Origin of the sequence: Halopseudomonas sp., from assembly GCF_036961105.1 — a bacterium.
Taxonomy (GTDB): Bacteria; Pseudomonadota; Gammaproteobacteria; order Pseudomonadales; family Pseudomonadaceae; genus Halopseudomonas.
In genome coordinates this window covers 458,567-516,237 of record NZ_JBALWW010000001.1, presented here as the reverse complement: position 1 = coordinate 516,237, position 57,671 = coordinate 458,567, and the positions used below count along the sequence as shown (strand labels likewise).

General features: G+C 60.3%; 53 protein-coding genes and 1 tRNA gene (2 of these 54 running past the window's edge). 18 read left to right on the top strand and 36 right to left on the bottom strand.

The window, feature by feature from the left end; genetic code table 11:
• Positions 1–999, top strand: the 3' portion of a protein-coding gene (locus V7756_RS02340; protein ID WP_335608549.1) for a GlxA family transcriptional regulator. 12 nt of this gene lie to the left of the window's left edge; the window shows 999 of its 1,011 coding nt (coding positions 13–1,011); the start codon falls outside the window, past its left edge; its stop codon occupies positions 997–999.
• A gap of 10 nt (positions 1,000–1,009) precedes the next feature.
• Here the strand turns inward: V7756_RS02340 and zapE are convergent, their stop codons facing one another.
• Together zapE and V7756_RS02330 are read right to left on the bottom strand one after the other, a co-directional pair.
• Positions 1,010–2,101: a cell division protein ZapE gene (gene zapE / locus V7756_RS02335; protein ID WP_335608548.1), complete on the bottom strand. Its 1,092-nt coding sequence runs from the start codon at positions 2,099–2,101 to the stop codon at positions 1,010–1,012.
• A 64-nt stretch (positions 2,102–2,165) separates the two neighbouring features.
• Positions 2,166–2,792 carry an alpha/beta hydrolase gene (locus tag V7756_RS02330; RefSeq protein WP_335608547.1) on the bottom strand — a complete coding sequence of 209 codons (627 nt, stop codon included), beginning with the start codon at positions 2,790–2,792 and terminating at the stop codon, positions 2,166–2,168.
• Between the two features lie 283 nt (positions 2,793–3,075).
• Between V7756_RS02330 and V7756_RS02325 the strand changes: the two genes are divergently transcribed.
• Genes V7756_RS02325 through V7756_RS02305 form a run of 5 tightly spaced genes read left to right on the top strand, consistent with a single transcriptional unit; the run spans position 3,076 to position 7,113 of the window.
• Entirely contained in the window at positions 3,076–3,540 is a 465-nt protein-coding gene (locus V7756_RS02325; RefSeq protein ID WP_335608546.1) for a YhcB family protein, read from the top strand.
• A 41-nt stretch (positions 3,541–3,581) separates the two neighbouring features.
• Positions 3,582–4,730, top strand: a complete 1,149-nt coding sequence (locus V7756_RS02320; protein WP_442908941.1) for an MlaE family ABC transporter permease — start codon at positions 3,582–3,584, stop codon at positions 4,728–4,730.
• A complete protein-coding gene (locus tag V7756_RS02315) occupies positions 4,727–5,533 on the top strand; it encodes an ABC transporter ATP-binding protein (protein ID WP_335608544.1) in 807 nt (268 codons plus the stop codon). The genes V7756_RS02320 and V7756_RS02315 overlap by 4 nt, the downstream gene beginning before the upstream one ends.
• Positions 5,534–5,536: 3 nt before the next feature.
• Positions 5,537–6,475 (top strand): MlaD family protein, encoded by a 939-nt coding sequence (locus tag V7756_RS02310; RefSeq protein WP_335608543.1) that lies wholly within the window; start codon positions 5,537–5,539, stop codon positions 6,473–6,475.
• Positions 6,472–7,113, top strand: coding sequence for an ABC-type transport auxiliary lipoprotein family protein (locus V7756_RS02305; RefSeq protein WP_335608542.1), 642 nt, complete (start codon positions 6,472–6,474; stop codon positions 7,111–7,113). The genes V7756_RS02310 and V7756_RS02305 overlap by 4 nt, the downstream gene beginning before the upstream one ends.
• Positions 7,114–7,163: 50 nt before the next feature.
• Here the strand turns inward: V7756_RS02305 and V7756_RS02300 are convergent, their stop codons facing one another.
• From V7756_RS02300 to V7756_RS02285, 4 genes are all read right to left on the bottom strand, one after another.
• Positions 7,164–7,967 carry a mechanosensitive ion channel family protein gene (locus tag V7756_RS02300; protein ID WP_335608541.1) on the bottom strand — a complete coding sequence of 268 codons (804 nt, stop codon included), beginning with the start codon at positions 7,965–7,967 and terminating at the stop codon, positions 7,164–7,166.
• A complete protein-coding gene (locus V7756_RS02295) occupies positions 7,960–9,648 on the bottom strand; it encodes an ATP-binding protein (protein WP_335608540.1) in 1,689 nt (562 codons plus the stop codon). The genes V7756_RS02300 and V7756_RS02295 overlap by 8 nt, the downstream gene beginning before the upstream one ends.
• Before the next feature lie 72 nt (positions 9,649–9,720).
• The gene (locus V7756_RS02290) at positions 9,721–10,746 is read right to left on the bottom strand and encodes a hypothetical protein (RefSeq protein WP_335608539.1); all 1,026 of its coding nucleotides are present in this window, start codon (positions 10,744–10,746) and stop codon (positions 9,721–9,723) included.
• Between the two features lie 209 nt (positions 10,747–10,955).
• On the bottom strand, positions 10,956–11,381 hold the full coding sequence (locus tag V7756_RS02285; protein WP_335608538.1) for a putative quinol monooxygenase: 426 nt from the start codon (positions 11,379–11,381) through the stop codon (positions 10,956–10,958).
• A 137-nt stretch (positions 11,382–11,518) separates the two neighbouring features.
• Between V7756_RS02285 and V7756_RS02280 the strand changes: the two genes are divergently transcribed.
• Positions 11,519–12,397 (top strand): AraC family transcriptional regulator, encoded by an 879-nt coding sequence (locus V7756_RS02280; protein ID WP_335608537.1) that lies wholly within the window; start codon positions 11,519–11,521, stop codon positions 12,395–12,397.
• Positions 12,398–12,470: 73 nt separating this feature from the next.
• Here the strand turns inward: V7756_RS02280 and V7756_RS02275 are convergent, their stop codons facing one another.
• The 3 genes from V7756_RS02275 to guaB form a co-directional block, all read right to left on the bottom strand.
• On the bottom strand, positions 12,471–14,537 hold the full coding sequence (locus V7756_RS02275) for a TonB-dependent siderophore receptor (protein WP_335608641.1): 2,067 nt from the start codon (positions 14,535–14,537) through the stop codon (positions 12,471–12,473).
• Between the two features lie 347 nt (positions 14,538–14,884).
• Complete coding sequence (guaA, locus tag V7756_RS02270; protein ID WP_335608536.1) at positions 14,885–16,465, bottom strand: glutamine-hydrolyzing GMP synthase; 1,581 nt, start codon at positions 16,463–16,465, stop codon at positions 14,885–14,887.
• A 123-nt stretch (positions 16,466–16,588) separates the two neighbouring features.
• Positions 16,589–18,058 (bottom strand): IMP dehydrogenase, encoded by a 1,470-nt coding sequence (guaB, locus tag V7756_RS02265; protein ID WP_335608535.1) that lies wholly within the window; start codon positions 18,056–18,058, stop codon positions 16,589–16,591.
• Between the two features lie 136 nt (positions 18,059–18,194).
• Here guaB and xseA point away from each other — a divergent pair, with 136 nt between their 5' ends.
• The 3 genes from xseA (at position 18,195) to leuA (ending at position 22,340) form a co-directional block, all read left to right on the top strand.
• Positions 18,195–19,571, top strand: a complete 1,377-nt coding sequence (gene xseA, locus V7756_RS02260) for an exodeoxyribonuclease VII large subunit (RefSeq protein ID WP_335608534.1) — start codon at positions 18,195–18,197, stop codon at positions 19,569–19,571.
• A 2-nt stretch (positions 19,572–19,573) separates the two neighbouring features.
• Entirely contained in the window at positions 19,574–20,401 is an 828-nt protein-coding gene (locus tag V7756_RS02255; RefSeq protein ID WP_335608533.1) for a peptidoglycan DD-metalloendopeptidase family protein, read from the top strand.
• 268 nt (positions 20,402–20,669) lie between these two features.
• The gene (gene leuA, locus V7756_RS02250) at positions 20,670–22,340 is read left to right on the top strand and encodes a 2-isopropylmalate synthase (RefSeq protein ID WP_335608532.1); all 1,671 of its coding nucleotides are present in this window, start codon (positions 20,670–20,672) and stop codon (positions 22,338–22,340) included.
• Between the two features lie 111 nt (positions 22,341–22,451).
• Here the strand turns inward: leuA and der are convergent, their stop codons facing one another.
• The 12 genes from der to V7756_RS02190 form a co-directional block, all read right to left on the bottom strand.
• Positions 22,452–23,885, bottom strand: a complete 1,434-nt coding sequence (der, locus tag V7756_RS02245; RefSeq protein WP_335608531.1) for a ribosome biogenesis GTPase Der — start codon at positions 23,883–23,885, stop codon at positions 22,452–22,454.
• 91 nt (positions 23,886–23,976) lie between these two features.
• Positions 23,977–25,116 carry an outer membrane protein assembly factor BamB gene (gene bamB / locus V7756_RS02240; RefSeq protein ID WP_442908940.1) on the bottom strand — a complete coding sequence of 380 codons (1,140 nt, stop codon included), beginning with the start codon at positions 25,114–25,116 and terminating at the stop codon, positions 23,977–23,979.
• A gap of 5 nt (positions 25,117–25,121) precedes the next feature.
• Positions 25,122–25,766 (bottom strand): YfgM family protein, encoded by a 645-nt coding sequence (locus tag V7756_RS02235; protein WP_335608529.1) that lies wholly within the window; start codon positions 25,764–25,766, stop codon positions 25,122–25,124.
• A gap of 40 nt (positions 25,767–25,806) precedes the next feature.
• Positions 25,807–27,084: a histidine--tRNA ligase gene (hisS, locus tag V7756_RS02230; RefSeq protein ID WP_335608528.1), complete on the bottom strand. Its 1,278-nt coding sequence runs from the start codon at positions 27,082–27,084 to the stop codon at positions 25,807–25,809.
• Positions 27,085–27,109: 25 nt separating this feature from the next.
• Positions 27,110–28,222, bottom strand: coding sequence for a flavodoxin-dependent (E)-4-hydroxy-3-methylbut-2-enyl-diphosphate synthase (ispG, locus tag V7756_RS02225; RefSeq protein ID WP_335608527.1), 1,113 nt, complete (start codon positions 28,220–28,222; stop codon positions 27,110–27,112).
• Between the two features lie 14 nt (positions 28,223–28,236).
• The gene (locus V7756_RS02220; protein ID WP_335608526.1) at positions 28,237–29,247 is read right to left on the bottom strand and encodes a RodZ domain-containing protein; all 1,011 of its coding nucleotides are present in this window, start codon (positions 29,245–29,247) and stop codon (positions 28,237–28,239) included.
• A 2-nt stretch (positions 29,248–29,249) separates the two neighbouring features.
• A complete protein-coding gene (gene pilW / locus V7756_RS02215) occupies positions 29,250–29,999 on the bottom strand; it encodes a type IV pilus biogenesis/stability protein PilW (RefSeq protein ID WP_335608525.1) in 750 nt (249 codons plus the stop codon).
• A gap of 27 nt (positions 30,000–30,026) precedes the next feature.
• The gene (gene rlmN, locus V7756_RS02210; RefSeq protein WP_335608524.1) at positions 30,027–31,178 is read right to left on the bottom strand and encodes a 23S rRNA (adenine(2503)-C(2))-methyltransferase RlmN; all 1,152 of its coding nucleotides are present in this window, start codon (positions 31,176–31,178) and stop codon (positions 30,027–30,029) included.
• 38 nt (positions 31,179–31,216) lie between these two features.
• Positions 31,217–31,642 carry a nucleoside-diphosphate kinase gene (ndk, locus tag V7756_RS02205; RefSeq protein WP_335608523.1) on the bottom strand — a complete coding sequence of 142 codons (426 nt, stop codon included), beginning with the start codon at positions 31,640–31,642 and terminating at the stop codon, positions 31,217–31,219.
• A 116-nt stretch (positions 31,643–31,758) separates the two neighbouring features.
• Entirely contained in the window at positions 31,759–32,913 is a 1,155-nt protein-coding gene (locus tag V7756_RS02200; protein ID WP_335608522.1) for an IscS subfamily cysteine desulfurase, read from the bottom strand.
• A gap of 9 nt (positions 32,914–32,922) precedes the next feature.
• Positions 32,923–33,738, bottom strand: a complete 816-nt coding sequence (gene cysE, locus V7756_RS02195) for a serine O-acetyltransferase (RefSeq protein ID WP_335608521.1) — start codon at positions 33,736–33,738, stop codon at positions 32,923–32,925.
• Positions 33,739–33,740: 2 nt separating this feature from the next.
• Complete coding sequence (locus tag V7756_RS02190) at positions 33,741–34,556, bottom strand: RNA methyltransferase (protein ID WP_335608520.1); 816 nt, start codon at positions 34,554–34,556, stop codon at positions 33,741–33,743.
• Positions 34,557–34,655: 99 nt separating this feature from the next.
• Here V7756_RS02190 and suhB point away from each other — a divergent pair, with 99 nt between their 5' ends.
• Positions 34,656–35,471 carry a type III secretion system regulator SuhB gene (suhB, locus tag V7756_RS02185; RefSeq protein ID WP_335608519.1) on the top strand — a complete coding sequence of 272 codons (816 nt, stop codon included), beginning with the start codon at positions 34,656–34,658 and terminating at the stop codon, positions 35,469–35,471.
• A 321-nt stretch (positions 35,472–35,792) separates the two neighbouring features.
• Here suhB and secF read toward each other — a convergent pair whose 3' ends face one another.
• The 5 genes from secF to queA form a co-directional block, all read right to left on the bottom strand.
• A complete protein-coding gene (secF, locus tag V7756_RS02180; RefSeq protein ID WP_335608518.1) occupies positions 35,793–36,707 on the bottom strand; it encodes a protein translocase subunit SecF in 915 nt (304 codons plus the stop codon).
• A 10-nt stretch (positions 36,708–36,717) separates the two neighbouring features.
• Entirely contained in the window at positions 36,718–38,589 is a 1,872-nt protein-coding gene (gene secD, locus V7756_RS02175; RefSeq protein ID WP_335608517.1) for a protein translocase subunit SecD, read from the bottom strand.
• 63 nt (positions 38,590–38,652) lie between these two features.
• Positions 38,653–38,988: a preprotein translocase subunit YajC gene (gene yajC / locus V7756_RS02170; protein ID WP_335608516.1), complete on the bottom strand. Its 336-nt coding sequence runs from the start codon at positions 38,986–38,988 to the stop codon at positions 38,653–38,655.
• Positions 38,989–39,047: 59 nt separating this feature from the next.
• Complete coding sequence (gene tgt, locus V7756_RS02165) at positions 39,048–40,166, bottom strand: tRNA guanosine(34) transglycosylase Tgt (RefSeq protein ID WP_335608640.1); 1,119 nt, start codon at positions 40,164–40,166, stop codon at positions 39,048–39,050.
• Between the two features lie 5 nt (positions 40,167–40,171).
• Positions 40,172–41,221, bottom strand: a complete 1,050-nt coding sequence (queA, locus tag V7756_RS02160) for a tRNA preQ1(34) S-adenosylmethionine ribosyltransferase-isomerase QueA (RefSeq protein WP_335608515.1) — start codon at positions 41,219–41,221, stop codon at positions 40,172–40,174.
• Positions 41,222–41,373: 152 nt separating this feature from the next.
• On the opposite strand from queA, the gene V7756_RS02155 reads away from it, so the two are divergent.
• Positions 41,374–41,460: transfer RNA gene (locus V7756_RS02155), tRNA-Leu, on the top strand.
• 91 nt (positions 41,461–41,551) lie between these two features.
• Here the strand turns inward: V7756_RS02155 and V7756_RS02150 are convergent.
• The 5 genes from V7756_RS02150 to V7756_RS02130 all read right to left on the bottom strand — a co-directional run bounded on the left by V7756_RS02150 (position 41,552) and on the right by V7756_RS02130 (position 46,061).
• Positions 41,552–43,441, bottom strand: coding sequence for a DUF7844 domain-containing protein (locus tag V7756_RS02150; RefSeq protein ID WP_335608514.1), 1,890 nt, complete (start codon positions 43,439–43,441; stop codon positions 41,552–41,554).
• 32 nt (positions 43,442–43,473) lie between these two features.
• Positions 43,474–43,788, bottom strand: a complete 315-nt coding sequence (locus V7756_RS02145) for a DUF2388 domain-containing protein (protein ID WP_335608513.1) — start codon at positions 43,786–43,788, stop codon at positions 43,474–43,476.
• Positions 43,789–44,010: 222 nt separating this feature from the next.
• A complete protein-coding gene (locus V7756_RS02140) occupies positions 44,011–44,244 on the bottom strand; it encodes a hypothetical protein (protein WP_335608512.1) in 234 nt (77 codons plus the stop codon).
• A 162-nt stretch (positions 44,245–44,406) separates the two neighbouring features.
• Positions 44,407–45,354, bottom strand: coding sequence for a thioredoxin-disulfide reductase (trxB, locus tag V7756_RS02135; RefSeq protein WP_335608511.1), 948 nt, complete (start codon positions 45,352–45,354; stop codon positions 44,407–44,409).
• 107 nt (positions 45,355–45,461) lie between these two features.
• Complete coding sequence (locus V7756_RS02130) at positions 45,462–46,061, bottom strand: peroxiredoxin (RefSeq protein ID WP_335608510.1); 600 nt, start codon at positions 46,059–46,061, stop codon at positions 45,462–45,464.
• 138 nt (positions 46,062–46,199) lie between these two features.
• Here V7756_RS02130 and cysZ point away from each other — a divergent pair, with 138 nt between their 5' ends.
• Positions 46,200–46,946 carry a sulfate transporter CysZ gene (gene cysZ, locus V7756_RS02125; RefSeq protein WP_335608509.1) on the top strand — a complete coding sequence of 249 codons (747 nt, stop codon included), beginning with the start codon at positions 46,200–46,202 and terminating at the stop codon, positions 46,944–46,946.
• A gap of 45 nt (positions 46,947–46,991) precedes the next feature.
• Positions 46,992–48,194, top strand: coding sequence for a glycosyltransferase family 4 protein (locus V7756_RS02120; RefSeq protein ID WP_335608508.1), 1,203 nt, complete (start codon positions 46,992–46,994; stop codon positions 48,192–48,194).
• A 20-nt stretch (positions 48,195–48,214) separates the two neighbouring features.
• Here the strand turns inward: V7756_RS02120 and V7756_RS02115 are convergent, their stop codons facing one another.
• The 3 genes from V7756_RS02115 to V7756_RS02105 form a co-directional block, all read right to left on the bottom strand.
• Positions 48,215–49,324, bottom strand: coding sequence for an NADH:flavin oxidoreductase (locus V7756_RS02115; RefSeq protein ID WP_335608507.1), 1,110 nt, complete (start codon positions 49,322–49,324; stop codon positions 48,215–48,217).
• Positions 49,325–49,419: 95 nt separating this feature from the next.
• The gene (locus V7756_RS02110) at positions 49,420–50,007 is read right to left on the bottom strand and encodes a TetR/AcrR family transcriptional regulator (RefSeq protein WP_335608506.1); all 588 of its coding nucleotides are present in this window, start codon (positions 50,005–50,007) and stop codon (positions 49,420–49,422) included.
• Positions 50,008–50,167: 160 nt separating this feature from the next.
• A complete protein-coding gene (locus tag V7756_RS02105; RefSeq protein WP_335608505.1) occupies positions 50,168–50,653 on the bottom strand; it encodes an FKBP-type peptidyl-prolyl cis-trans isomerase in 486 nt (161 codons plus the stop codon).
• A gap of 228 nt (positions 50,654–50,881) precedes the next feature.
• Between V7756_RS02105 and V7756_RS02100 the strand changes: the two genes are divergently transcribed.
• The 3 genes from V7756_RS02100 to V7756_RS02090 are packed head-to-tail and all read left to right on the top strand — an operon-like array spanning position 50,882 to position 55,205.
• Positions 50,882–52,087 (top strand): acetate kinase, encoded by a 1,206-nt coding sequence (locus V7756_RS02100; protein ID WP_335608504.1) that lies wholly within the window; start codon positions 50,882–50,884, stop codon positions 52,085–52,087.
• A gap of 2 nt (positions 52,088–52,089) precedes the next feature.
• Positions 52,090–54,225, top strand: a complete 2,136-nt coding sequence (pta, locus tag V7756_RS02095; protein WP_335608639.1) for a phosphate acetyltransferase — start codon at positions 52,090–52,092, stop codon at positions 54,223–54,225.
• Between the two features lie 50 nt (positions 54,226–54,275).
• Positions 54,276–55,205 carry an acyltransferase gene (locus V7756_RS02090; RefSeq protein WP_335608503.1) on the top strand — a complete coding sequence of 310 codons (930 nt, stop codon included), beginning with the start codon at positions 54,276–54,278 and terminating at the stop codon, positions 55,203–55,205.
• A gap of 83 nt (positions 55,206–55,288) precedes the next feature.
• Here the strand turns inward: V7756_RS02090 and V7756_RS02085 are convergent, their stop codons facing one another.
• Both V7756_RS02085 and V7756_RS02080 read right to left on the bottom strand, forming a co-directional pair.
• A complete protein-coding gene (locus tag V7756_RS02085) occupies positions 55,289–55,945 on the bottom strand; it encodes an OmpA family protein (RefSeq protein WP_335608502.1) in 657 nt (218 codons plus the stop codon).
• 108 nt (positions 55,946–56,053) lie between these two features.
• Positions 56,054–56,707 (bottom strand): MBL fold metallo-hydrolase, encoded by a 654-nt coding sequence (locus V7756_RS02080; RefSeq protein ID WP_335608501.1) that lies wholly within the window; start codon positions 56,705–56,707, stop codon positions 56,054–56,056.
• 192 nt (positions 56,708–56,899) lie between these two features.
• On the opposite strand from V7756_RS02080, the gene V7756_RS02075 reads away from it, so the two are divergent.
• Positions 56,900–57,671: the 5' portion of an OmpP1/FadL family transporter gene (locus V7756_RS02075; RefSeq protein WP_335608500.1), read on the top strand. Its footprint extends 527 nt past the window's final position; the window shows 772 of its 1,299 coding nt (coding positions 1–772); it begins with the start codon at positions 56,900–56,902; the stop codon falls past the right edge of the window.

The window sequence follows — 57,671 nt, the reverse complement described above, 5'->3', positions numbered from 1 at the left end:
ACAACGCCGCTCCCCACCCTTCAGCAGGTTGTCATTCTGGCGACGGATTGCACCATCGCTTCCACCGTGATGCATGCGAAAGATTTCTTTTATATGGCGAGCCTGAATGACGGCCGGTTGCGCGGACTGGGGCTTACTCCCAGCTTCACCACGCTGATCGCCGCCCCCGACGAGCGCCCTGCTCTGAGCTTCAGTCAGGACGTCTTTCCGACCCAGGCATGCCTTGAACAAACAGAACCCCAGTTGATAATCCTCCCGGCCTTCTGGGGTAATTTCGATGAATTGCTGGCCCGCTATCCGGGGGTGCTGCCCTGGTTACGTCAGGCCCATGCCAGGGGGGCTCTCATCGGCGCAGTGGCCAATGGCGCGTTCTGGGCCGCTGCTGCAGGACTGCTTGACTACCGTGACGCCAGCACCTACTGGCGCTACCACGACGATTTCAGCAAGCGCTTTCCGCTGGTCAACTTGCAGCGCGACAAGCATCTGACCGATGCTGGCAGCGTCCTTTGTGCCGCCGGCATCAGCTCGGGGCGCGATCTCTTCGTGCATTTGGCCGAGCGACTGTGCGCGCCGGGCGTAGCGCAAACGGTAGCGCGGGATGTGTTCTATGAGGTGCAGCGCAACTACACGCCGGGCGTGATCGGCTTCGGTGGGCAGAAAATGCATCAGGATCTGGCCATATTGCAGATCCAGCAATGGCTGGAGAGCAATTTTGCCGAGAAGTTTCGCTTCGAGGATGTGGCCAGCCGCCACGGCATGAGTATCCGCAACTTCATGCGCCGCTTCCAGCAGGCCACCGGCGACAAGCCGCTACAGTACCTGCAGCGACTGCGCATCGAGATGGCGAAGAACCTGTTGAGCACCAGCCCCCTGAGCATCAAGACCATCAGCTACGACGTCGGCTATGAGGACGCGAGCTTCTTTGCCAGGCTGTTTCGCCAGCATACCCAGCAGTCACCCAACCAGTACCGGCGCCAATACCAGCACCAGCCCGATTAGCCGTCGCTGCTTAGGGCTTGTGAGCGCGGGCCAGAAACTCGTGTGACTGCATCTCCAGCAGCCGGCTCAATGTACGCTGAAACTCGAACTCCAGCCGGCCACCGGTGTAGAGGTCCTTCAGCGCCACTTCGGCGGAGATGATCAGCTTGACGTTGCGGTCGTAGAACTCATCCACCAGATTGATGAAGCGCCGTGCCATGTCGTCCTTGGCGGTACCCATCTGCTCGACATTGGCAATCAGCACGGCGTGGAATATGCGCCCCAGTTCGATGTAATCGTTCTGGCTGCGCGGCCCATCGCAGAGGGCGCGAAACTCGAACCAGGCGACGTCCTCGCAGACTCTCAGCGAGGGGATGCCACGGTTCTCGATCATCAGTACTTCAGCTTCGACCACCTCCTCCATGTCCGGCACCAGACTGTCGAAACTGCGGCGCAGGCTGATATCCGCCTCGCTGTCCAGCGGCCAGTGATAGAGCTCGGCCTGCTCCAGCGCGCGCAGGCGGTAATCCACGCCGTTGTCGACGTTGACCACCTCTGTCTGTGAGTTCAACAGCGCGATGGCGGGGAGGAACCGCGCCCGCTGAAGCCCATCCTTGTAGAGACCGTCCGGCACTATGTTGGAGGTCGCCACCAAAGTCACACCCTGGGCGAACAGCTCTTCCATCAGACTGCCAAGGATCATGGCATCGGTAATATCGGAAACGAAAAACTCGTCGAAGCAGATCACCCGCGCCTCCTTGGCAAACTGCGCCGCAATCAGCTTGAGCGGATCCTTGTTACCCTTCAGGCTGCGCAGCTCCTGGTGAACGCGCTGCATGAAACGGTGAAAGTGCGTACGCATCTTGCGCTCGAAGGGCAGCGCATCAAAGAAGGTATCTACCAGATAGGTCTTGCCGCGGCCGACACCGCCCCAGAAGTACAATCCCTTGACCGGCTCGGGCTTCTTGCCACGCAAGCGCCCCAACAGACCTGGCTTGAACTGCTCGCTGGCGACCAGTTCATCGAACAGGCGCTGCAGATGGCGCACTGCCTTTTCCTGGGCTGGATCATGAAAAAAGTCCGGACGCTGAAGGTCCGCCTTGTAACGCTCAAGGGGAGACATACGCTGTTACCAAAAGGGATTGCGACGGGGGCGATACTCTACTCGCCCGCCTGCCCCTTGGCAATCAAGCGCCCAGGTGCTGCTCGACCGCGCTCTTGAGCGGTACCAACTGGCCGTGGAAAAAGTGGCCGGTATCGGCGAAGCGCACTACCTCGGCCGTGCCTTCGTCGGCGAAGGCAGCAAACACCGCCTGCGGTGCAACCACCTCATCGGCCTCACCCATCATCACCACGACCGGACCGCCCATGGGCTTGAGATCCGCAAAGCGCTGCTTCTCCACCGAGGGCGCCACCAGCACCAGACGATCGGGCCAGGTGGGCAATGCGCTGGCCGCTGCGGCGGCCACATAACCGCCAAAGGAGAAGCCCATCAGCCACAAATGCTGCATCTGCAATGCGTCCCGCGCCCAGGCAATCACTGCCAGGCAATCCTGCACTTCGCCCACACCATAATCGTGTTCACCCACGCTGCCACCCACGCCACGGAAGTTGAAACGCAGCGTGCTTGCGCCGCTGTCGCGAGCTGCACGCATCAAGGTATGTACTACCTTGTTCTGCATGGTACCGCCCTGCACCGGGTTGGGATGACAGATGATGGCTACCAGCCCGACGCGCTCCCCGCGGGTAAGTACGGCCTCCAGCGGTCCAGCTGGTCCGTCGATGATCAGTTGCTCTTCGCCTGGACGGCTCATGGCATTCTCCGTGACTGTTGCTGCATGGATGACGTCGCACTTGTGGAACTGCACGCACTGGCAGCACTCCAACAGTATTCTGAACTCTGCCTGTCGCGACTGGCAAGGAGTCGGGCGTGCACCGGCCCTGCGCCGGGCGCTCCGCGCCGAACCCCCTGGTAGCCACGTGGACAACCGAGATAGACACTAGCCTTGGCCATGAAATGTCGTTACCGTAACACCATGCTCTGACAGCAAAAGTGCGATTGCCTGGCAGCACCAACCGAAAGATGAGGGACCCAAGGTGGAAGCAAGCGAGAACCTGTGGATAGCAACAGCCATTGCCCTGGCAGTGGGAATCGTCGTCGGCGTTGTACTGGCGCAAATTTCCCGTCGCGTCAGCGGCGGTCATTCATCCAGCGCGCAGGCGCAGCTTGAAAGTCTGCAGCTGCGTTTCGAGGAATATCAGCAGGAGGTCGCGGCGCACTTCAAGACCACTGCCAACCTGGCTGGCCGTCTGAACCGCAGTTATCAGGACATCCAGGAGCACCTGACCCATGGCGCCCTGGAACTGGCGCCCGATGACATGACCCGGCAGCGCCTGCTCGCCGCCCTGGACCAGGATGCACCGATCGCCCCAAGTGGCCGCAAGCACGGTCAGGACGAGGCAGCCTTCGATAGCCTGGAGCCGCCCCGCGATTACGCCCCCAAGGATAGCGGCGACCCCGGTACCCTTTCGGAAAATTACGGCGTCAAGCGCAAGCCTTGAGGCCATCGCCCGCGTGCCGTTTTGCGCGGGCCAACCACACCATGCCCTCCATGCCGCCATCAGCGTCCTCCTTTCTTACCCTGCCATCCGATCCCGCAGACAAGCTACGTATTTGCGGCGACTGGACACTGAGCCATTACAGCGAATTACGGCGGCTGGTCAACGCAGTGCCGCAGGCGCAGCGCCAGAGCTTCACTCAGGTTGATCTCAGCCAGTTGGCGGGGCTGGATACCGCCGGCGGTCAGTTGCTGGCCGAACTGCTTGGCCCCGATCAGCTGCAACAGCTCAGCGAAAGTAATCCCGACCTGGCGCGCGAACGTCGTACGCTGTTGCAGCGCATCGCCAGCAGTTGCTCCGACCAGCCCGAGCAGGAGCGCAAAGAACCGCTGCTGTTGATTGCCTTGCTCGAGCGTATCGGCGCTGCCATGCAGGGTTTTTACCAGCATGTACTAGAGTTGCTGGGCTTTATCGGTCTGACCCTAAGCGGCTTGGCGCGCAATCTGTTGCGCCCCGGCAGTTGGCGGCTTACCGCCGTGGTAGCGCAGATCGAACAAACTGCCTTCAACGCCATACCCATAGTTGCGCTGCTGACCTTCATGGTGGGTGCCGTGATTGCCTTTCTTGGTGCCACAGTGCTCGAATCCTTTGGCGCGAGCATCTATACCGTCGACCTGATCGCCTTTTCCTTTCTCCGCGAATTCGGCGTTCTGCTCACCGCAATCCTGATGGCGGGGCGCACAGCCAGCGCCTTTACCGCGCAAATTGGCTCAATGAAAGCCAACGAAGAGATCGACGCCATCCGCGCCCTGGGTCTCAATCCGCTCGACATACTAGTGCTGCCGCGCGTGCTGGCGCTGCTGGTAGCCATGCCGGCACTGACCTTTATCGCCATGCTATCCGGCTTGCTCGGCGGCGCCGTGGTTTGCGCCCTGTCGCTGGACATCTCCCCGACCATGTATCTGAGCATGCTGAACGAGAACGTAGAAGTCAGCCACTTCCTGCTTGGCATGGCAAAGGCGCCAGTATTCGCTGTGCTGATCGCGGTCATTGGCTGCCTTGAAGGCTTCAAGGTCAGCGGCAGCGCGGAGTCGGTCGGCGAACACACCACCTCCAGCGTGGTGCAATGCATCTTCGTGGTGATTCTGGTGGATGCGTTGGCTGCCCTTTTCTATATGGAGATGGGCTGGTGAGCGAGCAGACAGACCAACAGCGCCCCCTGGTAGAAGTCCGCGGCCTGGTCAACCGGTTTGGCAGCCAGACCATTCACGATCAACTGGATCTGGATATCTACCCGCGCGAGATACTTGGCGTGGTCGGCGGCTCCGGTACCGGCAAGTCGGTACTGCTGCGCTCCATTGTCGGCTTGCGGCGACCCAACGCCGGCACTGTTACCGTCTTTGGCAAGGAGCTGCAAAGCCTCTCGCCGCAGCAGCGCTCCGAGCAGGAGCGCCGTTTTGGCGTGCTGTTTCAAGCTGGCGCGCTATTTTCCTCGCTCACCGTGCTGGAAAATATCGCCCTCCCCTTGATAGAACACGCCGGCCTCAGCCGCGCCGACGCCGAACACCTGGCTCGCATGAAGGTAGCCCTGACCGGCCTGCCGCCGGAAGCAGGCGATAAATACCCATCCATGCTCTCTGGCGGCATGGTCAAACGAGCCGCCCTGGCCCGCGCCCTGGCACTGGATCCGGACATCCTGTTTCTGGATGAGCCCACGGCTGGCCTCGACCCCATCGGCGCCGCCGCCTTCGACCAGTTGATCAAGACCCTGCGTGATGCCCTGGGTCTGAGCGTATTTCTGGTAACCCACGACCTGGATACCCTGTACGCCATCTGCGACCGTGTTGCTGTACTATCGGAAAAGCGCGTACTGGTGGCCGATAGCCTGCAGCGGGTCAGCGAAACAGACAACGCCTGGATCCAGGATTACTTTCATGGACCGCGCGGCCGCGCCGCGGCTGCCAGCCAAAATGCCCTTATTCCGGAGTCCGAATAGATAATGGAAACCCGTGCCCATCACGTGCTCATCGGTTTGTTTACCGTGCTATCGGCACTCGCCGCCATCGGTTTTGCCATCTGGTTGAGCAACTCCAGCGCCAACAGCGAATATCGCTACTACACGGTGCTGTTCAAGCAGGCGGTAACCGGCCTCTCCCGCGGCAGCGCCGTCCAGTTCAGCGGCATTCGTATCGGTGAAATTACCCAACTGACGCTGGACAAGGAGGATCCACGCAAGGTTCGCGCGCGCATTCGCATCGATCCCAGCGTACCTATCAAGGAAAGCACTCGCGCCAGCCTGTCGTTCACCGGCATTACCGGCAATTCGGTAATAGAGCTCAGCCACGACGACCCCAACAGCCCGCCCCTTACCAGCAAGAAGGGCGAAGACCCGATCATCTATGCCAGGCCATCTGCAATCTCCAGCCTGCTGGCCAACGGTGAAGATCTGATGACCAACATCAACCGGCTGGTGGTCAATGCGCGCGACATTCTCTCGGAAGAAAACGTCGAGCATCTCAGTCAGACCCTGGAAGGCCTGCATCAAGCTACCGACAGCATCAGCTCGCCGGACGGCAATCTGCAGCAACTGTTGGTCGAACTGACCGAAACCAGCCGCGCCGCCAAAGCCGCGCTGGAGCAAAGCACTGCGCTGATCAATAACGCAGACCGGCTACTGACTGACCAGGGCGCGCAAACCCTCGACAGCGCGGAAGAGGCCATGGCTTCTGTCGCTGAATCCAGCGCCACTCTGGAGCAGATTCTCGTGGATAACCAGGCTGCTTTTTCCAGCGGCATGCAGGGCCTTGGCCAGCTCGACCCGGCAATCAATGAATTACGCTCCACCCTCGCCGAATTGCGCCTGCTGACGCGCCGCCTGCAGGATGACCCTGCCCGCTTTTTGCTGGGCCGTGAAAACAAACAGGAGTTTCAACCATGATCCAGCGTCGCACCCTGCAGCTGAGCGCAGCCCTGCTGACACTGAGCCTGGCCAGCGCCTGTTCGGTTCTGCCAGAGGCCGAACCCATCACTTTTTATAACCTGCCCAGCCCGCAGCTTGCGCCCAGCCAAACCCAGCCGCTGCAATTGTCCTTGCGCATCATTACGCCGGATGCCAGTTACGCGCTGCAAGCGCCCCGCATCATGGTCAGCCCGGACGAGAACACGGTAAACAGCTACCAGGGCGCGCGCTGGACCGACCCCAACCCCGCATTGCTGCGCGAACACCTGATTCAGGCTTTCCAACAGGACGGCAGCTTCCGTACCGTCAGCAACGACACCCAGGCACTGGAGGCCGACGTACACCTGTACAGCGACCTGCGCCAGTTCCAGACGGTGTATCGCAACGGGAATCCGGAAATCGCCATCACCATGGATGCCAAGCTGGTCGACCCGGCCACGCGCCAGGTGATCAGCGGAAAGCATTTCCAGGTAACCCGGCAACTCGACAGCCCTCAGGTACCGGCGGTGGTCGAAGGGCTCGGGCAGGCGTCCGACGAGCTGGCTGGCGAGCTCATCAGTTGGAGCCGTCAGGCCCTGGCCGACATGAACGCCACCCAGGTAGCGCAGCCGAACTAGCCGGCTGCAGCGGTTGCCGCGCCCAGCGCGACTGCAACTTCACGCCCTCACTAGTTCGGTCGCAGCACCGCGCGCTCGCGAAACAGCGCTGAGGTGCGCACGGTGACGTCGCTCTGAAAGGCCTTTTCGTAATCCACATCCAGCACATAAGCCTTGGCACGCAGGCGAATGGCCAGGCGTTCGGCAACCGGCACCTCTTCGATGGCGAAGGTGACCGGCTTTTTCAGATAGGCATAACGGCTGGTGACTATGACCTGGCGGGCGATGTCCTGCGCTTGCTGAATATCAGCATCCAGGGCCAGATGAAAGTCGGTGACCACCATCATGTCCATCGCCCCCAGGTTGCCGGATGCGACGACATCGGTAATGAAGCGCGAATTGGGGATGGTGACTATGTTGTCGTCCAGGGTACGCAGTCGCACGGTGCGCAGAGTGATCGCCATGATCTCGCCGTAGACGTCATCAAAGGTCACCCGGTCCCCGACCTGGAACGGCCGGTCAAACAGCAGTATCAAGCCCGAGATCAAGGACGCAGCCACATCCTTGAGAGCAAAACCTACCGCCACTGCGGCCGAGCCGCCAATGGCAATCAGAAACTCCTGGGGCGGACGCAGCACGCCCACTACCAGCACCACTGCACCGAAGATATAGAGCATAAAGCTCAACAGAGTGGTGAGCTGCATGATGGCGAAACGGCGCGAGGGGAAGCGCGTCATTACCCGCCCCATCGTGTTGCGGATGAACCAGTTGATCAGCCACAACACGAAGATGCAGACGAACAGCAGGAGTATGGTGCCGGCGTTGAACATATCCACGAAAGTGGATAACTGGTCAGTCGGATTGTCATCATTCATGCAACAGGTTCTTCCTGGCCAGAAGCCTCATGAGGGAGGGATACCAGAGCGGCACTACGCGATAACGCTTGTTCTCTGCGCGTTGAATGAAGCCGCCATGCAGCCCGGTCTTCAGTGCAGTGCGTACCACGCGCTCCGGCAGTGCGGTAACCGAGACCAGCTCGGCACTGGTCATGTTTTCGTGAATCATTATTGCGGCATAGACAAAATGCAGATCGTTGTCCAGTTGCTCCAGCGGCGTGGCAGATACCTCATCCGGCAGGCCCACCACGACGGTGTTACCCTGCAGATAAATGGAACCCAGCCATAGCCTCAACGCCAACAGCGGATTACCCTGACAGGCATCCCATAGCAGGCTGAAATACAACTGCTCGGCATTGCGAATATTGCCTGCCTCGGGCCCGCGTGCCGCCAGCAGAATATCGTCGTAGCGGATCTTGTAGCCGCTCAGGTGATTGCGCGACAGAATCAGCGAGCGTATATCGTTCTGCGACCAGGGCCGCGTCGTGCGCACTTTGCGGAACTGGTAGTCGCGACCGTATATATTGCTCAGGTAGGCCCAGCCCTGATTATTGATTACCAGCAGCCAGAACAGGTTTTTGGTGCGGGCATTGACCAGCGCCAGCAGCGTCTCCCAGCCGGCCAGGCCGCCCACCCGACGAAGAAACAGGTTCTGCGCATTGTCCAGAATAACCAGCGTGGGAGATCGCTCGGCGTCGCTATGCACCAGCGCAGCCGGACCGGCCGCCAGATCAGTCTGAAGCAACTCACCCAGCAGGCTCGCCACCTCGTCGGCCGTCGTTACCTTGCCGGGCACCTCGCACAAGCGCAGTTGCAAATGGGGTTGCTCCTGCGCCAGATCCTGCGTTAGTTGCTTCAATACAGAGGATTTGCCGGCGCCACGCGATCCGGTAAGCAGCAACGAATTATCAGTGCCGTCATCGTCCAGCCAGTGACTCAGGTCTTTGCGCACATGCTGGTATAGCCCTGAGTCGATAAAAGGTACGTGCTCGCTATCGCTCTGCCCAAACCACTGCGCATACTCGGCCTGCGCCTGAGGGTCGACCGTCAGTTCGGCTGGCGGCGTGTCGATTGCAGCGGCGCGCAGCTTGAAACTGCGCGCGAAAAGGCGGCGATACCAATCGTAGTCGAACAGCGTCTTGTGCAAAAAACTGGCGAGCAGTGCAAGCAACAGCGGCGGCGCGGCAAAGGGCGCGGTCAACAGAAAATAGCGCTGGCTCAGCAGCAGATCCACTGCGCGATCACAGCGCGAGGGCAGTACCGATTTCAGTGCTTCAACAAGATCCTGCCGCCGACAGCGCAGCAACAACCCCAACGCCAGCAAGAATCCCAGCAGGCAGAGCCACTCGCAGATATCCAGCACCCGGGAAGGACCTACACCGAGCGCAACAAAATCCCTCAGCAGCAGCAATAGCACCACCAGACCGGCCGATACCCTGGCCGCCTGTTGCACCTGCGTCAGTTGCTCCTGATTGAGAAAGCTGCCGGCCTGCTGCGCGATACGCTGCAGCAGCCATTCACCCGCCAGGCAGAGCAGTCCGTACAGAATGAACAGACGAGCCAGCGGTATCAGCAAGGTCAGCAGCGCCAGGTGGTGGTGCGTGTAGATCTGATACAGCAACTGCAAGCCCAGCAGGGCGAGCAGCCAGGGCAACAACAAGGGCAGACTTGCGGTTATCCGGCTGATCCTTGCCGCTAGCCGGCGCCTCCGGCTCCAATGCGCAAAACGACTCTACAACTGGGCGGCTGGCCTGGCACTACCGCGCGCCAGCAACACCAGCACAACCGCGGCCAGAGCGCCCAGCAGGTACTCGCCAGCGGTCGCCCAGAGCGAGGTGATGCCGCTATCGCCGCTGGTATGGCGGTAGCTCAGCTGCACATCGCTGAGCAGCCAGCGCAGGCGCGTGGTAAACGCGCGCAACTCCCTGGCCAACAGGTCGCTTGTGGCACGCGCATCGAGCTGCGCAAAGGCGCTGGCATGTTCCTGCCACAACCAGCTACGCACGTCATTGATGGCGTTGCGCTGCACCAGCACGTCATGCTGGGCCAAGCGAAAGAAGTCCGACAGCAACTGTTGCTGATCTGCCGACAAGGCAAGCAATATCTCGGCCTCCGGCATCTGGCTCAAGGGCCTTATCTCATACGCCGTGCTCCAGAGTGAAAGCAGTTCAGCTATGCGCCCGGGGGTGGCTTCATGATGGAGCGCAGAGAGCTGCGTGAAGAACTCGCGCCGCAGCTCACTCAGTTGCCGCTGCACCTGCTCGGCCGTGTTGCGAGCAACCAGGCTCGCAGAGCCGTGATCAGCACCTGTAGCAGCACGCAGGGCTTGCGCCTGAGAGGTCAGACGCTGCCGCGATTGCCAGACCCGGCTCAGCGCGTCGCGCGCGGCGTCCGGCTGATCCAGCCATACCGCCTGTTGGCGACCAAGTCGCTGTTGCGCTCGCAGCAGGCCTGCCCTTGCGCTTTGATATTGATCTTCGAGCGAAGGGCAGTCGATCTGCTCCGGCCAGCGCCCTTGCTGCAGTTGCGCGGAGGTCTGGGCAACCGCCTGCGCCAGGCTCAAGTCGGCAGGAAACTGATCGGAATATATGGCATCGAACACCCGTTGCTGGGCATTGATCTCGGCGCGCTCACGCTCCAGCGAGCGTAACAGGCTGGTTTCTTCACGGCAGTCGGTGAAATCGATGGCAGCAAGCGCCACCCCCGCTTTCAGTAGCAGCAAACAGCCACAGAGCAGCAACCAGAGAGTTCGCTTCAAGACCCTATCGCCCCTGATGTCTAGCGGTCGTACAGCTCCGCTAGCTGCACGTACCAACCCCGAGATCCATCCCTGACAGGAGCAAAAGGCCGGCAAGGGCCGGGCTCTGAATGGTACCGGACATGAGTAAAACTATAGCTGCGCTTGCGGCATTTGCTGTGTTTTCAATGCGCTGGCAAAAGCCTGACCAGCGCAACCATAGACGCAGGCTAAAGCGGCAGATGAGCAAAACAATCCTTGCTCATGAGCACATCCGCCCGGTGCACCTGCGCCGGAAAAGCCAGAATCCTATTCATCCGCGCCAGATCACGAAATATATCGCCCCCGGCACCTTCTACGTGTGCCTGGCGCCCGGCCAAATCAGGGAAGGCTTCGAAAATAGCGAAGGTGGTAGACGCCAGGCGTACCGCAAACCATGGCCCCGTCGCCGGCTCGGTTTCCACCGCATTGCGAATGTCGCGCAACATCTGCGCAACCTCTTGCTCTTTGCCCGGTAGGGCCTCGATGTGAATATAGAATGCCTTTCGCCCTTCCGCGCCCTGTTCGCCCAGCACCTGTACACCGGCGTGACTGCACGGGGCGGACGTGGCCGATGGCTGCTGACTGGCGACGCCGGGGTTGATGGTCTTTTGCATGAATATCTCCGTCAGTGATGAGGTGTCGCATCACTCTAATCGCAGGCGCGCGACCTGAGATGCCGGAAGATCGTCAAGCTTTGCCTGATTGTCCAGACGAGCTTTACCCACCCAAAGCGGACGGCGCACAATGCGTCATGCCCGAAACTCTTCTGCAGGCCGTCGATAGCTACGCTTCGTACCATGCCAACGCCAATGGCCTGGCCCGTACACCGGTGCCGGGGCTCACCCTGGTGCGTAGTGCCACCATCACCCAACTGGAGCACGCCGTGGCCCGCCCGCTGTTGTGCCTGATACTGCAAGGCGGCAAGCAGGTGACTATTGGTGCGGCGCTACACAGCTTCAAGGCCGGCGACAGCATGCTGCTGGCCAGCAACATGCCAACCGCCAGCCGCATTGTGGGCGCCAGCCGCCGCCTGCCCTATCTGGCCGTAGCACTGGATCTGGATATTGGCTTGGTGACCGAGCTGACACTGGTCGGCCGCGGCCAGTCAGTCCCGCCGCCGGAGCGCGCTTTGGCCGCCACCGAGCTGAAAAGCGCATTGCACCGACTGGTGCGGGCGCTTGACCACCCGTCCAGACTGGCCGCACTGCAGAACGGACTGCTGCGCGAAATCCACTATTGGCTGCTGCTTGGCCCGCAAGGTGAGAAGGTGCGCCAACTCGGCTTGCCAGACAGCCACGCGCGGCGCATTGCACGGGCAGTTGCACTACTCAGGGCCAACTACCAGTCCCGCGTGCCCATCGCCCGATTGGCCGCTGCTGCCGGCATGAGCCGCTCGGCCCTGCACCAGCACTTTCGTGCTACAACCTCACTCTCCCCGCTGCAGTTTCAAAAGCAGCTGAGACTGACCGAAGCGCGGCGATTGATCCAGACAGAGGGTAAAACGGCAAGCCGCGCCGCCTTTGACGTGGGTTATGAAAGTATCTCGCAGTTCAACCGCGAGTACGCCAGGCTGTTCGATCTGCCACCAATGCAGGACAAGCGCGCGGCAGCGCAAAGGCTCATTGATTGAACGCAAAAGGCCGCCAGGATTTCCCCTGACGGCCTTGGCATCAACAGCGCCACCTAGGCGGCGGCGCAGCGACTTACCAGCTATAGCTCAGCTTGGCCGTGATTTCGCGGCCCGGATTGTAGTAATCCGCAGTGCCGGAGCCGACGACATACTGATCATCCAATATGTTGCTGACGTTGATCGCCAGATCCGTTCCCTTGACGAGTTGGTAGTTGAAGACCGCGTCAAACAGCGTGGCGCTATCACTCTCGCCGGTATCGTTGAAATCGTTAAAATAGTAAGCCCCTAAATAACGGGCACCCAGGCCAACGCTAACATCCGATCCTGGGACACTATAATAGCTCCAGAGCGAGGCCGAATGCTTGGGCACGGAGACAAGCTCGTTGCCCTCGATCGAGACCACGTCGTACCCCGCCCCATTCCATACCTGCAGGGCACCTCTAAGCACCTCTGTGTCCATGTAGGAATAGCCGCCAACCAAACTCAAGTTGTCAGTTAGCTCGGCCTTGGCTTCCAGGTCGAGGCCACGCACGCGCTGTTCGCCCACGGTCTGCTGGTCGATGAGCCCACCGGGCTGCACAACCGCCGTGGCAACATCATCCTGTGTAAGCTCGTAGACAGCAGCAGAAAATAACGCGTTCATCGCCAATGGCGAGTACTTCACGCCCAACTCGTACTGCTTGCCTCGCTCCGGGGTCACGTCTACTTCAGGCGGGGACACAGACTCGACCACACTAACATAGGTGGAAACCTGGTCATTCACGATGTACGTTAGTGCACCGCGGAAAGAGTTCTCTGAGAAATCATTCGAAGATTTTTCCGCGAGAAGGTGATCGTTCTGTGACAGATCCATTGAGTCATTGCGCATACCAACAGTGAAAATGAAACGCTCGTAAAACGACAGGTTTTGCTGCAGGAACACGGACTTGACGGTACTGTCCTGATCCTTGTTTTGATAAATGATTGCAGGTGAAACACCGCTGAATACCGGGCTCGTAACGTCTATTGGGTCGGCAGCGCCATATACGGACACGTTCTCGGCAGTGGTGTCGAGATATTCCACCCCTACGTTAGTGCTGCTATCGATGTTCTCGAAGCGCACATCATACTGCAGCATTACATTACCGTTGAACTGCTCGGCCTCGCTGTGAGAACCCAGGTAGCCACGGTCGACCACAGAACCTGTTCGCCCAGCGTAATCATTAATATAGACATAGCCGTACTGATCGCTCAGGTCACTATGGCGCAGATTGCTGCGCAGGGTGAATCCGTTGTCGAAATCGTGGGTGAAGCTGGCGCTGATATTAGTGCGTTCGACATCGTGGAAGTTGTAGCTCGGTTCACCGAAAAACTCGTCGCGGTCATACTCCCTGTCTTTCGGATAGCCCCCACTGTTGGGTGTGCTGTCCTGATTCAGGTAATCCAGAATCACCGTGGCCGAGGTGAATGCTGTTGGCTCCCAGGTCAGGCCACCCATGACAAACTCATTGTCATCACGTGAGTAGTCGTATTCCCGTTCGCTGTCCTGGATCTTGCCGGTAAGGCGATAGGCCAGTGTCTTTTCGTCGTTCAGCGCGTCACCTACGTCAATGCCAGCTTCCTTATGATCAAAGGAGCCGTAGGTCACAAAACCCTCGCCGAAGCTCTCGAAACGCGGACGCTTGCTGACGAAGTTGACCGAGCCGCCCGGATCGGCAGGCCCGAAGAGCGTGGAGTTGGCCCCGCGCAGCACTTCAATACGCTCGTAGGCGAAGGGTTCTTCACGCACACCGCGCATCGAGCCCAGCGTCAGACCATCACGATAGGTAGTGGCCTGGAAACCGCGAATGGTGAAGTAGTCGTTACGGTCATCGGTACCGTAATAGTCAGTGATGACGCCTGGCGTGTACTGCAGCACTTCTTCGGTGGTACTGGCGCTGCGCTGCTCGATTTCCTTCTGGGTAATGACGGAAACCGAAGCAGGTGTATCCAGGATGCTGGTGGCCACCTTGCCGCCAACCCAGAGCTCCTGCGCAACCACAGAGTTGGCATCATCATCCGCCGCCACCTGAGCATTGACGATAACCGGCGCCAGGCGATAAGCCTGCTCTTCATCGGCGTTGTCTGCTTCCTGGGCGTTCACGCTCAGCGGCACAGCCATCAGCGGCGCGCAAAACAGCAGAGCGCTAGCGGTATGCTGCCAGGGGGTCCGTAGTTTGTTAACGCCGATTTTAGTCTCAGTCATGCTCAAGTCCTTGGTGATCAGAAAATATCAGCCGTTCGCCTTGTAATTATTGTTGTGACGATGCCATCTAGTGTTGTGGCGCCGAGTATAATGCCAATTGCGTCTCAGAACGATAACTATTCCTATCTTGAGTTACTGCTTTGCTTGTAGCAAGTGAATGAATGCCGTCGGCCGATGCTCAGTGCGCCCTGCTTCCAAACTCAGGCACAAAAAAAGCCGCCTGGGGTGGCCCCGGGCGGCTTTGGTTGCTCGGCTGAACTATTTCATTCCCACTCAATAGTCGCTGGCGGCTTGCTGGAGATATCGTAGGTCACCCGCGATACGCCGCTGATTTCGTTGATGATGCGGTTGGACACCAGCTCCAGAAACTCGTAGGGCAGGTGCGCCCAACGGGCGGTCATGAAGTCGATGGTTTCTACCGCACGCAGGGCAATAACCCACTCGTAGCGGCGACCATCACCAACGACGCCCACCGACTTGACCGGCAGGAAGACGGCAAAGGCCTGGCTGGTTTTCTGATACAGATCGGCGCGGCGCAATTCTTCGATGAAGATATGATCGGCGCGGCGCAGGATCTCGGCGTACTCCTTGCGCACTTCTGCCAGGATACGCACGCCCAGACCCGGACCCGGGAAGGGATGACGGTAGACCATGTCGTAAGGCAGGCCCAGCTCCAGACCGATCTTGCGCACCTCATCCTTGAACAGTTCACGCAGTGGCTCGACCAACTCGAACTGCATGTCGTCCGGCAGGCCGCCGACATTGTGGTGCGACTTGATCACGTGCGCCTTGCCGGTCTTGGCACCCGCAGATTCGATCACGTCCGGGTAGATGGTGCCCTGCGCGAGGAACTTGATGCCCTGCAGCTTGGTGGCTTCTTCATCGAAGACTTCGATAAAGGTACGGCCGATGATCTTGCGCTTCTCTTCCGGGTCGGTCACGCCCAGCAGGCGTGAGAGGAACTTGTCTTCAGCGTCGGCACGTACCACTTTCACACCCATGTTCTCGGCGAACATGGCCATGACCTGCTCGCCTTCGTGCAAGCGTAGCAGGCCGTTGTCGACGAACACGCAGGTCAGCTGATCGCCGATGGCTTCATGCAGCAGCGCGGCAACCACGGAGGAGTCCACCCCGCCAGAGAGGCCCAGCAACACCTTGGCGTCACCCACCTGCTCGCGCACGGTGGCAATGGCATCTTCCACAATGTTGGACGGCGTCCACAGTGCCTCGCAACCGCAGAGCTCAAGAATGAAGCGCGATAGAATCCGCTGGCCCTGCTTGGTGTGGGTGACTTCCGGGTGGAACTGCACGCCATAGAAATGACGGCTTTCGTCGCCCATGGCAGCGATCGGGCAGCTTGGCGTGCTGGCCAGAATATGGAAGCCATCGGGCAGGCTGATGACCTTGTCGCCATGGCTCATCCACACGTCCAGACCGAACACGCCGTCGGCGCTGACCGCATCCTCGATGCCCTTGAGGAAGTCGCCCTGGGCCAACAGATCAACGCGAGCGTAGCCGAACTCCTGCTTGTCGGAACCCTGGACCTTGCCGCCCAGCTGTTCAGCCATGGTCTGCATGCCGTAGCAGATACCCAGTACAGGCAGGCCCAGCTCGAACACCACTTGCGGCGCACGGGGCGAACCTTCCTGCGTGACTGACTCCGGGCCGCCGGCGAGGATAATCCCCTTGGGAGCGAACTCACGGATTTCTGCCTCGGTCATATCCCAGGCGCGAATCTCGCAATACACGCCGATCTCGCGTACGCGGCGCGCAATCAGCTGTGTGTACTGGGAGCCGAAATCAAGAATCAGAATGCGATGCGCGTGAATGTCGTGCAGGGCCATGGGCTTTCCTCAGGAAAATGACATAGGGCTGAAATTCGAAAGCTGAAGGCCGGACAATACGTTCGGGTGCGGCACCAGAACGCGCTATCCAACCTTCAGCTCCAAGCCTTCAGCGAAACAAACTCAACCAATACGGTAGTTCGGCGCTTCCTTGGTGATCTGCACATCATGCACGTGCGACTCACTCATACCGGCTCCAGTAATACGCACAAACTCCGGCTTGGTGCGCATCTCTTCGATATTACCGGCACCGGTGTAACCCATGGAAGCACGCAAGCCGCCCATCAGTTGGTGAATGATGGCCGACAGTGAGCCCTTGTAAGGGACGCGGCCTTCAATACCTTCAGGCACCAGCTTTTCGGCCCCGGCGCTGGAATCCTGGAAGTAGCGATCCGAAGACCCCTGGCTCTGCGCCATGGCACCCATTGAGCCCATGCCGCGATACGCCTTGTACGACCGCCCCTGGAACAGCTCGACCTCGCCCGGTGCCTCTTCGGTACCGGCAAACATGGAGCCCATCATTACCACAGAGGCGCCGGCAGCAATCGCCTTGGACAGGTCGCCGGAGAAGCGGATGCCGCCGTCGGCAATCAGCGGCACGCCGGTGTCCTTGAGCGCGGCAGCCACATCGGCAATCGCGGAGATTTGCGGCACGCCCACACCCGCGACGATACGCGTAGTGCAGATGGAGCCGGGACCGATGCCCACCTTGACGGCATCTGCACCGGCTTCCACCAGCGCCGTGGCCGCCGCAGCAGTGGCGATATTACCGCCCACAACCTGGATGTCGGGGAAGGTCTGCTTGACCCAGGTGACGCGATCCAGCACGCCCCTGGAATGGCCGTGTGCGGTATCAACGATGATCACGTCAACGCCGGCCGCTGCCAGAGCTTCAACACGAGCCGGGGTTTCCGGGCCAGTACCCACCGCGGCACCGACCAGCAGCCGACCCTGGTCGTCCTTGGCGGCGTAGGGATAGGCCTTGGCCTTCTCGATATCCTTGACGGTCATCATGCCTTTGAGGTGGAAGGCGTCATCCACGATCAGCACCTTCTCGATGCGGTGGCGATGCAGCAACTCGCGAACCTCGGCAGCGCTCACCCCTTCCTTCACGGTGACCAGCTTTTCCTTGGGCGTCATCACATCGCTGATCAACGCGTTCATGCGCGTCTCGAAGCGAATATCCCGGGCAGTAACAATGCCGACCAGATCGCCGCCGGAGAGTACAGGCACACCGGAGATGTTGTTCTGACGAGTCAGTTCAACCAGATCGCCGACGGTGGCACTGGCGTCGATGGTGATCGGGTCCTTGACTACACCGGACTCGAACTTCTTGACCTTGCGTACCTCAAGCGCCTGCTGCTCGATGGTCATATTCTTATGAATGATGCCCATGCCACCTTCCTGCGCCATGGCAATGGCCAAACGGGCTTCGGTGACGGTGTCCATGGCGGCGGACAGCAAGGGGATATTCAGTTCAATACGCCGGGTTAGCCGGGTCTTGAGGCTGACGTCTTTCGGCAGCACCTCGGAGTATCCGGGCACCAGCAGAACATCGTCAAAGGTAAGGGCTTCTTGGCTAATACGCAGCATGGCAGGGCTCCCGAGCGGGAAAATGGAAGCGCGCCATTATACCTATCGAGGGGCTTGCACTCAATTACAATGATGCGGCAAAGCGAATTTACTTTGCGCCTGCCCCTGGCGGCAGCGAATGCACTAGAATGCCCGCATGAATGACGATGCCCTGTTCAAACAGCTCGGTGCCGAGCGTGACGTGCTCAGCGTCAGCCAGCTCAACGCCCGTGCCCGCCAATTGCTGGAAGACGTGTTCCCGCGTATCTGGGTTGAAGGCGAGCTATCCAATCTCGCCCGCCCCTCCTCCGGCCATCTGTATTTCAGCCTGAAGGACGATAAAGCCCAGATACGCTGTGCCTGCTTTCGTCAGCATGCCGCGCGCCTGAAGCTGGCAATGAAGGATGGCCTGCAGGTGCGTGCACGCGGCCGCGTGAGCCTGTATGAGGGCCGCGGCGACTACCAGTTGATCGTCGACAGCATAGAGCCTGCAGGCGACGGCGCACTGCGCCAGGCCTTTGAGGCACTTAAAGCAAAACTGCTGGCCGAAGGCCTGTTCGAGCAAGGCCTGAAGCGCCCGCTGCCAGCGCATCCGCGCCGCATCGGCGTGATTACCTCGCCCAGCGGCGCGGCGGTGCGCGACATCATCAGCGTATTTCAGCGCCGCGCGCCCTTTATCGAGCTGGTGATTGTGCCCTCCGCCGTACAGGGTAGAGAAGCTGCGCCACAGCTGGTGCGCGCGCTTGAACTGGCCGACCGCGGCGGGTTTGATGCTTTGATCATCAGCCGGGGTGGCGGCTCGCTGGAAGACCTCTGGCCGTTCAACGAAGAGATGGTGGCGCGCGCAGTGGCCGGCTGCAAGACGCCGATTATCAGCGCGGTAGGCCATGAAACCGACGTATCCATCAGCGATTTTGTGGCCGACGTACGCGCGCCCACGCCGTCGGCTGCTGCCGAATTGCTGAGCCCCGACGCGCAGGCCTTGCTGCGCCAGGTCGAGCAGTTGGAACGGCGCCTGGTGCAGCGTGTGCGCGAGCGCCTGGCACGCGCTGGCTTGCAATTGGCGCACCTGCGTCAGCGCTTGCGCCACCCGGGGGAACGCTTGGCTCAGCAGGCGCAACGCCTGGATGAACTGGAGATTCGCATGCGTCGCAGCCTGCAGCAGCGCCTGACGCAGCAGCAGCAAACCCTGGCACACCTGCGCACCCGCCTGCAGACGCAACACCCTGGGCGCCGCCTGGCGCAGTCGCGCGAGCAGCTACAGCAGCTCGACCAGCGCCTGCCCCGCGCTATGCAGCAGGTGCTGCGACTGCAGCGCAGCCGGCTTGAACAGGCCGGGCAAACCTTGCACCTGGTCAGCCCTCTGGCAACCCTGGGCCGCGGCTACAGCATTCTGCTGGATGAACAGGGCAAGGCCGTTCGCAGTGCCAAAGAAACCAGCCCAGGGCAGCAGCTCAAGGCCAGGCTGCACGATGGCGACGTGTCGCTGCGGGTAGAGACCGGCGCGCCCTACACTCTTTCATTACTGGATTGATAATGCGCAAACTGCTGCTGAGCGTGCTGCTGGGGATTTTCAGCCTTGGCGCGCACGCCGATGGTTTCATAACCCGACTGCTGAACCACCCGGTTCCCGGCGGCGTCGCTGTGGTCGGCCTGCCGCAGCAGACCGAGGCGCCACGCGCGCAGTACGATGGCAAGCCGGTGCTGATCATTCGCGAAGATGGCGAGCGCTGGATTGCGATTGTCGGCATTGACCTGAAAACCCCGCCCGGTGCGCAACAGCTGCAACTGGGCAACGGCCAGCAGATCACCTTTCAGGTACGCGGCAAGGACTATGAGCAACAGCACATTACCTTGCGCAACAAGAGCCAGGTGAATCCCGCGCCGGCGCAACTGGCGCGCATACAGCGTGAGCTGGACGAACAGTTGGCCGCCTACGCCCGCTTCAGCCCGCGCCAGCCGAGCAATCTGATGCTGGATCATCCGGTGCCAGGGCGGCTGTCCAGCGCCTTCGGTCTGCGCCGCTTTTTCAATGGCGAGGAGCGTAATCCGCACTCGGGTCTGGATTTCGCCGCTGCCGCAGGCACACCCATCAAGGCACCTGCGGCCGGCGAGGTGATTCTGACCGGCAACTACTTCTTCAATGGTAATACCGTTTTCGTTGACCACGGTCAGGGGCTGATCAGCATGTTCTGCCACCTTTCGCGCATTGACGTAAAAGCAGGCGATGAAGTGGCGCGCGGTGGGGTGCTGGGCGCAGTTGGCGCTACCGGTCGAGCCACCGGCCCACACCTGCACTGGAACGTCAGCCTGAATGGCCATCGCGTCGATCCGGCGATCTTCATTGGCGCATTCCAGCCCTGAAGCCTGCGCGCTGCTGTCGCTGTCTACACCCAGTTTCGACGCACCTGCGATTACTCCTCCCCTGCTACCCTGGCGTTTTGCGCAAAACACTCGCAAAAAGCCGCAAGGATGCAGCACAAAATGCGCATAAAGCGCTCCTTACGCGAGTTTGTGCCAAATATATATTCTCTATTGAAATGACGATGCGCAGTCATTACCTTTACTGCAACAAACGTCCAATATTAACAACCTGTCTTCACGAGAGATCAGGCAGCAAGGGAATACAACCATGAGCATGCTCAACGACCCCTCCAGCAAATATCGCGCCTTTCAGCCGATTGATATTCCGGACCGTCAGTGGCCGTCCAGAACCATCACCGAAGTGCCCCTGTGGTGCAGCTCGGATCTGCGCGATGGCAACCAGTCGCTGATCGAACCCATGGACCCGGTACGCAAGCTGCGCTTCTTCAAGACCCTGGTCGCTATTGGCATGAAGCAGATCGAGGTGGCCTTTCCTTCCGCCTCGCAGACGGATTTCGACTTCGTGCGCAGCCTGATCGAGGATGGGCACATTCCGGATGACGTTACCATTCAGGTGCTCACCCAGGCGCGCGCCGATCTGATCGAGCGCACCTTCGAGTCCGTGCGCGGCGCCAAGAAGGCCATCGTTCACGTCTACAATGCCACCGCGCCCAGCTTCCGCCGCATCGTCTTCAAGCAGGACAAGCAGGGCGTCACCGATATCGCGGTGAACGCCGCCAAGCTGATCAAGGAGCTGGCCGCCAAACAGCCGGATACCCAGTGGACTTTCCAGTACTCGCCGGAGATTTTCACCTCCACCGAGCTGGACTTCGCTGTACAGGTTTGCGACGCCGTGCTGGATGTGTGGCAGCCAACGCCCGACAACAAGGTGATTCTCAATCTGCCGGCTACGGTTGAGGTCTCGACCCCCAATATCTATGCCGATCAGATCGAGTGGTTCTGCCGCCACATCAGCCGCCGCGACAGCGTGCTGGTCAGCCTGCATACCCACAACGACCGTGGCACCGGCGTAGCTGCTACCGAGCTGGGTCTGTTGGCCGGTGCCGACCGCGTCGAGGGCTGCCTGTTCGGCAACGGCGAGCGCACCGGCAACGTCGATCTGGTCAACCTGGCGCTGAATCTCTACACCCAGGGCATCAACCCGGGCCTGGATTTCTCCGACATTGATGCCGTGCGCAAGGTAGTCGAGGAATGCAATCAGCTGCCGGTGCATCCACGCCATCCCTATGTCGGTGATCTGGTGCATACCGCCTTCTCCGGATCGCACCAGGATGCCATCCGCAAGGGCTTTGCCGTGCAGCAGAGCGAAGGCGTCTGGGAAGTGCCCTACCTGCCGATTGATCCCGCCGACATCGGCCGCAGCTACGAGGCGGTGATTCGCGTCAACAGCCAGTCCGGCAAGGGCGGCATTGCCTATCTGCTGGAGCAGGAATACGGCATCAGCCTGCCGCGGCGCATGCAGATCGAGTTCAGCCAGGTGGTGCAGGGTGAAACCGACCGCCTCGGCCTGGAGCTGAGCGCTGCGCAGATTCATGGCCTGCTGGAACGCGAGTATGTGCAGGCCACCAGCCCCTACGCGCTGATTCGTCACCGTTTGCAGGAAGAAAACGGCACCAGCGCCGTGGATGTGGAAGTGCTCAACAAGGGCGAGACCCTGCACTGGCGCGGACTCGGCAAGGGACCGCTGGAAGCGCTGGTCGCCGGTTTGCCGGTGAAGGTGGAAATCATGGATTACCACGAGCACGCAATCGGTTCCGGCAGCAACGCCAAGGCCGCTGCCTACATTGAGATTCGCCTCGACAACGGTCGTCCGCTGCACGGCATCGGCATCGACGAGAACCTGACCACAGCGAGCTTCCGCGCCCTGTTCAGCGCCCTCAACCGCGCCCTGCGCCAGGCCGAGGCGCGCGCCGCCTGAGTTCTGCCCTGCCAACGACAGGCAGGCCGCAGACACAAAAAAGCCAGCATGCTCGCTGGCTTTTTTGTGTGTCTTTCACAAGTGCAATCACAAGTGCAAATGGCCTAAGGCTCAGCGCCTGTCCTTGCTCTTCTTCTTCGACTTCTTGTTGTGGCTCATCAGGCGGCGCTTCTTGTTGACCTGACGTTCGGTCAGCTTGTTCTTCACTTCCGAGTAGGGGTTGTCACCACCCTTGTACTCGACGCGAATCGGCGTGCCGGCCAGCTTGAGTACCTTGCGGTAGGTATTCTCGAGATAGCGGGTATAGGAGCGCGGCACCGAATCCACCTGATTGCCGTGCACGATGATGATCGGCGGGTTCGAGCCACCCAGATGCGCATAACGTAGCTTGATGCGACGACCGTTCACCATCGGTGGCTGATGCTCGGTAACCGCATCTTCAAGAATTTCGGTCATGCGCCGCGTAGGAATCTTGGTCATGGCGCTTTCAAACGCCTTGTCTACTGACTTGTAGAGTAGACCCACGCCACTGCCATGCAATGCCGAGATAAAGTGCAGGTCGGCAAACTGGGCGAAGATCAACCGGCGCTGCAGTTCAGTCTTGACGAACTCCTTCTCCTCGTTGGCCATGCCGTCCCACTTGTTCACGGCAATCACTAGCGCGCGCCCGGCTTCGAGCACAAAGCCCAGCAGGTGCAGATCCTGCTCGACGATGCCTTCACGGGCATCGACCACAAAGATCACCACGTTGGCGTCCTGAATGGCCTGCAGGGTCTTGATCACCGAGAACTTCTCGATCGCCTCGAATACCTTGCCGCGACGCCGCACCCCGGCGGTATCGATCAGCGTATAGGGCTTGTCGTGGCGCTCGTAGGGAATATAGATGCTGTCGCGCGTGGTACCGGCCTGATCGAATACCACCACCCGGTCTTCACCCAGCATGCGGTTGACCAGGGTCGACTTGCCCACGTTCGGGCGACCGATTATGGCTATCTTGGTGCCTATCGCTTCAACGACTAACGGCACGCCGTCTTCGTCGGTGGCTACCTTGTCCCAGACCTCATCATTCAGCACGGCGTCCAGCATCGGATTGATGTTGCGTCCATGCGAAGCTGAAACCCCCAGAGGCGCACCCAGACCAAGCTTGGAAAACTCGCCCAGGATCGCATCCGGATCAGCACCGTCAATCTTGTTGGCGATCAGATAGGTGTGCTTGTTGCGCTTGCGCAGATGTTCGGCAATCAACTCATCGCCTGCGGTGCGGCCCGCGCGCGCGTCGACCAGGAAAAGCACCGCGTCGGCCTCTTCAATGGCCTGCAGCGACTGCCCGGCCATGATCATGTCGAGGCCTTCCTCTTCGCCAGTGATACCACCGGTATCGACCACAATATAGGGTTTGCCCTGCCACACCGCTTCGCCGTACTGGCGATCGCGGGTCAGACCCGACACGTCGGCCACAATGGCGTCACGACTTTTGGTCAGACGATTGAACAGCGTGGATTTGCCGACGTTCGGCCGCCCCACGAGGGCGATAACAGGAACCATGATCACTCCGCGCACGCCTGGCGTGCCAAGAAAACAAAACGGCCGCTGCGCAATCGAGCGCAGCGGCCGGGAAAGTATAACCTGTTTCGGTTTACTGCAACTTGTAGGCCACCAGGTCGCCGCTGTTGCCGAACACGTACAGGGTATCACCCAGCGCAATCGGCTGTGCCCGCAGACCATCGCCGTCGACCTTGACGCGACCTACAAGACGGCCATCGGTCTGGGCCAGCAGATGCAAGTAACCTTCAAAGTCGCCCACCGCCACATAACTGCTGATGGCCACGGGGGCTGTCAGTTGGCGACGCGCCAGGCTGTCATTGCTCCAGAGCTCGCTGGCGCTGCCGTCGTCAAAGGCTTCAACTGTGCCGTTGGCTTCGCTTACGTATACGCTGCCGAATCCAACACCGGGCGCCACGTAAGTAGAAGCCGGGTGCTGCCACAAAGGCCGGCCAGACTGCGCGTCCAGCACGGCGAGGTTGCCTTGAAATGAACCGACATACAGCTTGTCATCGGCCAGCAGCAACTCACCGTCGATATCCACCATGCGCTCCAGCTCGGAACGACCCTGCGGCTGAGCGATGCGCTGCTCCCACATGGGAATCCCGCTGTCCGCAGCCAGCGCCACAACCTTGCCACTGGCCAGGCCGGCGAATACTTGACGCAAGTTGACCACCGGCGTGCTATGACCGCGTACGGTCAGCACCGGAAGGCTGGATTCGTAAATCCAGCGCTGGTCGCCGCTGCTGATATCCAGGGCCACAAGCTTGTCGTCCTGGGTCTGCACTACCACTACATCGCCATTGGTCTGCGGCGGCGCCAGTACTTCGCTGGTGACCGACTTGCGCCACTCTTCAGTACCATCGGCATCGTTCAGCACTATGACCTGGCCATCCAGGGTGCCAACCATCACGCGTCCACCACCGGCGCCGACAGCACCTGATAGCGGCTCATCCAGCTTGACCTGCCACTTGACCGAGCCATCTTCGCGATCCAGCGCAACCACACGTCCCTTGGCGTCAGCCGCATAGAGCGTCAGGCCGTCCATCGCCGGGGTAAGGTTGTTGAACAGCTTGCCTTGCCCATTGCCTATGTTGCGCTTCCAGACGCGCTCAAGACTCACCTCGGAATCGAACTTCTGTAGTTCAGCCGGGGGTAATTCCTTCTTACTGTTACTGCCGCAGCCGGCAGCAACCAGTGCGGCCAGAGCCAGGGCAACATAACGAGACTTCAAGTTCACTAGACTTCCTCCGCCAGATCATCCAGCTTGAGTTGCAATTGGGGCCGCGTCGAGGCGTCCTCCAATGCTTCCTGCGCTGTTTTGTAAGCCTCGCGCGCTTCATCATCACGGTTCAGGCTGAGCAGCAGATCGCCCCGGATCTCCTCGCGCGAGGCACGCAGTTCGGCGCCCTCAATCGGAGCGGAAAACAGCTCCAGAGCCTCTTCCGCACGTTCCTGCTGGGCCAATACGCGAGCCAGACGCTGCCGCGCGACTTCTTGCAGTGCGCTGTCCTGGCTACCATCGATGACTTCCCGCAGGCTTTGCTCGGCTACCGGAAAATCCTTGGCTTCCACTGCCAGGCGCGCCTGCATGAGCGCGGCGAAATCGGCGTAGCGGGTGCTGGCATACTCTTCGCGCAGCTGCGCCGCCAATTCGGCTGCGCGGGCACGGGAAGCTTCAGAATCACTGGCCAGCACCGACTCCAGCATCGACTGATAAAGGGTCGAAGCGTTGCGCGCCTGAGTATCCTGATAATTGGTCCAGGCGTTCCAGCCAAAGACCCCGGCCAGTGCGATGGCTACACCGGTCAGCAAGGGTGCGCCATGTCGACGCCACATATCCTTGAGCTTCTCTACCTGTTCTTCTTCTGTCTCGTAAGCCACCCTTCACTCCTTAGCCTTCAACAAGCGATACGTTTGTCGCTCAGATAATCTGTGCAAGCCGGGCCGGCAATTCCTGCCAACCCAGATTTTCCTGTTCTGCTTCGGTGCGCAGCGGCTTCAAGCCGATCTGCTGCTGCGCCACTTCGTTCTCACCCAGCACCAGCGCGTAGAGCGCGCCGGACTTGTCGGCCTTCTTGAACTGACTCTTGAAACTGCCGCCGCCGGCATGCACCACCAGCCGCAGTCCGGGCAAGGCATCACGCAACTGCTCGGCCAGCCGCAGCCCCGCAGTCACGGCAGCCTCGCCAAGAGTGACGAGATAGACATCAACCTGACGGGCCAGTTCAGCGGGTACCTTGTCCAGCGTCTCGATCAGCAGCAGCAGGCGCTCGATGCCCATGGCAAAACCCACTGCAGGGGCCGGCTTGCCCCCCAGCTGCTCCACCAGACCATCGTAGCGACCACCAGCACAAACCGTGCCCTGGGCACCAAGCTGGTCGGTCACCCATTCGAACACCGTCAGCCCGTAGTAGTCCAGCCCGCGCACCAACCGCGGATTGATTTCGTAGGGAATGCCCACGGCGTCCAGCAGGGCACGCAGCTCGGCAAAGTGCGAGCGCGCCTCGTCGTTCAGATAATCCGCCAGTTTGGGCGCGCCCACCAACAGTGCCTGGGTCTCGGGATTCTTGCTGTCGAGTATCCGCAGTGGGTTACTGGACAGGCGTCGCTGACTATCTTCATCAAGCTGCTCGAAACGGGCGTTGAGATAGGTCACCAGATCATCGCGGTAGCGGGCCCGATCGGCGCTGGTGCCCAGGCTATTGAGCTCGAGCTTGACCGCCCCATCGATACCCAGGCGCTGCCACAGGCGCCAGGACAGCGCGATCAATTCGGCGTCGATATCCGGACCAGTCAGGTTGAACGTCTCTACACCTACCTGGTGAAACTGACGATAGCGACCTTTCTGCGGGCGTTCATGGCGAAACATGGGCCCGGTGTACCACACTTTCTGCCCAGTACTGCTGCCCAGCAGGCCGTGTTGCAACATGGCGCGCACGCAGCCGGCAGTGCCTTCCGGACGCAGGGTCAGGGAGTCGCCGTTGCGGTCCTCGAAGGTGTACATCTCCTTCTCGACAATGTCGGTGACCTCACCAATCGAGCGTTTGAACAGCTCGGTCGGCTCGACAATGGGCAGGCGAATCTGCTGATAGCCGTAGCTGCCAAGCAGATCGGCCACGGTCCGTTCAAAGTGCTGCCAGAGCGCGCTGTCGGCGGGCAGAATATCGTTCATGCCGCGCACGGCTTGCAGGGTTTTCAAAGCATCTTTCCTTTCAATTGTCGCCTCAGCCGCGGACGATGGTATTGGCGTCCAGCGCCTGCTTGGCGGCAATCTTGTCGCGAATCATTTTTTCCAGCCGGTCCACCAGTTCGGCGTTGTCCACCTTCTGGTCCGGCTTGCCATCCTGGTAAATAAGGTTGTTTGGCGAGCCACCCGTCAGGCCGATATCTGCCTCCTTGGCCTCGCCCGGCCCATTGACCACACAACCGATCACTGCCACATCGAGCGGCGTCAGCACGTCGTCCAGTCGGCTCTCCAGCTCGTTCATGGTCTTGATTACATCAAAGTTCTGCCGCGAACAGCTGGGGCAGGCAATGAAATTGATGCCGCGCGAGCGCAGGTGCAGAGATTTGAGGATATCGAAACCTACCTTGATTTCCTCGACCGGGTCAGCGGCCAGAGAGATGCGGATGGTATCACCAATCCCTTCAGCCAAGAGCATGCCCAGACCCACCGCCGACTTGACGGTACCCGAACGCAGGCCACCGGCCTCGGTTATACCCAGGTGCAGCGGCTGTTCGATCTGCTCCGCCAGCAGGCGGTAGGCGCCCACAGCCATGAACACATCGGAAGCCTTGACGCTGACCTTGAAGTCCTGAAAGTCGAGCCGGTCCAGATGATCAACATGGCGCATTGCCGACTCAACCAGCGCTGCCGGCGTTGGCTCACCGTATTTCTTCTGCAGGTCCTTCTCCAGCGAGCCGGCATTGACGCCGATGCGGATCGGTATGCCATTGTGGCGCGCGGCGTCGACCACCGCCTTGACGCGATCTTCACGGCCGATATTGCCCGGGTTGATGCGCAGGCAATCAACGCCCAGGTCAGCCACGCGCAGCGCGATCTTGTAATCAAAATGGATATCGGCGACCAGCGCCATGCGCGTCTGTTTGCGAATTTCGCCAAAGGCCTCGGCCGCTTCCATGCTGGGAATGGAGATGCGCACTATGTCAGCGCCTGCCGCTTCAAGGCGCTGTATCTGGCCCAAGGTGGCGGCGACGTCACAGGTTTCGGTATTGGTCATGCTCTGCACGGAGATGGGAGCATCGCCTCCCACCAGTACCGAACCGACTTTTATCTGCCGGGATAGGCGGCGCTTGACCGGCGAATGATTATGCATAACGGAATAACCTCTTACTGACCCAGGCGCAGGCGAGCTACGCCCGACTGACTCTGTTGCGGCAAGGTAACTGGCTCACCCCGGTAACGCAGGGACTGCACGGCACTGCGATCGCCGATCACCAGATCCAGAGCACCGTCGTGGTCCAGCGTGATGGACTCGCCCGGCTGCATCAGGCGGCTGTGCAATACCGCGCCATTCACCGCCTTCACCTGCACCCAGCAATTGGCGTTGAAGCTCATGCTCAGAGTGGCACCGGCAGAAGCTGCAGCTGTTTGGGCAGCCGGCGGGGTGCTCTCGGTCTCTGCTGTCACGGGTGAGGTCGGTGTCGAAGGTGCACCATCGGCGCTCTCGGCGCTCTCAATGGTCTCCTCCGCCGGGGCGACCGCTTGACCGCCAGCCGTCTCGCCGGTAGCGATTGCTGCTGCGGTCTGAGCATCTACAGTGTCTGCGTCGCTACGCAGACCGAGCTGCTCATCGGTTAATGTTTCGGCCTGCTCGGCAATGGAAGGCGGCAGCGTCAACGCGTCGACTTCTACCTCGTCGAGCAGCCCACCCTCTTGGGACCCGCCCGGCACAGCGGCTGGCGAAGCCTCTTCGCTGCGGTTGTCGTACCACCAGACCAAGCCAGCAATAAGCACCAGCAACACCAGCAGACCGACCCAGCGCATCACCCCGCTACCGCTACGCCGGGGTTCGGCTACACGACTGATGCCGCTGACCGGGCGCTCGCGCACTTCTATCCCACGATAACGATCGAATTCCACGGCCAACCGGTTGGGGTCGAGGCCGACCAGGCGGGCGTAGCTGCGAATGTAGCCACGCGCAAAGGTGTCACCGGGCAGGCGGTCGTAAAAGCCGTTTTCAATGCCTTCCACAGCGGCTACCGAAATTTTCAGGTTCTGCGCGATTTCGACCTGTGTCATCTTGCGCTCGGTACGTGCAGCGCGCAGGGTTTCGCCGGGATTGCTCAAGCGTTGCTGTTCGGTCATGCCTGCAGGTGCCTCATGAGATTCGGAACTCATGGTTATTCAGACTCCATAAGCGCTTTCGCTTCGGGGCTGGCGGGATAGAGTCGCTTCAGCTGCAACGCGTAGCTGGCAGCGCGGTTATGATCATCAAAGCGTTTTGCCAGCTTGATACCCAAATCCAGGCTGGCGGCGTTCTGACCGGACATCTCGGCGAAGGCGCGATAGTGCTGCCAGGCCGGCACGTAATCCTGCGCCTGGTATTCCAGTTGTGCGAGTTCGAACAGGGCCCGCGGCTGGCGGCTGTTCAGGCGTAACGAGCGCTCGAAGCTTTCACGCGCCTCGGTAGTGGCGCCCATGCGCTGATGGGTAATGCCCAGATTCTCGAAAACCCGCGAGCGTTCGCTATAGAGGGTATCCTTGGCGGCTTGTTGAAAATACCCCAAGGCCTCGGGATAACGCTCGCGATCCAACAGAAAGGCACCGTAATTATTCAAGATGCGCGCATTGTCGGGCTCGGCACTCAGGGCTGCCAAAAAGTGCTTCTCGGATGTCTCGTATTCACCCTCGTACTGAAACACCAGTGCCAGCGCCGTATTGGCAGAGGCTGATTTAGGGTCCAGCGCCAGCGCTTCGCTGAGCGGCTTCTTGGCTCGCTCGGTCTCGCCCTTCTGCAGATAGCCAAGGCCCAGTTGAATATAGGCATCGCGCGCCTGAATCGGGTCAACCTTGCGGCCGGTATCACCGGTGGTAACGCAGCCGCCCAATAGCAGGCTCAGCGTTAACATCAGGACTGCAGACTTGCTCATGCGTTCATCCTTCCTGGCTGAAATAGGTTAGTGACTGCGGCCGGGGGCCGGTACTACGCCTTCCGCTTCAGCGGCTAGCTGGCGTACCGCAATGTAGCGCTCACTGCGGCGGGTTTTGTCCATTACCTGCCCCACCAGTTGCCCACAGGCGGCGTCGATATCCTCACCGCGGGTGGTACGTACAGTGACGTTATAGCCGGCCTGATGCAACATGTCCTGAAAGCGGCGAATGGCATTGTTGCTGGGCCGTTCGTAGCCTGAGTGCGGGAAGGGGTTGAAGGGGATCAGGTTGATCTTGCAGGGAATGTCACGCAGCAGCTCGATCAGTTCGGCCGCCTGCTCCGGGCTATCATTCACGTCCTTGAGCAGCGTGTATTCAATAGTCAATGAACGCTTCTCGCCCAGACCGGCAATGTATTTCTTGCAAGCCGGCAGCAATACTTCCAATGGGTACTTCTTGTTCAGCGGCACCAGCTGGCTGCGCAACTCGTTGTTTGGCGCATGCAGCGACAGTGCCAGAGCGACATCGGTGATTTCGCCCAGCTTTTCGATCATCGGCACCACGCCCGAGGTAGACAACGTCACCTTGCGCTTGGAAATACCGTAACCCATGTCGTCCATCATCAGCTGCATGGCATCGACGACATTGTCAAAATTCAGTAGCGGCTCACCCATGCCCATCATCACCACGTTGGTCACCGAGCGATCCACAGTGGCAGGCACAGAGCCGAAGGACTTGTTGGCAATCCACACCTGACCGATGATTTCGGCCACGCTCAGATCGCTATTGAAGCCCTGCTTGCCGGTCGAGCAGAAGCTGCAGTCCAACGCACAGCCCGCCTGGGATGAAACACAGAGCGTGCCTCGTCCGTTTTGCGGAATGTATACCGTCTCTACGCAGCTGCCCGAGGCAACCCGCACGACCCACTTGCGTGTGCCGTCACGGGAAATATCCTCACTGACCACTTCGGGACCGCGAATCTCGGCGCAGGCCTTGAGCTTTTCGCGCAGGGCCTTGCCGACATTGGTCATGTCATCGAAGTTGTCGACACCATAGTGATGAATCCATTTCATGACCTGGCCGGCACGAAAACGCTTCTCTCCCAATCCTTCGAAGAAAGCTTCCAGTTTCTGCTGTGTCAAACCCAGCAGATTGGTCTTGCTGGTGGCATTGTTCATGGTGGTCACATCACTTGGTTGAACAGATAAGAACAAGCTTAGCGCGGGCAGAGCTCGGTTTCGGCAAAGAAGTAGCCGATTTCGCGCGCAGCGGAGGTAGCAGAGTCTGAGCCGTGTACTGCGTTGGCATCAATGGACTCGGCGAAGTCAGCGCGGATAGTGCCAGCCGCCGCTTCCTTGGGGTTGGTCGCGCCCATCAGGTCGCGGTTTTTCAAGACTGCGCCTTCGCCTTCCAGCACCTGCACAACAACCGGGCCAGAGGTCATGAAGCCAACCAGATCCTTGAAGAAAGGACGCTCTTTGTGCTCGGCGTAGAAGCCTTCGGCGTCAGACTGTGACAGCTGAACCATCTTGGCAGCAATAACGCGCAGATCGGCCTGCTCGAAGCGGCTCAGGATCTGGCCAATAACATTCTTGGCAACGGCATCGGGCTTGATGATGGACAGGGTGCGTTCAACGGCCATGTAACTCTCCAGACAGTATTTTCGGATTGAAATGATAAAAGATGGTTAACCTGCGGATTATACGCAGGTTAAAGACAAATAGATAACAGGCGATGGGTTCCCGCCGGGCGGTCGCTTCAGGCCGCCTGACGCAGCCGGCTGACCGCCTGACAGATGACCTCGATTGCGCGTTCGATGTCCTGCTCTGTGGTGAAGCGCCCCAACGACAGGCGAATCGAGCTATGCGCCAGCTCGTCGCTCAAACCCATGGCGCGCAGCACGTAGGAGGGCTCCACCGCTGCAGAAGTGCAGGCCGAACCGCTGGACAGCGCCAGGTCCTTGAGGGCCAGCAGCAACAGCTCGCCATCCACCCCGGAGAACGCCAGATTGAGGTTGTGCGGCACACGCGCTTGAGCGCTGCCGTTGAGCGACACACCAGACAAGGAGGCCAACCCGGCCAGCAGCTTATCGCGCAGCACGGCCATGCGCTCATTTTCTGCCGCCATCAGCTTGCCAGCCAGCGCAAAGGCCTCACCCATACCCACCAACTGGTGGGTCGCCAGGGTGCCAGAACGCATGCCCCGCTCATGCCCGCCGCCATGAATCTGCGCTTCCAGCCGCAGCGGCAAACCACGGCGAACAAAGAGCGCGCCTACGCCCTTGGGACCATAGGTCTTGTGCGCACTGAACGACATGAAGTCGACTTCCAGCGCCTTCAGGTCGATAGGCAGTTTGCCGGTCGACTGCGCCGCATCCACGTGGAACAGCACCTTGCGCGCATGGGCCACCTGACCCAATGCGGCAATATCGTTAACCGTCCCCACCTCGTTGTTAACGTGCATAAGGGAGACCAGCACAGTGTCGTCGCGCAGGGCCGCGTGCAACTGCTCCGGGGTGATCACACCCTCAGCGCCCGGCTGCAGATAGGTTACTTCGAAGCCTTCGCGCTCCAGCTGCTGACAGCTATCAAGCACCGCCTTGTGTTCGATCTTGGAGGTAATGATATGACGGCCGCGTTCGGCCAGCGCGTGCGCCACGCCCTTGATCGCCAGGTTGTCCGACTCGGTCGCACCCGAGGTCCAGACGATCTCGCGCGGGTCGGCGCCGACCAGATCCGCGACCTGACGCCGAGCCAGCTCTACCGCTTCCTCGGCCTTCCAGCCATAGAGGTGCGAGCGCGAAGCCGGATTGGCAAAATTGCCATCCAGCGTCAGGCAGGCCATCATTTTTTTCGCCACCTGCGGATCAACTGGTGTAGTGGCCGCGTAGTCGAGATAAATGGGTTGTTTCATGCGCTTACCTCAGCGTGCACTGGTGTCGTCGTGAGCATCCATTGCCGTCTGCGTATCGTCTTTCAACAACTCGAAATCTTCACCACCCAGCACAGGCAAATCCTTGGCGCAGTAATCGCTGCCCAACTCGCTCAGCGCCTTGCACATACCCTCAAGACGACCATCCACCGCGTGCATATGATCCAGCATCTGGCCGATAGCCCGGGCCACCGGGTCCGGCATATCGCGGCTGACGCCATAGGCGTCGAAGCCCAGCTTCTCAGCCATCGCCTGGCGCTTGGCCTCCTGCTGCTGGTCGGCGGACTGATCCGCCTCCTTGAGGATGATGCGACCGGGAATACCCACAGCCGTCGCACCTGCCGGCACTTCCTTGGTTACCACGGCATTGGAGCCGATCTTGGCGCCCTTGCCCACGGTAAAGGGACCCAGCACCTTGGCGCCGGCGCCCACCACCACGCCATCTTCCAGCGTCGGGTGGCGCTTGCCCTGATTCCAACTGGTGCCGCCCAGGGTCACGCCCTGATACAGGGTGACATCGTCACCGATTTCGGCGGTCTCGCCGATCACCACACCAAAGCCGTGATCGATAAAGAAACGGCGGCCCAGCTTGGCGCCGGGGTGAATCTCGATACCGGTGAGCCAGCGCGCCAGGTGCGACACCATGCGCGCCAACAGGAAAGCCTTGCGCACCCACAGACCATGCGACAACCGATGCAGCCAGACCGCATGCAACCCCGGATAGCAGGTCAGCACTTCCAGCGTGTTGCGCGCAGCAGGGTCACGATGGAACACACTGGCGATATCTTCTTTCATGCGTGCAAACATGCTTAACGTCTCCGCGCACCGGATGCTTTGACTCCGATGGCCTTCTGGGTTTCGGTCAGGATGCCGCGCAGGATGTTCATTTCCATCCGGTTGACCTGGATGCGCCCGTACAGACGGCGCAAACGCGGCATCAACTGTCTGGGTTTCTGAGGGTCGTGGAAGCCGATTTCAACCAGCACCTGCTCAAGATGCTGAAAATACTGCTCCAGCTCCCCGGCGGTGGCCGGCGTTTCGTTCGGCAGCGCCGTGGTTTCGACCTTGTGCATCTTGGTCGGCGCGCCAGCGCGCTGCAGCGACTGCATGCGCAACTCATAGGCCAGCACCTGCACCGCCGCCCCCAGATTCAGGGAGCTGAAATCAGGCATCGATGGTATATGCACGTGATACTGGCAGCGCTGCAGCTCTTCACTGGTCAGACCGGAATCTTCGCGGCCAAATACAATGGCTATCGGACCGGTTTCTGCCGCCTCCAGGCGGTTCAACACCTCGTCTGCGGCTTCCCGCGGATCAAGCACCGGCCAGGGAATGCGCCGATCGCGGGCGCTGGTACCCAGTACCAGCACACAGTCGGCTATCGCCTCCTCCAGCGTCTCGACGATGCGCGCGCTTTGCAGCACATCGTCAGCGCCGGCCGCGCGGGAACTGGCGGCAGGATCGGGGAAGCGCACCGGATCGACCAGCACCAGCTCATGCAGGCCCATGTTCTTCATCGCCCGCGCCGCGCCGCCGATGTTGCCGGGATGACTGGTGTTGACCAACACCACACGCACATTATTCAACACTGCTGCACCTTTAACGAGCCTGAATGAACCCTGCATCTTACAAAAGCTGGTAGTCGATAGCCACGATGCATTCATGTTGCACGGGTTATCTGCTACAATTTCCGGCTTTTCATCTTCCTGACAGAGAAACATCCTATGCAGCCCATGCTGAACATCGCCCTGCGCGCCGCGCGCAGCGCCGGAGAACTGATCTACCGCTCCATGGAACGCATTGATGTTCTCACCATCGACGAGAAGGATGCTCGCGATTACGTCACGGAGATTGACCGCGCCGCCGAGCAGACCATCATCACCCAGTTGCGCAAAGCCTACCCGGATCACAGCATCCAGGCCGAAGAGTCCGGCTTTCAGCCCGGCCAGGGCGACGGCGCCGATACCGTCTGGATCATCGATCCGCTCGACGGCACCACCAACTTCATTCGCGGCGTGCCGCACTTTGCCATCAGCATCGCCTGCCGGGTAAAAGGCCGCATCGAGCACGCCGTGGTGTTCGACCCCATTCGCCAGGAAGAATTTACCGCCAGCCGTGGCCGTGGCGCCGCGCTGAACGGCCGACGCCTGCGCGTCAGCAACCGCAAATCCCTGGATGGCGCGCTGCTGGGCACCGGATTCCCGTTCCGCGACGATCAGATCGACGCGCTGGACAACTATCTGGGCATGTTCCGCAGCCTGGTTGGCCAGACCGCCGGCATCCGCCGCGCCGGCGCCGCCAGCCTCGACCTGGCCTACGTTGCCGCCGGCCGCTACGACGCCTTCTGGGAGTTCGGCCTGGCAGAATGGGACATGGCAGCAGGTGCCCTGCTGATCCAGGAAGCAGGCGGACTGGTAAGCGACTTTACCGGCGGCCACCAGTTCCTCGACAAGGGGCACATCGTTGCCGGCAACCCCAAGTGCTTCAAGGCAGTACTCACGGCTATTCAGCCGCACCTCACCTCCGGCATGAAACTCTAACCCCCCAGCTTCAAGCTACAAGCTTCAAGCGGCAAGCTACAAGCTGGCCGTGCAGGACTGTACAGAGAGGCTCACATCTTGATTGGTGTGGGTCTTTTTTGTGGGCGGAGTGTGGGCTGGAAGCTGGAAGCTGGAAGCTGGAAGCTGGAAGCTGGAAGCTGGAAGCTGGAAGCTGGAAGCTCAGGCTGAGCTGCAGGATTCCAGCGTCAAGTCTTACAACGTAAAAAGCCCACACCAGACTCCGGTGTAGGCTTTTTGATTTTAAGCTTCTAGCTTCTAGCTTAAGGCTTGCAGCTTGCAGCTGCATCGGCAAAGCCGATGCTAAGGCCGATCGTCGACCGCTTCTTCGATCTGCGGCGGGATCAGGTCGTCGCGGGTCAGCTTCATGCTGACCAGCAGACCGCCAGCGATGTAGATGGATGAGTAGGTACCCACGCCCACACCAATCAAAAGCGCGGTAGCAAAGCCGTGGATATTCTCGCCACCGAACCAGAACAGCGCTAGCAGCACCAGAATGGTCGAGAAGGAGGTAGCCAGGGTACGGCCCAACGTCTGGGTGGTGGAGATGTTGATGATGTCGGTCAGCTCGGTCTGGCGCATTAGTCGCATATTCTCACGCACCCGGTCGAACACCACGATGGTGTCATTGAGCGAGTAACCGATCACCGCGAGCAAGGCCGCAAGCACCGTGAGATCGAACGAGATGCCAAAGAATGAAAACACACCGAGGGTAAAGATCACGTCGTGGAAGAGCGCGACTATGGCACCGACAGCAAACTTCATCTGAAAGCGCAGCGACACATACAGCAGGATGCCGCCCAGCGCCAGCAGCATGCCGATGCCGCCCTTGTCACGCAGCTCTTCCCCTACCTGCGGGCCAATGAACTCTACGCGCTTGACCGATACTTCGCTGCCATCCTGGCGCTTGACCAGCTCGGCAATCTCGGCGCCTAGGTCAGGATTGTCACTGGGCAGGCGAATGAGCACGTCGGTCGAGGCGCCAAAATTCTGCACCACAGCATCGTTCCAGCCATTGCTGCGCAGCAATCCGCGAATCTCTTCCAGGTCAGCGGCTTCACTGTAGTTGAGCTCCACCAGCGCACCGCCGGTGAAATCCAGACCCAGGTTCAACTGTTTGACCACCAGGCTGGCAAAGGAGGCCAGCATCAAGACGATGGCAACAACGAAGAAGACCTTGCGCAGACCGAGGAAGTTAATGGTTTTGATATTGTTCATGGGTTGATCCTCACAGCCACAGCTTCTTGACGTCGCGTCCACCGACGGACAGGTTGACCATGGCACGGGTAACCATGATGGCACTGAACATGGAGGTCAGAATCCCCAGCGACAGTGTAACGGCGAAGCCCTTGATCGGCCCGGAGCCCATGGCAAAGAGGATCACACCAACCAGCAGAGTGGTCAGGTTGCCATCGATAATGGCCGAGAATGCCTTGTCGTAGCCTTCGTGCACAGCACGCTGCGGCGACATGCCATTGACCACTTCTTCCTTGATGCGCGAGAAGATCAGCACGTTGGCATCGACCGCCATCCCCAGCGTCAATACGATACCGGCGATACCCGGCAGGGTCAGGGTGGCGCCCAGCAGCGACATCAGCGCCAGTAGCAGTACCAAGTTGAAGCTAAGCGCTATGCCGGCAGCCACGCCGAATGCGCGGTAGACCAGCACCATGAAGATCAGCACCAGGGCAAAGCCCACCTGAGTCGCGGTCACGCCCTTGGCAATGTTCTCTGCACCCAGGCTTGGGCCGATGGTGCGCTCTTCAACAAAGTGCATGGGCGCCGCCAGACCACCGGCACGCAGCAGCAGCGCCAGCTCCGAGGCTTCCGCCGGAGAATCCAGACCAGTAATGCGGAACTGATTTCCCAGCGCGCTCTGGATGGTCGCCAGACTGATGATCGACTTCTCTTCAACGAAGGCCGGAATTTCGACCTGCTGCTCAACACCATCAACTTCCTGCGTCACGGTACGGCTGATCTGGCGCTGCTCGATGAACAGCACCGCCATACCGCGACCGATGTTGTTGCGGGTGGCGCGGTTCATCAACTCGCCACCATGGCTATCCAGCTTGATGTTGACCTGTGGGCGGCCGTTTTCATCGTAGTTGGATTGCGCATCGGTCACCTGATCGCCGGTAATGATGATGCTGCGCTCAACCGCAGCCGGTGGCCTGCCGTTGCTGCCACGGTACTCGAAGGTTTCGGTGGTGGCGGCCGCCGCATCGGGCTCGGCGGCCAGACGGAACTCCAGGTTGGCGGTCTTGCCCAGCACCCGCTTGGCTTCAGCGGTATCCTGCACGCCGGGCAATTCGACCACAATACGGTTGGCGCCCTGGCGCTGAACCAGCGGCTCAGCCACACCCAGCTCGTTCACGCGGTTGCGTACCGTGGTCAGGTTCTGCTTGACCGCATATTCGCGAATATTGGTGATCTCGGCCTCGGTCAGCGCCAGCTGCAGCACTTGCTGCCCGTTGCGCTCAACCGACTCAAGAGCAAACTGGCTGTACTGTTGGCCGATCAAACGACGCGCTTGCGACAGCTGCTCCTCATCGGCAAAGCCGAATTGCAGCGTGGTGCCCTGGGTGGGCAGACTGCGGTAGCGCAAACCTTCTGTGCGCATCAGGCCGCGCAGCTCGCTCTGATAGACGTTAACGCGTGATTCCAGCGCCTTGTCCATATCCACCTGCAACAGGAAGTGCACCCCGCCAGACAGGTCCAGACCCAGGGTCATGGGACCGGCGCCGATGTTGCTCAGCCATTCGGGCGTGGTCGGAGCCAGATTCTGTGCCACCACGTAATCGCGGCCCAGCGCATCGCGCACTGCATCCTGCGCTTGCAACTGATCGCTGCGATTGACCAGACGCACCAGACCCGAGCGGCCATTGTTGCCCAGCTCGCTGCCTTTGGTCTGCAGGCCAGCCGCAGCCAGCGCCTGTTCAATTCGATTGAGGTCCGATTCTTCGATGGTCTGCGTGGAACTGGCACCGGAAATCTGAATCGCAGGGTCATCCGGGTACAGATTGGGCATGGCATAAACCAGACCAAGTGCGAGCACGGCCACAATCAGCAGGTACTTCCAGAGGGGGTAACGGTTGAGCATATCAGGGCCTGATAGCAGTCCGGGCGCCTTGTCGGCGCCCGGAACAGAGTTCTACATTAAGGATTAGATGGCTTTCAGCGTGCCCTTGGGCAGCACGGCGACAATGGCGCCTTTCTGAAACTTCAGCTCCTGGCTGTCACTGACTTCCAGCACCACAAACTCGTCAGTCACTTTCTTGACCTTGCCCAGAATGCCACCACCGGTGACCACTTCGTCACCCGCGCTCAGACCGGAGATAAGATTCTTGTGTTCCTTTGCCCGCTTGGCCTGGGGGCGCCAGATCATCAGATAGAAGATGACCACGAAACCGACCAGAAAAATCCACTGCAAGCCACCGCCCATAGGGTCCTGGGCTCCGCCAGCTGATTGCGCCATGGCGGCGGGAATGAAAAAGCTCATGTGACACTCCTGTTATTGAACTGCAAGATAATCGGTTATGGGGGCGATTCGGGCGCTAATCAAGCCTGCAACGGCGGAACCGGCAAACCGAGTTTGGCGTAGAAGTCATCCACAAAGTCGGTCAATGTACCCTGTTGAATGGCACTGCGCAAACCTGCCATAAGCCGCTGATAATGCCGCAGGTTATGGATGGTATTGAGCATGCTGCCGAGCATTTCGCCGCACTTGTCCAGGTGATGCAGGTAGGCGCGCGAAAAGTTCTGACAGGTGTAGCAGTCGCAGGCCGCATCGAGCGGATTCTGGTCGTGCCGGTGCACCGCATTGCGGATCTTGATCACGCCGGCGTCGGTAAACAGATGGCCATTACGCGCATTGCGCGTGGGCATCACGCAGTCGAACATGTCGACGCCGCGGCGCACACCTTCCACCAGATCCTCCGGTTTGCCAACGCCCATCAGGTAACGGGGTTTTTCCGGTGGCATGTGGCCGGGCAGAAAATCCAGCACGCGCATCATCTCGTCCTTCGGCTCGCCGACCGACAGCCCGCCAATGGCCAGGCCGTCAAAGCCAATCTCGCACAGACCTTCCAGCGAACGCAGGCGCAGACTTTCATGCATGCCGCCCTGGACGATGCCGAACAGCGCCGAGGGGTTACCTTCGTGGGCCGCCTTGGAACGCTTGGCCCAGCGCAGTGACAACTCCATGGAGCGCCGCGCGGTGTCTTCGTCCGCCGGATAGGGCGTGCATTCGTCGAAGATCATCACGATGTCTGAACCCAGCTCGCGCTGCACCTGCATGGATTCTTCCGGCCCCATGAACACCTTGGCGCCATCCACGGGCGAGGAGAAGTACACGCCCTCCTCCTTGATCTTGCGCATGGCGCCCAGACTGAACACCTGGAAGCCGCCGGAGTCGGTGAGGATAGGGCCCTTCCACTGCATGAAGTCGTGCAGGTCACCGTGCTGCTGAATCACCTTGGTGCCGGGGCGCAGCCACAGGTGGAAGGTATTGCCGAGAATGATCTGCGCGCCGATTGCCTCGACATCGCGCGGCAACATGCCCTTGACCGTACCGTAGGTGCCGACCGGCATGAATGCGGGAGTTTCCACTACGCCACGCGGGAAGGTCAGGCGGCCGCGACGCGCCTTGCCGTCAGTAGCCAACAACTCAAATGACATGTGACTCATTGCGATACCTCTGGGCCACGCGGGACCGGATTGCGGGTGATGAACATGGCATCACCATAACTGAAAAAGCGATAACCCTCGGCCACCGCGGCGGCGTAGGCAGCCATGGTTTCGGGATAACCGGCAAAGGCCGAAACCAGCATAAGCAGGGTCGACTCCGGCAGGTGAAAATTGGTTACCAGGGCATCGACCACGTGGAAGGACCTGCCGGGATAGAGAAAGATATCGGTGTCACCACTGAACGGCTTGAGTACGCCATCGCGCGCGGCGGATTCCAGCGAGCGTACGCTGGTGGTACCCACAGCGATCACCCGGCCACCCCGCGCCTTGCATTGCTCCACCGCAGCCACTACCTCTGAACTGACTTCCAGCCACTCCTGATGCATCACGTGCTCTTCGATGCGCTCGACGCGTACCGGCTGAAAGGTCCCGGCGCCCACGTGCAGCGTCACCTCGGCGGTAGCCACGCCCTTCTCGGCAATCGCCTGCAGCAACGCCCGATCAAAATGCAGGCCGGCAGTGGGTGCAGCCACGGCGCCTTGGCGCTTGGCGTAGACCGTCTGGTAGCGCTCGCGATCGGCCTGTTCATCCGGACGGTCGATATAGGGCGGCAGCGGCATGTGGCCCACGCGATCGAGCAGCGGCAAGACCGGTTCGGCAAAGCGCAACTCGAAGAGCGCATCATGCCGTGCCACCATCTCGGCGCTGGCGTCGCCGTCGAGCAGGATCCGACTGCCTGGCTTGGGCGATTTGCTGGAACGAATATGAGCAAGCACGCGGTATTCATCCAGCACCCGTTCGACCAGTACTTCCAGTTGCCCACCCGTTTCCTTGCGACCAAACAGCCGCGCCGGAATCACCCGGGTGTTATTGAATACCATCAGATCGCCCGCACGCAGATACTCAAGCAGATCGGCAAAGTGCCGATGGCTCAGCTCACCACTGGGGCCATCCAGGCAAAGCAAGCGGCTGGCGCGGCGTTCGGCCAGCGGATGGCGCGCGATGAGCTCATCGGGCAAAGTAAAGGCAAAATCACTGAGACGCATGCAGGGAGCGGTTCCGGCGGAGTTTCAAAGGGGGCACATGATAGCGGAAATCGCATCTTTCCGCGATCCAATGCGCTATCTATTGACGGTGAAGGATTGACCTTGGCATCTACAGCTTCGTATACTCCGCGCCGGCTTGCAAAAAGCGCAATGCCTCGATGGCGGAATTGGTAGACGCGGCGGATTCAAAATCCGTTTCTGGTGACAGAGTGGGAGTTCGATTCTCCCTCGAGGCACCATCCGAGCTGCTCGGATGGTGAAGTAGATTCAAGGCAAGCCCCTGGAACAAGCCAGCCATGAGCTGGTTTTTTTTCGCCTATCGACAATGCATCAGGGCAACTGCAGCCCACCCGCCGCGCGGTGCTGTTCACGCAGGCGCGCCACCAGCAACTGCAGATTGCGTTTGCCGTCGGCAATTTCGTCCTGACGACTCGCGTCCAAAAGCTTCAGCAATTGCTCGTCAAGACTGGCCGCCATCTCCCGCAGACGTCGTTTCCCTTCACCGCCGGCCGCCTCCAGCTCCAGCCACTCGCTCGCTTGCGGCAATCCGTAACCTGCTTTCAACAGTTGGGCCGGCCGGCTGAGAAAACCACTATCGACAAGCAATTGCTGCAGTAGCTGCTCGGTCTGTTCGAATGCTTGATCGCCCGCCTTGCCCGATCCCAGATAGCGCTCCTTGAGCTCCTGCTGCACCAGCAGCAGCTGCCGACGCTGCGCAGCCTGTTCCAGCAGCAACAAGGCTGCCGTGGTGCGCTGATCGCCTTGGCGCAACCAGGGCCTGCGCTGCGCTGCGGGCAGCGCCAGCCAGTCTTCCACCCGCTGCGGAGTGACCTGCAGACGGGTGCTGATCAATGCGAACATCGCCTGGTAGCGGTCGCGGTAGGAATCAAAAAAATAGCCTCGGCGCATGGCGTGCTGGCGGTCGGCAAGCGCTGAGGCATCTGCCAGATCATGGGCCTGCAGTAAACTCAGCAGGCCCGTGGGCGTGATGCTTTCCAGGTCGCGCAGCCGCTCATCATTGGTACCGCTGCGCAGCAGCTTCAAGGTTTCCACGGCGCAGTTGTTATTGATGAAATAATAGTTGCCGTCATAACTCCAGTGCAGCTGGGCTGCCTGCTGCAGCAGCGCACCACGCTGCGCTGCGCTGAGCTGTAGCGGAATCGAGCTGAGGCTGCGCAGCTCCAGCTTGGTGTATTCATCCACCACCTGGGTGAGCGGCAAGATGAACAGCCGCGAGGGATATTCGCCGGTCAGCCCGTCCCAGCTCGACAGCTGCAGGTCGTCCACGAAAGCGCGAAATGAGAGCACCAGGTGTTCATCCACGTCCAGCATGCAGTCGGGGCCGGGCGGGCGTCCTGGTGCGCAGATGACCAGACGCAGCATGCTGTGCCCCCAGCGACTGGCCCACTGCTGATTCGGCTCTGCCAGCAGATAATGCACGGCGTAAACACGCTGAGGATCAAGCTGCGCCAATGCCGGCTGTGCCGATTCCAGGCTGGCATTCAGGTAAGGATAAGTTGCCGAACAGGAACCCGCCGTGTCCGGCGCCCAGGAGAAATGCGCGCGAAAGTAGGCAAACAGAGCCGGACGCCTGCAGGCGTATTGCGGGTCGAGCAGAAAATATTCGAGGTTGACCGCCACAAACTCTGCAGGACTGGACAATTCGTAAGCGTCCGGACTGCGGTCCCGCTGCTGATTGTCCGATTCCCGCGCCCCTCTTGCTCCGACGCGCTCAGGCCAACCGGCCAGATCCAGCAGACGCGGATCATCGCTCAAGGTGAAACGGCGCCGAGCCTCACCCCGACAGCGCGGCGCCAGGCCAACGGGCCCCGCGCTTTGCTGCTGCTGGCACGCCCACCACAATCGCCGTTCAGCCAGAGACCCATAGCGGGCGCGATCATAAAGATGTGCAAGCTCGTGCACCAGGGTCGCCAGTAACTGCCGGCGGGCGTCCGGTGACGCCTCGCGCCGCGTCAGTGCCGGCAACCAGCGGTCGTTGAGCAGCACGTTACCGCTGGCAGTCGCGCGGCCTATCACCTGCCCATCCAGCCCGGCAGCCCAGCGCACAGATACAGTTTCATCCAGCCGACTCAGCAAGGTCGGCGGGAGCACGGCCAAAGCGTCGTCCAGTAACCCCTGCGTTGCACTCGCTTCAGCCGGGGTCAGCGCTTGCGTGGCCAACTCCAGATGCAAGGCCGCCGGCACTGGCACTGCCAGCATCAGCCAGCTCAGCAGGCCATAGGCAGACCATTTCAACGGGCGAGAATGGCCTCGGCCAATTGCATGTCGCTGGCGTGCAATGCCGGCTGCTGCGCGCGGATATGTTGCAGGGCCGCCTCAAGGCGCACCCCGCGGATGCTGCCGCCGCTGGCGACAAAGCTCGCAGCGTCGTCACGCGCCTGCAACAACACCTTGTCGTTACCGCCCGAGCTGACGTCACTGGTACCCTCAACGCTATTGGCCAGCGAGGCGCCAATAGTGTCGGTGGTGGCAACAAAACTGCTGGCAGACGCCAGACCGGAACAGGCCAATACGGCGGCGACAGCAATCAGCGGAAATATCTTCATCAGATGGCGCTCCATGACAAACGGAAAGAGAGGTCGTCGCACCCGGCGGGCGCGACTCCTGACAAGCTTAAGCATAGTCGCTTTCAGTGCGGGATAGTTCACTTGGCTGCAGCCTGCAACGAAAATCCCAAGGTCGATCGGCCTGCCAGCCTGCCCAGGACGAAGCCAGGCATTTTGTCCAGGTATGACCGTACCAGCCAGACACGCCATGAATATCGGCCCTTAAATATCGGCGTGCTGCAGATTATGACCTGGATCGCTGCTCTCATCGCCGGGATGCTGTATCTCGGTTACCCGGATATCCGTCACTTTCCCGGCCTCGGCCTCTGGGTGCTGCGAGAGGATATACTCGCGCGCCTCTTCATCACTCAGGCTGGACTTGTCGAGCTCCAGCTCGACGGAACCGGGGTCGTTGTCGAGAATATACCCGACCAGATAGAAATGCTTTTTCGACATCAGAGGTCTCCCACGCAGATTGCTAGTCCTCAGTAGACCCGCTGGCGTTGACCTATAGTTCCCCCTGTCTCAGCCTGACAGCCCCGCAGTCGGCCCGCACATGGCAAAAAGCCCTGCATAGGCAGGGCTTCGATGGCAGCGCGGCTCTGGCTACGGTACAGCTTACAGCTCGTCGAGAAAACGCTCGGCGTCCAGCGCTGCCATACAGCCGGCACCGGCTGAGGTGATAGCTTGCCGATAGACGTGGTCAGCCACATCGCCAGCGGCAAAAACACCGGGAATGTTGGTCTGGGTCGCATTGCCCTCGGTGCCGCTTTTGATTTTCAGGTAGCCATCGTGCATGTCCAACTGGCCCTCGAACAGACTGGTGTTGGGCGTGTGGCCAATGGCAATGAAGACACCCGCCAGGGCAATATCTTCGGTGCCACCGCTGTTCAGCGCGATGCGCATGCCGGTTACCCCGGTCTCATCGCCCAACACTTCGTCCAGCTGCGCATTGAGCTTCAGCTCGATCTTGCCTTCCGCGACGCGGGCCAGCAGCTTGTCGACCAGGATCTTTTCGGCGCGGAACACCTCGCGGCGATGCACCATGGTCACTTTCTTGGCGATATTGGCCAGATACAACGCTTCTTCCACGGCAGTGTTGCCACCACCCACTACAGCGACATCCTGATTGCGATAGAAGAAACCATCGCAGGTCGCACAGGCAGAAACGCCCTTGCCCATGAAGGCTTCTTCAGAGGGCAGGCCGAGGTAACGTGCTGACGCACCCGTCGCAATGATCAGCGCGTCGCACTGATACTCACCGCTATCGCCCCAGAGGCTGAAGGGACGCTTGCTCAGATCCACCTTGTTGATATGGTCGAACTGAATTTCGGTCTCGAAGCGCTCGGCGTGCTTGCGCATGCGCTCCATCAGATCCGGCCCCTGCAGCCCTTCAACATCGCCCGGCCAGTTGTCGACTTCGGTAGTGGTGGTCAACTGCCCCCCCATCTGCATCCCGGTAATCAGCAATGGTTTGAGATTGGCGCGTGCAGCATATACCGCTGCACTGTAACCGGCTGGACCCGAGCCCAGGATGATCAGACGAGAGTGACGCACTTCAGACATATAAGCCTCCGTTTCACCACCGCAGTGGCGAGCTAAAAAAAGCAGAGCGATCCTGGGTCAAGGGGAACCCGCCAAAAGGCCGATCGCTCTGGAAAATCGATTGATTGTCAAAGCCTGCTTGCGTGCTCGGCCAGATAGCTGGCGACCCCTTCGGGGCTCTCCTGCATGCCTTTCTGGCCCTTGCGCCAGCCGGCAGGGCACACCTCGCCGTGCTCTTCGGTAAACTGCAGAGCCTCGATCAGTCGAATCATCTCCTCGACCTCGCGCCCCAGTGCCAGATTGTTGACCACCTGGTGCTGCACAATTCCGGCTCGATCTATCAGAAAGGAGGCGCGCAGTGCCACGCCGTCTTCGTGCTCAACGCCGTAGGTGCGGGTAATCTCGTGCTTGACGTCCGCCACCATGGTGAAGCCGACCGGGCCAATGCCGCCCTTCTCCACTGGCGTGTTACGCCAGGCATAATGCGTATACTGCGAATCGACCGAGATGCCGACCACCTCCACGCCCAGGGCGCGGAACTTGTCCATCCGATTGTCGTGGGCGATGATTTCCGACGGGCAGACAAAGGTAAAGTCCAGCGGCCAGAAAAATACCACAACATATTTGCCGCGCAGCGAAGAGAAGGCGAAATCCTCTACAATGCTGCCATCGGCAAGCACCGCCGGCGCGGTAAAATCCGGTGCCAAGCGGTTGACCAGTACGCTCATCGCGACCCTCCCGAGCCATCTTCAGGGACGCAGCTTACGGCGTCCTTTGCCATGTGAAAATTGCAAAGACCTTATCAGCCAAATAGTTTACCCCTATAGCCCGGACCAAGCCCATATTTCCGCGAGGAACCCAGCATCATGAAGGCTACATTCGACATTCTGCGCGGCCCCGATTACCTCAAGGAAGGTTGGCGCACCCTGCGGCAGCCGGGGCTGCGGCGCTTTGTGGTGATACCACTGATCCTCAACCTGCTGGTGTTTGTAGCCCTGATCGGCTGGGGCATACAGCAATTCAATCTGCTGATGGCTCAACTGATGCCCCAGTTGCCCGACTGGGCCTCCTTCATCGAATGGTTGCTGTGGCCGTTGTTTGCTCTGGTGGTTCTGCTGATCCTGTTCTTCGGCTTCAGCGTGGTCGCCAATATCATCGCCTCGCCCTTCTATGGCTTTCTGGCCGAGAAGATAGCCGAGCAGGAGCGCAATGAAGTCAGCCCGCCTACCAGCTATCGCGACATACTGCTGGTCGTGCCGCAAAGCGTGGGACGCGAGCTGCGCAAACTACTCTATTATCTGCCGAGGGTGGCGGTACTGCTGCTACTCACACTGATCCCGGTGGTCAACCTGATCGCCTCGCCCCTGCTACTGGCCTTCGGCGTATGGATGATGGCGGTGCAGTACATCGACTATCAGGCCGACAACGAGAAAGTGAGTTTTATCGACATGCTGCGCTGGATGCGCGGGCGTCGTGGTATCGCGCTGGGGTTCGGACTACCAGTGTATGTGGGCATGCTGATTCCGCTGGTCAACCTGCTGGTGATGCCTGCAGCCGTGGCCGGCTCTACCCTGCTGTGGGTGCGCGAGCGTCAGCCCATCACAAAAACGTAACAAGTATGTAACACCGACATCATGACCCGAGACCATACTCGGTTCATGAACATAGCCCATCCCCCCGCCCAGTGCTTTGCGCTGGTCACCGAAACCTATCCGCCGCAAATCAACGGGGTCAGCAGCACCTTGGGCAAACTCTGCCAGGGCTTACTGGGGCGCAGCCATCGGGTGCAACTGATCAGGCCAGCCATAGCGGGCGAAAAGCCCGGTTTGAGACAGTCGGGCAACCTGCTGGAAAGGCGGGTGCGCGGCCTGCCCATCCCGGGCTACCCTGGCCTGCAGTGGGGGCTGCCGGCGCGCCGCAAACTCAAGGCGTTGTGGAGCCGACAACGGCCGGATGCCGTCTACCTGGCCACCGAAGGCCCACTCGGCTGGTCCGCGCTACGCCTGGCCCGCCGCATGAAGATACCGGTAATCAGCGGCTTTCATACCAACTTCCAGCAATACAGCAACCATTTCCACCTAGGCCTGCTGCATGATCCAGCCTTGCGTTATCTGCGCTGGTTCCATAACCAGACGCAACTGACCCTAGTGGCCAGCTCTACCCAGCAGCGCGAGCTGAGCCGACTGGGCGTGCAGAACCTGGCACTGCTGGGACGCGGTGTGGATTGCACGCATTTTCATCCGGCGCACCGCAGTCAGAGCCTACGCGACACCTGGGGCGCCAGCGCTGAAGACACCGTGCTGCTGCACGTGGGGCGATTGTCGCCGGAGAAGAACCCGGAGCTGTTGATCGAATGCTGGAATCAGGTAAAGGCAGCCCATGCAAATGCACGCGGCAAACTCTTTATGGTGATAGTCGGGGATGGGCCCTCGGCAAGAGAGCTGCGCAAGCAGATGCCGGACGCGACATTCGCCGGCGCGCTGACCGGTGAGCCGCTAGCCAGCGCCTATGCCAGCGCCGATATTTTTGTTTTCCCCAGCCTGACGGAAACCTTCGGCAACGTGGTTACCGAAGCCATGGCTTCCGGCTTGGCCGTGTGCGCCTTTGACACCGCTGCCGCGCACCAGCACATTCAGGATCGCTACAGTGGTTGCCTGGCGCCACCGAGCCACGACAGGGTGTTTATCGATAATTTGAATTGGTTGATACAGGACGTCGAAGGTCGCCGCAGTATTCGTCTGCACGCCCGGCACCGTGCCTGCCAGTTGGACTGGCAGAGCATAGTGCAGCGTTTTGAGCGCAGCCTGCGGCAGGCTGCCCTGAGCCAGAGCATGCCCGCGCAGGCCGTCCCCAGCAAGTAGGACGGCCCGCGCCCTGACACTCAGACCAGAGTTTTCAGCGCTTCGCGACTGAAGGGTTGAATATCCGCAAAGCGACCTTCGCGCACCTTGTCGGCCCATTGCGGGTCGACCAACAGCGCACGCCCTACCGCGACCAGATCAAACTCGCCAGCGCCGAGACGGGTTAGCAGGTCGTCGATATTGGCGGTCTGCGCCACCTTGTCGGTATTGACCATGAACTCCAGAAACTCGCCGTCCAAACCCACGCTACCCACAGTGATGGCCGCCTTGCCAGTGATCTTGCGCGTCCAGCCGGCCAGGTTCAGCTCCGAGCTTTCGAATTCAGGCTCCCAGAAGCGTCGCTGCGAGCAATGGAAAACGTCCACACCCGCCTCTGACAAAGGCGCCAAAAACTGCTCAAGCAGCTCGGGCGTGGGCGCCAGGCGAGCGGTGTAGTCCTGCTGCTTCCACTGCGAAAAGCGGAAGATGATCGGGTAGTCAGGCCCTACTGCCGCGCGCACCGCTCGGATGATCTCCACGGCGAAACGGCCGCGATTCTCCATGCTGCCACCGTAGCTGTCGGTGCGCTGGTTGGTGCCTTCCCAGAAGAACTGGTCAATCAGATAACCGTGGGCGCCGTGCAGCTCGATGGCGTCAAAGCCGATTGCCTTGGCATCCTTGGCAGCCTGGGCAAAAGCCGCAACCACCTCGTCGATGTCGGCCTGGGTCATGCCCTTGACCAATACCTTGCCTTCCTTCTGTTTTTCCATCGGGCCAAACCCCGGCACCTCCGGATCAGGCTCGGTGCCCAGACGTCGAACATTGCCGACATGCCACAGCTGCGGAGCTATCTTGCCACCCGCCGCGTGTACCGCATCCACCACCTGCTTCCAGCCGGCCAGCGCTTCGTCGCCATAGAAGTGCGGCACGTTCGGATAGCCGTTGGCGCCGGCATGATTGATCACAGTGCCTTCGGTCACGATCAGGCCCACACCCGACTCGGCGCGGCGACGGTAATAATCAACTACGCCCTGGTTCGGTACGCCCTTGGGCGAGAAGTTACGGGTCATGGGCGCCATCACAATACGGTTGCTCAGGGTCAGCGGACCCAGGGTGATAGGGGCAAACAGCGGGGTTACGTCAGCAGACATGCGTGAATCCTCTTGGTGTCTTGGTCAATACGCGGCGATCGACAGGTCGCTCAGCTGCAGAGCTGACCGGTCGTCTTGTTTATTCAGGGAAAATCTCAGGGCTGCAGCAGACGCTCCAGTTGCGCGATAAACACGCGCAAAGGCGCAATCTGTCGATCCGTCTTCATGCGCAGCAAGGCGCCCTCCCAAGCGGCACCGATAAAGCTGGCCAGTGCTGCGGGATCCTGATCGGAGGCAATTTCACCCGCCGCCCGCGCCTGCTCCAGGCACTCGGCCAGCACCTGGCTCGAACGCTGCAGAATGGCCGCAGCAGCAAAACCTATAGGCTGGCTCTCATCGGCCTTCTCATGACAGAGACTGCCGATGAAACATTGGTGGGAAGGCTGCTCCTGGTTGGCGAAGTAGCCAATCAGGTCACGGTAGCAACGCAGCACGCGCTCGCGCGGCGACAGCTCAGGGGCACTCAGGGCAGCCGCAAATCGCTCGATGCGCGGGCTGTAATAGTAGTGCAGCGCCTGAATGGCGAAATCTTCCTTGCTCTCGAAGTAATGATAGAAGGAGCCCTTGGGCACACCTGCGCCCTGGGTGATTTCCTGCACACCGGTGCCGTTATAGCCCTTGCGCAACATCACGCTGGTGCCGGCGGCAAGAATGCGCGCGCGTTTGTCCTGGATCGTATTCATGCAAGCACTATACGACCGGTCAACTTTATTTAATAGAGTCACCGGTAACTATTGATGGCAGTGATAGTGCGAAATCTGAGCGTTACCCTCGCCGCCAATGTGCAGGCGAAAAAAAACCAGCCCCGAGGAGCTGGTTTTATCGTGCGGTGGAGCGCTGTTATCAGTGCTCTACGCCACCTTCGCCATGGATATGACCATGGGCCATTTCGTCTTCGGTCGCTTCACGCACATCCACTACTTTGACATCGAAGGTCAGCTGCTCGCCGGCCAGCGGGTGGTTGCCATCAACGGTGACCTCATCGCCTTCCAGCGCCTTGATGGTAACAATCTGCATGCTGCCGTCAGGACCTGACGCGTGGAACTGCATACCCACTTCCAGTTCATCAACGCCTTCAAACATGTTACGGCCCAATACGGCAATCAACTCGGCGTTGAATTCGCCGTAGGCTTCGGCCGGCTCGACAGTGACATTCACCGCATCACCCGCCTGCTTGCCTTCCAGCGCTTTCTCCAGGCCGGGGATAATGTTGCCAGCGCCGTGCAGGTAGACGAGCGGAGCGCCACCATTGGAAGAATCCAGCACTTCGCCCTCTGCATTGGTCAGAGTGTAATCGATGGAAACAGCCTTGTTGGCAGCAATCTGCATAATCTCGTTCCTATCATTTGCTTAAAAATCGTGAGTGTACGCGGATTAACCCGCAAACGCACGGCTTGACCCGACTAGCGGAGCGACTGAAGATGAGGTCACACAACAGCCGCCGCGCTTGAACCTTGAGTGCCAAAGGACATCAAACCGCTGGCACGCTGCGCAAAATGCGCCTTCATTATCGGCAGCCATGGGGCTGCTCATTGACACAGGAAGATTGACGTTACCATGACAAAACGCCTGGTACTGGTCATCAACGGTGGCAGCTCTTCAATCAAGCTGGCACTGCGCCAACAGGGAAGTTCAAAACCCCTCTTCGAAGCCCAGGCAGAACGCCTGAACACCCCGCAAGCCAGCTTCAGCTGTTCCGGTGGCGAAACGCAGAGCCTTGGCGATGCCGACCACCGCGAGGCGCTCAACGCCCTGTTGCCATTGATCAAGAAGTACGCGCAACTGCCGATCAGCGTAGTGGGTCATCGGGTAGTTCACGGCGGCGAGCAATTCACCGGAGCACGATTGATCGATGACGAGGTCCTTGCGGGCATCCAGGCCAATGCCCCCTTGGCCCCCTTGCACAACCCGGCCAATCTGAGCGGCATTCGTGCCGCCACGGAACTGCTGCCTGACATTCCCCAGGTGGCGGTTTTTGACACCGCCTTCCATCAGAGCATGCCGCCCCATGCTTTCCGCTATGCGCTGCCCGATGAGTTGTATGCCGTGCACGGCGTGCGGCGCTATGGCTTCCACGGCACCAGCCATCAGTATGTTGCTCATCAGGCCAGCCTTTTGACCGGTCGCCAGGACGGCTACGGCGCCTGGCTCAGCGCGCACCTGGGTAACGGCTGTTCCAGTTGCGCCATTCTCGATGGTAAAAGCATGGATACCAGCATGGGCCTCACGCCGCTGGAAGGCTTGGTAATGGGCACGCGCAGTGGCGATGTCGACCCCAACCTGCACGCGCATCTGGCCCGCACCCTGGGTTGGGATCTGCCGCGTATCGAGCAGTTGCTCAACCGCGAAAGCGGCCTGCTTGGCCTCTCGGGTCTGTCCAATGACATGCGTGAGCTGGAACAGGCGCGTGCCGACGGCCACGGCGGGGCGCAGCTGGCTATTGAGGTATTCTGCTACCGCCTGGCACGTTCGCTGGCTGGGCTGGCGGTCGCCTTGCCGCGCGTCGACGGGCTGATCTTTACCGGCGGCATCGGCGAAAATTCCGCCCTGACGCGTGCCCTGACGCTCAATCATCTGGCGGTCATGGGTCTGCACCTGGATCCCGATCGCAACAGCGGCCTGCCCCGCGGCGAAGCCGGCCGCATTGAAGCGCCGGGCTCACCGGCTATTCTGGTGATACCCACCGACGAAGAGCGGCAGATCGCCGAAGAAAGCCTCACCGTGATGGATCGCCAGCCCGCGCAAATGGAAACCCCGGCATGAGCCTGCATACCTTTTTTGTTGCCCCCACCGGTTTTGGTGTGGGCCTGACCTCTACCAGCCTGGGGCTGATCCGCGCGCTGGAACGCACCGGCCTGCGCGTCCATTTTCTCAAGCCCATCGCCCAGCCGCATCCGGGCGATGAAGGCCCGGAGCGCTCCACCGAGCTGATCAGTCGCACCCTGGGCCTGACCCCGCCCGCCGCCATGCCGCTGGCCGAGGTAGAACATCTGCTGGCCATTGGCGAACTGGACGACCTGATGGAAGAGATGGTCAGCCGTTATCAGCAGGCCGCCAAGGATGCCGATGTGGTGGTAGTCGAGGGCATGGTGCCGACGCGCCAGAGCAGCTACGCCGCGCAGATCAATCAGGCGCTGGCCAAGAGTCTGGATGCCGACGTCATTCTGGTGACCACCCCCGATGGCGACGACATGGCCACCCTGGCCGATCGTATTGAAATTCATGCCCAGGCCTTCGGCGGCCCGGCACATCCCAAGGTTCTGGGCGTAATCGTCAACAAGGTGCACGGGCTGGAAGAAGAGGTGCTGGCCGATGTGCCCGACGCCCCTACGCTGAAGAACACCCTGAAACAGTTTGCTCTGGACCTGAAAAAAGCCTCGGTGCGCCTGGATACCGAAGACTTCCGCCTGATCGGCTGCGTGCCCTGGCAGGATGAGCTCAACGCGCCACGCACTGCCGACATCGCCACGCTGCTGAAAACCACCGTATACCATCCCGGCGACATGCAGCAGCGTCGGGTGATGGAAATCGCCCTCTGTGCCCGCACCGTGCCCAACATCATCGACCGTCTCAAGCCCGGCACCCTGATAGTCACCCCCGGCGACCGCGACGACATCATCATCGCCAGCAGCCTGGCCTCGCTCGCTGGCACACCATTGGCGGGCCTGTTGCTGACCGGCGACATGGCACCCGACCCGCGCGTGGTGCAGCTGTGCCAGCCGGCGCTCGACCAGGGTCTGACCATTCTCGGCGTGCGCACCAACAGCTTCGACACCGCCACCCAGCTCGACCGCATGAACCGCGAGATACCGATCGACGACCGCGAACGCGCCGAGCGGGTAACCGACTTCGTCGCCTCGCACATCGACCATGCCTGGCTGGCCAAGCGCTGCGATACGCCGCGTGAAAAACGCATGTCGCCGCCCGCCTTTCGCTACGAGCTGGTGCGTCAGGCGCAGCGTGCCGCCAAAACCATTGTACTGCCCGAGGGCGACGAGCCGCGCACCGTGCAGGCCGCCGCCATCTGTCAACGCCGCGGCATTGCCGATTGCATACTGCTGGCCAAGCCCGAATCGGTGGAAGCCGTGGCGCGCGCCCAGCACATCACCCTACCCGAGGGGCTGAAGATCATCGATCCGGACCAGGTGCGCGAGCGTTACGTTGCGCCCATGGTCAAGCTGCGCGAAGGCAAGGGTCTGAACGAGCCCATGGCACTGCAACAACTGGAAGACAACGTGGTGCTCGGCACCATGATGCTGGCGCTCGACGAGGTAGACGGCCTGGTCTCCGGCGCCATCCATACCACCGCCAACACCATTCGCCCGGCCTTCCAGCTGATCAAGACCGCGCCCGGCTACAACCTGGTGTCATCGATCTTCTTCATGCTGCTGCCCGAGCAGGTGCTGGTCTACGGCGACTGCGCGGTCAATCCCGACCCCAGCGCCGAGGATCTGGCCGAAATTGCCATCCAGAGCGCACGTTCGGCGGAAACCTTCGGCATCCCCGCGAAGGTTGCCATGATCAGCTATTCCACCGGCAGCTCCGGCAGCGGCAGCGAGGTGGAAAAGGTCCGCGAAGCCACTCGCCTGGCGAAAGAACGCGAGCCCGGACTGTTGCTAGACGGCCCACTCCAGTATGATGCCGCCGCCATTGCCAGCGTCGGTCGCCAGAAAGCGCCAGACAGCCCGGTGGCAGGCCAGGCCACGGTATTCGTGTTCCCCGACCTGAACACCGGCAACACCACCTACAAGGCGGTGCAGCGCAGCGCCAACGTCGTCAGCGTTGGCCCCATGCTGCAGGGTTTGCGCAAACCGGTGAACGATCTGTCGCGTGGCGCGCTGGTGGATGACATTGTCTATACCATCGCACTGACGGCCATACAGGCCTATAACAACCAATAAGATAATTGCGACGACCGCCCCGCGGCGGTCCTGCCCACGAGCCCAATGCCATGCTGTCTTTTCTACCTGCCTTTGTACGCGGGACCCTGGCCACCTTTCTGCTGGCCCTGAATACCATATGCTGCGCCTCGCTGCTGTTCATCGTGGCGCTGTTCAAGCTGCTGCCGATCGCCGCGCTGAAAAAACTCTGCACCCTGATCATGATCGAAGTTGCCGAGCTTTGGATGTACTGCAACAGCGGTTGGATGAAGCTGGTCGGCAGTACCCGCTGGGAGGTAGAGGGGCTTAGCCAGCTGGATTATCGCGGCTGGTACCTGGTGACCAGCAACCACCAGAGCTGGGTCGACATACTGGCGCTGCAGCACGTATTGAACAAACGCATGCCGATGCTCAAGTTCTTCCTCAAGCAGGAGTTGATCTGGGTGCCGGTAATCGGGCTCTGCTGGTGGGCGCTGGATTTCCCCTTCATGAAACGCTACAGCAAGGCCTACCTGGAAAAGTATCCCGAGAAGGCAGGCCAGGACCTGGAAACCACCCGCAAAGCCTGCGAAAAATTCAAGACCACACCTGTTGCGGTGTTCAATTTCCTTGAGGGCACCCGACTGACTCCCGCCAAGCATGCGCAGCAGCAATCGCCCTTTACCTATTTGCTCAAGCCAAAGTCAGGTGGGGTTGCCTTTGTACTGGACGCCATGGGTAGCCAGCTGCGTTCACTGCTCGACATTACCATTCACTATCCCAACGGCAATCCCAGCTTCTGGGATCTGCTCAGCGGCCAGGTGCCGCACGTAGTCATGCACTGCGAACTCAAGCCGATACCGGCTGAATTCCTCGGCAAGGATTACCAGAACGATGCCGCTTTCCGCGCGGACTTCCAGGCTTGGGTAAACCAGCTTTGGCAAGACAAGGATGCCCACCTGGCGCGCCTGCACGCTCAATACCCGACGCCAGCGGATCGCGCCCGGGGCAATGACTCCTGATTCGGCAACCGCCGCGCCAACGGCGAGACATAAAAAAGCCGCGCCAGAATGACTCCGGCGCGGCTTTTCTTTGATCTGCCGTCTTACATCTGACGCAGATTGATCTCTACCCGGCGATTCTGCGCACGACCCGCTTCGGTATCGTTACTGGCAATCGGCTGGCTCGGCCCGACGCCTGCGCTGCTGATGCGACCGCCGGCAACACCCTGCCCCGACAGGTAGGAGGCAACAGCGCTGGCACGTTCACGCGACAGGCGCATGTTCAACTCATTGGAACCGGTGCTATCGGTGTGACCCACGATGTTGATACCGTTCTGATCAAACTCCTTGAATACCTTCACCAGCGAATTCAGCGTTGGATAGAAGCTGCTGGAAATATCCGATGAGCCAGACGCGAAAGTGATATTGCCCGGCATGACCAGTTGAATGCTGTCGCCGTTACGCACGACCTGCACGCCGGTACCGGTCAGTTCCTGACGCAGGCGCTGTTCCTGCTTGTCAACGTAATAACCGTAACCACCGCCGGCTGCACCACCCACCGCAGCGCCAATCAAAGCACCCTTGCCACGGTCCTCATCACTGGAGGTGGCGGCGCCAATGGCGGCCCCGGCCAGCGCACCTATACCACCATACTTGGCGGACTTGCCCGCTTCTTCTTCGCCGGTGTAAGGATTATTGGTACAACCGGTCAATACCAGCGCGCACACGCCGGCAGCAATCAAACCTTGGCTTTTCATCATGTTTTTCCCTTTCTTCTGTTATCTGTTTGATGGCGGCCACACAGAGACTGGCAGCGCAATAGCGCCATGCCTCCCTGCGAAACTGCATTGGATGGGTCCTGATTCACGTTAGCCTCGAATAAAGGGGTTGTCGCGAATCTCGTCGCCAATACGCGTATCCGGACCATGGCCAGTTACCACTACAGCTTCTTCATCCAAGCTATAGAGCCGATCGCGGATGGATCGTTCAATTTTCTGGTAATCACCGCCCCATAGGTCGGTCCGCCCGATACCACGCCGAAACAGGGTATCGCCGGCGATCAGCAGCTTGTCCTGCGGAAACCAGAAGCTCATCGAGCCTGGCGTGTGTCCCGGCGTGTGCAACGCCACGCCGCAACCGCAGGCCAGCTCCTCGTCATCATGCAGCCATTGATCCGGCGCCGGCACCGGCTTGTAGGGCACGCCGAACATCTTGCACTGCATTTCCAGATTGTCCCAGAGGAACTGGTCTTCCTGGTGAAGGTGCAGGCTGGCGCCGGTAGCCTTCTTCATCTCTCCGGAGGCCAGAAAATGATCCAGGTGTGCGTGGGTATGAATGATGCTGACCACCTTGAGGCCCAGCACGTCCAGCCGATCAAGAATCAGTTGATGATCGCCACCGGGATCAATCACCAGCGCCTTTTTGCTGATAGGGTCGCCGATGATGGTGCAATTGCAGCCAAGCGGGCCGACCGCAAAGGTTTCACGGATCAGCGCGGTTGGCGCGGGCGCGACAGCAGACATACAACCTCCTTGCAATGGCAGGCGCTTTGGCGCGCAACGGATAGCAGACAGCGTGCAGTATAACCAGGCACGGCAGCACTTTTGTGTTTGTCTGCGCGTATGGCTGGCCAAAATACGGCGCTTGGCTACGCTGTAATCTTGACCGCAGTGACCACTTCGCCAATCAGGGACCAGAGAGGGCAGCAGATGAGCATGATCACTTCACCCGTGTCGTTACGTGCGCTCAGTGGTTTGGCAGTGACAGCAATTGCAGTCTGGGCCAACCCGACCAGCGCGGGCGGTATCATGCTTTACGAAGCAGGTCAGGAAAGTGCCGGCCTGGCCAATGCCGGCGCCGCTGCCCTGGCCACCGACCCCAGCGTGCTGATGAGCAACCCCGCCGGCATCTCGCAACTGGAAGGAACGCAGATCAACGCCAGCGGCCAGTTGATCATCGGTGACATCAAATTCTCACGGGATGCCAGCAGCGACTTTACCGGCGGCAACGGCGGCAATGCGCTGGATTATCTGCCGGGCGCCAGCTTCTTCATCAGCCATCAGCTGGACGACAGGTCCAGCATCGGCTTTGGCCTGTACGGCAACTTCGGGCTGGCGGTGAAGTACGACGACGACTGGGCCGGGCGCTATTTCACTCAGCAGGCCGCTATCATCGGACTGAGCCTGGAGCCAGTGTATTCCTACAAGGTGGACGACAAGCTGTCGCTGGGAATTGGGCCGCGCATCATGTATGGCTACTATCGCACCGAGGCAGCGGTGGACAATAACGTGCTTGGCCTCGGCGGCGCACGCAGCGACGGCCAACTGGAATACCAGGACACCGATATCGGCCTGGGCCTCAATCTGGGCGCGCTCTACCATCTCAACGAGCGCATGGACATCGGCCTGGCTTACACCAGCAAGGTGGATCTCGAATTTGAAGATCGCCCCCGTTTCGACAACATCAATAACCCGCTACTGAACACCG

Coding starts and splice junctions, on each gene's coding strand:
- der (WP_335608531.1), bottom strand. CDS start 23,885: ATGGTTCCTGTTATCGCCCTCGTGGGGCGGCCGAACGTCGGCAAATCC.
- V7756_RS02320 (WP_442908941.1), top strand. CDS start 3,582: ATGCCCTCCATGCCGCCATCAGCGTCCTCCTTTCTTACCCTGCCATCC.
- V7756_RS02120 (WP_335608508.1), top strand. CDS start 46,992: ATGAACATAGCCCATCCCCCCGCCCAGTGCTTTGCGCTGGTCACCGAA.
- tgt (WP_335608640.1), bottom strand. CDS start 40,166: ATGTCATTTGAGTTGTTGGCTACTGACGGCAAGGCGCGTCGCGGCCGC.
- V7756_RS02310 (WP_335608543.1), top strand. CDS start 5,537: ATGGAAACCCGTGCCCATCACGTGCTCATCGGTTTGTTTACCGTGCTA.
- V7756_RS02200 (WP_335608522.1), bottom strand. CDS start 32,913: ATGAAACAACCCATTTATCTCGACTACGCGGCCACTACACCAGTTGAT.
- suhB (WP_335608519.1), top strand. CDS start 34,656: ATGCAGCCCATGCTGAACATCGCCCTGCGCGCCGCGCGCAGCGCCGGA.
- xseA (WP_335608534.1), top strand. CDS start 18,195: ATGAATGACGATGCCCTGTTCAAACAGCTCGGTGCCGAGCGTGACGTG.
- V7756_RS02275 (WP_335608641.1), bottom strand. CDS start 14,537: ATGGCTGTGCCGCTGAGCGTGAACGCCCAGGAAGCAGACAACGCCGAT.
- V7756_RS02145 (WP_335608513.1), bottom strand. CDS start 43,788: ATGAAGATATTTCCGCTGATTGCTGTCGCCGCCGTATTGGCCTGTTCC.
- pilW (WP_335608525.1), bottom strand. CDS start 29,999: ATGAGCAAGTCTGCAGTCCTGATGTTAACGCTGAGCCTGCTATTGGGC.
- V7756_RS02100 (WP_335608504.1), top strand. CDS start 50,882: ATGACAAAACGCCTGGTACTGGTCATCAACGGTGGCAGCTCTTCAATC.
- V7756_RS02330 (WP_335608547.1), bottom strand. CDS start 2,792: ATGAGCCGTCCAGGCGAAGAGCAACTGATCATCGACGGACCAGCTGGA.
- V7756_RS02220 (WP_335608526.1), bottom strand. CDS start 29,247: ATGAGTTCCGAATCTCATGAGGCACCTGCAGGCATGACCGAACAGCAA.
- V7756_RS02285 (WP_335608538.1), bottom strand. CDS start 11,381: ATGCAAAAGACCATCAACCCCGGCGTCGCCAGTCAGCAGCCATCGGCC.
- V7756_RS02105 (WP_335608505.1), bottom strand. CDS start 50,653: ATGCAGATTGCTGCCAACAAGGCTGTTTCCATCGATTACACTCTGACC.
- zapE (WP_335608548.1), bottom strand. CDS start 2,101: ATGTCTCCCCTTGAGCGTTACAAGGCGGACCTTCAGCGTCCGGACTTT.
- V7756_RS02110 (WP_335608506.1), bottom strand. CDS start 50,007: ATGAATACGATCCAGGACAAACGCGCGCGCATTCTTGCCGCCGGCACC.
- leuA (WP_335608532.1), top strand. CDS start 20,670: ATGAGCATGCTCAACGACCCCTCCAGCAAATATCGCGCCTTTCAGCCG.
- secF (WP_335608518.1), bottom strand. CDS start 36,707: ATGAACAATATCAAAACCATTAACTTCCTCGGTCTGCGCAAGGTCTTC.
- V7756_RS02190 (WP_335608520.1), bottom strand. CDS start 34,556: ATGCAGGGTTCATTCAGGCTCGTTAAAGGTGCAGCAGTGTTGAATAAT.
- V7756_RS02085 (WP_335608502.1), bottom strand. CDS start 55,945: ATGATGAAAAGCCAAGGTTTGATTGCTGCCGGCGTGTGCGCGCTGGTA.
- V7756_RS02305 (WP_335608542.1), top strand. CDS start 6,472: ATGATCCAGCGTCGCACCCTGCAGCTGAGCGCAGCCCTGCTGACACTG.
- guaB (WP_335608535.1), bottom strand. CDS start 18,058: ATGCTGCGTATTAGCCAAGAAGCCCTTACCTTTGACGATGTTCTGCTG.
- rlmN (WP_335608524.1), bottom strand. CDS start 31,178: ATGAACAATGCCACCAGCAAGACCAATCTGCTGGGTTTGACACAGCAG.
- guaA (WP_335608536.1), bottom strand. CDS start 16,465: ATGGCCCTGCACGACATTCACGCGCATCGCATTCTGATTCTTGATTTC.
- trxB (WP_335608511.1), bottom strand. CDS start 45,354: ATGTCTGAAGTGCGTCACTCTCGTCTGATCATCCTGGGCTCGGGTCCA.
- yajC (WP_335608516.1), bottom strand. CDS start 38,988: ATGAGCTTTTTCATTCCCGCCGCCATGGCGCAATCAGCTGGCGGAGCC.
- ispG (WP_335608527.1), bottom strand. CDS start 28,222: ATGCATAATCATTCGCCGGTCAAGCGCCGCCTATCCCGGCAGATAAAA.
- V7756_RS02130 (WP_335608510.1), bottom strand. CDS start 46,061: ATGAGCGTACTGGTCAACCGCTTGGCACCGGATTTTACCGCGCCGGCG.
- V7756_RS02140 (WP_335608512.1), bottom strand. CDS start 44,244: ATGTCGAAAAAGCATTTCTATCTGGTCGGGTATATTCTCGACAACGAC.
- ndk (WP_335608523.1), bottom strand. CDS start 31,642: ATGGCCGTTGAACGCACCCTGTCCATCATCAAGCCCGATGCCGTTGCC.
- cysZ (WP_335608509.1), top strand. CDS start 46,200: ATGAAGGCTACATTCGACATTCTGCGCGGCCCCGATTACCTCAAGGAA.
- V7756_RS02280 (WP_335608537.1), top strand. CDS start 11,519: ATGCCCGAAACTCTTCTGCAGGCCGTCGATAGCTACGCTTCGTACCAT.
- V7756_RS02300 (WP_335608541.1), bottom strand. CDS start 7,967: ATGAATGATGACAATCCGACTGACCAGTTATCCACTTTCGTGGATATG.
- V7756_RS02255 (WP_335608533.1), top strand. CDS start 19,574: ATGCGCAAACTGCTGCTGAGCGTGCTGCTGGGGATTTTCAGCCTTGGC.
- V7756_RS02090 (WP_335608503.1), top strand. CDS start 54,276: ATGCTGTCTTTTCTACCTGCCTTTGTACGCGGGACCCTGGCCACCTTT.
- cysE (WP_335608521.1), bottom strand. CDS start 33,738: ATGTTTGCACGCATGAAAGAAGATATCGCCAGTGTGTTCCATCGTGAC.
- V7756_RS02115 (WP_335608507.1), bottom strand. CDS start 49,324: ATGTCTGCTGACGTAACCCCGCTGTTTGCCCCTATCACCCTGGGTCCG.
- secD (WP_335608517.1), bottom strand. CDS start 38,589: ATGCTCAACCGTTACCCCCTCTGGAAGTACCTGCTGATTGTGGCCGTG.
- queA (WP_335608515.1), bottom strand. CDS start 41,221: ATGCGTCTCAGTGATTTTGCCTTTACTTTGCCCGATGAGCTCATCGCG.
- V7756_RS02150 (WP_335608514.1), bottom strand. CDS start 43,441: ATGCTGGCAGTGCCAGTGCCGGCGGCCTTGCATCTGGAGTTGGCCACG.
- V7756_RS02080 (WP_335608501.1), bottom strand. CDS start 56,707: ATGTCTGCTGTCGCGCCCGCGCCAACCGCGCTGATCCGTGAAACCTTT.